This is a genomic window from Bacillus sp. V59.32b (assembly GCF_003429085.1).
GTDB lineage: Bacteria > Bacillota > Bacilli > Bacillales > DSM-1321 > Peribacillus.
In genome coordinates this window covers 1-55,871 of sequence record NZ_QVTC01000001.1, presented here as the reverse complement: position 1 = coordinate 55,871, position 55,871 = coordinate 1, and the positions used below count along the sequence as shown (strand labels likewise).

Here is a 55,871-nt window from a genome sequence, read left to right as displayed (position 1 = left end):
CTTCCCAATTGGCACGGAAGCAGAAGAAAGTTTTGTATATTTCAGGCGAGGAATCGGTTAAGCAGACAAAGCTGAGAGCGGACCGGCTTGGAGCGGCTTCCGACAATCTTTATGTGTACTCGGAGACCGATATGGAATATATCAATCAAGCGATTCAAGATGTCAATCCGGATCTGGTGATCATCGATTCGATTCAGACTGTTTATCACGCAGAAGTAACCTCGGCCCCGGGGAGTGTATCGCAGGTTCGGGAATGTACAGCGTCCTTAATGAGAATTGCTAAGACGAGTGGAATCGCTATTTTCATCGTCGGCCATGTTACGAAGGAAGGCTCGATCGCCGGACCAAGGCTTTTGGAGCATATGGTTGATACCGTGCTCTATTTTGAGGGAGAGAGACACCACACATACCGGATTGTCAGGGCAGTAAAGAATCGTTTTGGATCGACAAATGAGATGGGTATTTTTGAAATGAAGGAAAATGGGTTGGAAGAGGTAGAGAACCCTTCCGAAATCTTTCTTGAAGAACGATCACAGGGTGCCTCGGGATCCACGGTCGTCGCTTCGATGGAAGGTACCCGGCCCGTATTGGTTGAAATACAGGCATTAATTTCACCAACCAGCTTTGGGAACGCAAGGAGAATGGCAACCGGAATAGACCATAGTCGTGTATCACTGTTGATGGCCGTATTGGAAAAAAGAGTAGGATTGCTTCTGCAAAATCAAGATGCCTATTTAAAGGTTGCCGGAGGAGTAAAGCTTGACGAACCGGCAATAGACCTTGCGATTACTGTCAGCATTGCCTCTAGTTTTCGCGATAAACCTACCAAACAATCAGACTGTATTATCGGTGAGGTAGGCTTGACCGGGGAAGTCAGACGGGTATCGAGAATCGAGCAGCGCGTCCAGGAAGCGGCAAAGCTTGGGTTCGAACGGGTTATCCTTCCAGCTAACAATATCGGGGGATGGACTGCCCCTAAAGGAATTGAAATTGTAGGCGTATCCACAGTTGCGGAGGCTCTTCAATATGCTTTAGGAGGGTGAGCATGACGGAAAAAAAGCGTATGAAAAGACAAGGCTTGATATCCTGAAAATGGTGGCACCCGGTTCGCCGCTCCGTGAAGGGATTGATAACGTCCTCCGGGCGAACACTGGCGGGCTTATCGTGGTAGGCTACAATGAAAAAGTGAAGGCAATCGTCGATGGGGGGTTTCAGATTAATTGTTCATGTACCCCCAGTACGCTTTATGAACTGGCCAAGATGGACGGAGCCATTATTTTAAACGAGAAGTCCGAAAAAATTATTTTGGCGAATGCACAGCTGGCCCCTGACTCAGCGGTCTCCTCAACAGAGACAGGGATGCGGCACCGAACTGCGGAACGTGTCGCAAAGGAAACCAAAACGTTAGTTATCGCGATTTCTCAGCGGCGCAACGTCATTACGCTCTACCAGGGGAATTTTCGTTATGCACTAAGGGATATTGCCGTCATCCTTGCAAAAGCGAACCTTGCGATACAAACGCTTGAAAAATACAAAGTGGTTCTGCAGCAAAGCATTTCGGACTTAAGCTTTTTGGAATTCGAAGAGATTGTAACCTATGCAGACCTGCTTAGAGTTTTCCACCGTTTTGTGATGGTGCTCCGAATCAAAGGTGAGCTTTTGTCTTATTTGCATGAGCTCGGCACAGAGGGAAGGCTGATCAGGCTGCAAATGAATGAGCTTTTATCCGATCTGGAAGAAGAAGGGTCGCTCCTTATCAAGGATTATGCCTTCGAGAAGGATGGAAAGCCGGGCCATATCGTTCAGCGTCTGCAAGAACTTGCCCAATTGGAAATTCTCGAGGATAGCGTGCTTTTGAAGGTGCTTGGCTATAATGGGTATATTCCTGTGGATGAGGTCGTAAGTCCGCGAGGTTATCGGGTTTTAAATAAAATCCCTCGGTTACCGGGACTGATTGTTGAAAATCTCGTTAACCGATTTGGGGTTTTTACGAATGTAACCAAAGCCACTGTGGAAGAATTGGATGATGTGGAAGGAATTGGAGAAGTCAGGGCGAAAAAAATTAAAGAAGGTCTAAGAATTCTAAGAAACCAGTTGGTGCTGGAACGAAAAATGTAAAGAAATATACCTCTTGTTAAGTGCAATGCCACAAAAAACTGAACAAGATACTATTTTTTGACACCTCTATTTCTTGGTGCTAGGCTAATGTTACGGAGCCTCATTTAAGATCTTCACTAGCTATCTTACTTCTAAAGATTACGATAAGTTCTCCACTTTTGATATTTTTCAAAAACCTTCTTCAATGTGGTTTCAATTTGATGATTTTGTTAATAATGATTAGAAAAGGAGGTGAAGGGATGTTAAAACGCATTATTCAAGCATGCTTCTTAATAATAGGCGGGACTTTGGGGATTTTTCTTATTCCTCAATTATTAACGGTGGTACATGCGGATCATATTGCTTTTATAAACAAACCTTTCGTTAGTGCAATTTTAGGTGCTATTATATTCTATCTTTTTACTTTTTGGGCAGTAGATTATGTGGTGGATTTCATTAAATGGTTGGAGGAACTTCTTGTAAAGGCTCCAATTACCGATATCATCTTTGGAAGTGTCGGATTGATCGTCGGTCTTTTTGTCGCTTTTTTAATAGGATATGCCTTGAATGCTATCCAAGTCCCTATTCTTAATACTGTCGCACCGATATTGTTAACATTGCTGTTCGGATATCTAGGTTTTCAGGTTGGATTCAAAAAACGGGACGAACTGTTGAATCTATTTTCCAAAAACAGCAAAAGGAAAGGCGAAGCATCTGATTCAGAGGAAGGTGAGCCGGGCAGCAGCCCTATCAAAATTCTCGATACGAGCGTTATCATCGATGGACGGATTGCAGATATTTGCCAGACGGGATTCCTGGAGGGAACCATCGTCATCCCTCAATTTGTTTTAGCGGAACTTCAGCATATTGCCGATTCTTCTGATGCATTAAAAAGAAATCGCGGAAGACGGGGATTAGATATTCTGAACAGGATTCAAAAGGAATTAGCAGTCAAAGTCGAGATGTACGAAGGAGATTTTGAAGAGATCCAGGAAGTGGACAGCAAGCTCGTAAAGCTCGCGAAGATCACAGATGGAATCGTTGTGACGAATGACTTTAATCTAAATAAAGTCTGTGAATTTCAGAATGTTTCTGTGCTAAACATCAATGATTTAGCGAATGCTGTTAAGCCAGTTGTCTTGCCTGGAGAAGAAATGAATGTACAAGTCATTAAAGATGGCAAGGAGCAAAACCAGGGGATCGCTTATTTAGATGATGGAACGATGATTGTCGTTGAAGGCGGCCGCGATCATATCGGAAAGCGCCTTGACGTAATCGTCACAAGCGTTCTGCAAACGTCAGCCGGCCGAATGATTTTTGCCAAGCCTAAACTTTTAGAAAAAGCATTATAGTAGGGAGAAGCATTTATGTTTTACGAAGTAGTCATTCCTGCAGCGGGACAAGGCAAAAGAATGAATGCAGGAAAAAACAAGCTGTTTGTCGAGCTTGCCGGCAAACCCATTATCATTTATACGCTTCAGGTGTTTGAAAGTGATCCTGCGTGCAACGGAATTATTCTCTCTATTAATCCGGATGAGGAAGAATTGTTTCAATCGATCATCACTCAATATGGATTAAAAAAAATTAAAAAGCTGGTTCCGGGTGGGAATGAACGGCAACAAAGCGTATATAACGGGATTAAATATGCCGATGAACATGCAATTGTTCTAGTTCATGACGGAGCACGTCCCTTTATCGGGCATGCCCTTATCATGGAATTAGCCACTGCTGCTTCCCGGCATGGAGGGGCAATTGTCGCGGTCCCGGTAAAGGATACAATCAAAAAAGTAAAAGATAAAGCGGTGGTGGAAACCGTTGAACGATCTAGCTTGTGGTCAGTCCAGACACCACAAGCTTTTCGCGTGCCCACGCTGATCAAGGCCCATGAAATGGCCGAAAAAGAACAGTTTTTAGGAACGGACGATGCAAGCCTTCTTGAAAGAATGGGAGAGTCTGTCCTAATTATTGAGGGAAATTACGATAACATTAAAATCACGACACCGGAAGATTTATATTTTGCGGAAGCCATTTTACAAAAAATGCGTTCATAATACGGACGGGCAGAAAGGGAGAGAAAGCCATGTTTCGAATCGGACAGGGATTTGACGTCCACCAACTTACAAGCGGTCGCCCACTAATTATTGGCGGGGTCACCATTCCATACGAAAAGGGGCTGCTTGGACATTCAGATGCCGATGTATTGCTTCATACCGTGGCAGATGCATGCCTTGGGGCAATCGGAGCCGGTGATATCGGTAAGCATTTCCCAGATACGGATCCAGAATTTAAGGATGCTGATTCAGCAAAGCTTTTGCAGCATGTATGGAGGCTTGTGAAAAAGGAGGGATACGTATTAGGCAATGCGGATTGCACGATTATTGCGCAAAGTCCTAAGATGGCCCCTTATATCGAACAAATGAGAGCACGCATTGCTGAACTGCTTGACGCTTCATTAGAGCAAATCAATGTGAAAGCCACTACTACGGAAAAGCTTGGCTTTGCGGGTAGAAGTGAAGGGATTGCCTCACAGGCAGTAGTTTTGCTAATAAAAGCGAACTAACCCCTCTTTACAGCTAAGTGCTTTATTCTGCCACATTTAGATGGTAGAATAGAACGATATTAGAGATGTAGAGCTTAGGAGGCGTCAAACGATGAGTAGCGAAATTCGTGTTCGTTATGCACCAAGTCCAACCGGACATTTACATATAGGGAACGCAAGGACGGCATTATTCAATTACCTTTTTGCCCGCAATAAAGGCGGAAAGTTTATCATCCGAATTGAAGATACGGACTTGAAGCGTAATATTGAAGGCGGGGAAGAAAGCCAGCTTACCTATTTGAAGTGGCTTGGCATGGATTGGGATGAAAGTGTCGATAAAGGCGGAGAGTACGGGCCGTACCGCCAATCAGAACGCAATGATATGTATAATGATTTGTATAACCAGCTGCTTGAAAAAGGGCTTGCCTATAAATGTTATTGTACGGAAGAAGAGCTTGAAGCAGAGCGAGAGGCTCAAATGGCTAAGAATGAAACCCCGAAATACTCCGGTAAGTGCCGCCATTTAACAGCCGGTGAACGAGCTAAGCTCGAGGCAGAGGGAAGGAAGCCGAGTATCAGGTTTGTTGTTCCTGAAGGTAAGGTTTATCAATTCCATGATATGGTCAAGGACGATGTATCCTTCGATTCAGAGGGCATCGGTGATTGGGTGATCGTAAAAAAAGACGGGATTCCTACCTATAATTTCGCTGTTGCCGTGGATGATCACCTGATGGAGATCTCCCACGTTCTGCGCGGGGATGATCATATTTCAAACACACCCAAGCAATTGATGATTTATGAAGCGTTCGGCTGGGAACCGCCGGTATTTGGACATATGACTCTAATTGTGAACGAAAGCCGGAAGAAATTGAGCAAACGGGATGAATCGATTATTCAGTTTATTGAACAATACGAAGAGCTCGGCTATGTACCGGAAGCCCTTTTTAACTTCATTGCCTTGCTCGGATGGTCTCCGGGAGGGGAGGAAGAAATTTTCTCCAAAGATGAATTTATTAAGCGATTCGATGCGGATCGTTTATCCAAGTCACCGGCGCTTTTCGATAAGCAAAAGCTCACTTGGATGAATAACCAGTATGTGAAACAGCTTGAACTTGATCGCGTTCTGGAAATCTCGGTGCCTCATCTTATTAAAGCGGGCAAAATATCTGAAACAATGAGTTCGGCTGAAAACGAATGGGTCCGAAATCTTGTAGCGCTATATCAGGAGCAAATGAGTTACGGAGCGGAAATCGTTGAACTTTCCAGCTTATTTTTCAAGGATGAAATCGAGTATGAAGAAGAGGCGAAGGAAGTTCTTGCTGAGGAACAGGTGCCGGAAGTTATGGCTGCTTTCCTTGAAGAAGTGAACAAGCTGGAGAATTTTACGGCTGATGAAATCAAGGCAGCAATCAAAGCGGTACAAAAAAGTACTGGCCAAAAAGGCAAAAAGCTGTTTATGCCAATCCGGGCAGCAGCGACCGGACAAACACACGGACCAGATTTGCCCAAGGCAATCGCACTATTAGGCAAAGAAAAAATAAAACAGCGCTTGCAAGACATTTTACATTAACAGACAATAAAAAGTATAATATAGTAATAATTAATTAAAACCCAGAATGCGTAGACGGGGAGAAGTAAAGACATGATGCTTTTAGAGAGAACCATAACCTGGTGAAAGTGGTTCAAGCCTCTCATTCTTGAAATGCACCCCTGAGTCCTTTGTTGAACCGTACTAACAAGTAGGCGAAGGCGGCAATTCCACCGTTATCGGGAAAAGAGTTGGGAATGAAATGTATCAGCAGGACTTTGCTGCATGAGAAATTCATTCCAAACAGAGTGGAACCGCGCGCAGAATAAGCGTCTCTGTCATTAGGCAGAGGCGCTTTTTTATATGGGTTTTAACAGTGTAAACATTGATTAACAACTGATTAGGAGTAGGGGAGGGATAAGTGTGATTAAAATATTTAAAGAAGACATCGAAGTCATTTTCGATCAAGATCCTGCAGCGCGTAGTTATATTGAAGTGATTCTTACTTATTCCGGCCTCCATGCGATTTGGAATCATCGGCTGGCACACGCTTTATATAAAAGGAAGTTTTATTTTATTGCACGGTGTATTTCGCAGGCAAGCCGTTTTTTTACAGGCGTTGAAATCCACCCTGGCGCCCAAATAGGACGGCGTTTCTTCATTGATCATGGAATGGGGGTTGTCATCGGGGAGACGTGTGAGATCGGCGATAACGTTACCGTGTTTCAGGGAGTTACTCTCGGGGGTACGGGTAAAGAAAAAGGGAAAAGGCATCCTACCATAAAAGACAATGTCTTAATCGCAACCGGGGCAAAGGTTCTCGGATCGATCATAATTGGAGAGAATTCAAAGATCGGGGCGGGTTCTGTCGTCCTTAAGGAAGTTCCTCCTAGTTCGACCGTTGTAGGCATCCCAGGAAAGGTTGTCATCAGGGACGGCGTGAGAGTGAACAAAGACTTAAACCATACCGATTTACCGGATCCGACAGGGGACCGATTTAAAGAAATGGAAAAGGAAATCGCTGCTTTAAAAATGGAATTGAAAAACTTAAAAAGAGAAAGGGTCAACTAAAATGGCGATAAAAATCTACAATACATTAACAAGGCAAAAGGAAGAATTTAAGCCATTAGAAGCTGGAAAGGTCAAAATGTATGTATGCGGCCCGACGGTTTATAACTATATCCATATCGGAAATGGCCGGCCGCCAATCGTATTTGACACGGTACGCAGGTATTTCAGCTACCGTGGCTATGATGTGCAGTATGTTTCGAACTTCACGGATGTGGACGACAAGCTGATCCGCGCAGCTAAAGCGCTGGGGGAAGATGTCCCCACCGTTTCAGACCGCTTTATTAAAGCTTACCATGAAGATGTTTCCGCGCTCGGCTGCCAAAAAGCGGATGTCCATCCGCGTGTTATGGAAAATATGGATATCATTATCGAGTTTATTGAAACACTGATTGAAAAAGGCTTTGCTTATGAATCAGAAGGGGACGTGTATTACCGGACGCGTAAATTTGATACGTATGGGAAATTATCTCATCAATCGATCGATGAATTGCGGATCGGCGCCCGGATTGAAGTCGGTGAAAAGAAACAGGATGCTCTTGATTTTGCCGTATGGAAAGCGGCCAAAGAGGGCGAGATATCATGGGAAAGTCCATGGGGCAAGGGCCGCCCGGGCTGGCATATCGAATGCTCGGCAATGGTACGAAAATATCTTGGCGACACGATTGATATTCACGCAGGCGGACAGGATTTGGCTTTTCCGCATCACGAAAATGAAATCGCCCAATCGGAAGCTCTGACAGGCAAACCTTTTGCGAACTATTGGATGCATAATGGGTATATAAATATCGATAATGAAAAGATGTCCAAATCATTGGGTAACTTTGTACTGGTACATGACATCATTCAGAAGCATGACCCGCAGGTATTGCGCTTTTTTATGCTATCCGTCCATTACCGTCATCCGATTAACTATAGTGAAGAGCTCCTTGAAAATATGAAAGCCTCCTTGGACCGGCTAAAAACATCTTACCAAAACCTGAAGCACCGGATCGACTCAAGCGATGGCTTAACGGAAAACAACCAAGAATGGCTGGATAAAATCAACAGAATCCACAAAGAATTTATTCAAGAAATGGATGACGACTTCAATACAGCGAATGCCATCTCTGTTTTATTTGAACTATCAAAGCAGGCAAACTATTACTTAATGGAAAAGAATACAGACAAGAAAGTCATTCAAGCTTTCATGGATGAATTTAAAGATTTGTTTCAGGTACTAGGCTTATCATTGGAAGAGGAAGCGTTGCTTGATGAGGAAATCGAGGATTTGATCCAGCAGCGGATACAGGCCCGTAAAGATCGGGATTTCCTGCTTTCTGATGATATTCGCGACCGTCTTAAAGACATGAATATTATTCTTGAAGACACACCGCAAGGTACAAGATGGAAAAGAGGATAAGCTATGCTTCCTTATCAGGATAAAATTGACGAAAAAATTCTGGGGAGCCTCGCCCTTGCTTACATGGGCGATGCTGTCTATGAAACGTACATCAGGCATCATCTTATTCAAAAGGGGGCTGTTAAGCCGAACCTTCTGCATAAAGAAGCCACGAATTTTGTTTCCGCGAAAGCCCAAAGCAAAGTGATTCATTATTTGCTTGAGAATGAAAAGTTAACGGAAGAGGAACTGGCAGTCGTACGCAGAGGAAGAAACGCAAAATCGGGAACGGTTCCAAAAAACACGGATGTACAAACATATCGGTATGGTACCGCTTTTGAGGCGTTGATTGGATACCTTTATTTGGCGGAACAACAGGAACGGCTTGAAGAAATCATTATTCAATCGATCCAATTTATTGAAAAAGAAGGGGGATGAGCCCATGAGCGAAGAATACATCATTGGAAGAAACCCGGTGTTGGAGGCCTTGCGGTCGGAACGGGAAATCAATAAAATCTTGATTGCTGAAGGTTCCCAAAAAGGGCAGATGCAGCAAATCATCGGTCTCGCAAAGGAAAGACAGGTTTTGCTGCAATTCGTTCCGAAGAAAAAAATCGACCAAATGTCTGATGGGAACCATCAAGGTGTCATTGCGCAAGTAGCTGCTTATGCATACGCTGAATTGGATGACCTATTCGCGCGTGCTGAAGAAAGAAACGAAGCTCCCTTCTTTCTTTTGTTGGACGAGATAGAAGACCCGCATAATCTGGGTTCGATTATGAGAACGGCTGATGCAGCAGGGGTGCATGGAATCATTATTCCGAAGCGCCGAGCGGTTGGCTTGACGGCAACAGTGGCGAAACTGTCTACCGGCGCAATCGAGTACATACCTGTCGTGCGTGTAACGAATATGGCAAGAGCCATTGAAGAAATTAAGGAACGCGGTGTTTGGATCGTCGGAACGGATGCGAAAGGAAGCGATGATTACCGCAGCATGGATGGCGGAATGTCGATTGGCCTCGTGATCGGAAGTGAAGGAAAAGGTATGGGCAGGCTGATAAAAGATAAATGTGATTTTCTGATACGCTTGCCGATGGCTGGGAAGGTCACCTCCTTAAATGCATCCGTCGCAGCCGGGCTATTGATGTATGAGGTTTATCGCAAAAGACACCCGCTAGGGGAATAAGATGATGAACATTCTGTTGGTGGATGGTTACAACATCATTGGCGCATGGCCGGAACTGAGAGAATTAAAGGATCGGGATCTTTCGGCAGCCAGGGACCGCTTAATTGAACGGATGGCTGAATACCAGGCGTTTACTGGATTTCGGGTCATCATTGTGTTTGATGCTCATTTCGTCCAGGGAATTCAGCGCAAATACGAAAATTATAAGATCGAAATAATTTTTACGAAAGAAAATGAAACAGCGGATGAACGAATTGAAAAACTGGCAAGCGACTTAAATAATATCAAAACGCAAGTTCATGTGGCCACCTCCGATTACACGGAGCAATGGGTGATTTTTGGCCAGGGAGCGTTACGGAAATCTGCGCGCGAGCTTCTGAATGAAATGAACCACATCGATAGGGAGATCGAAAAAAACGTAAAAAAAACGACGAAAAAAAAGCCCGCCACCAAAATTGACCTGACTGATGAAATGGCTGAAATTTTTGAAAAATGGCGCCGAGGACAATTTTGAGCTGTTGACGTCTAAAAATTTTCTACTGTATAATATTTCTATCTATACGTGTACGGTCGGGGGGATATAACATGGGTTTCAACTTCGGAATGAAACTGAACGACAAGTACTTGCAGTTAGAAGATGATGGACTGGTGGACTTAGTGCACAAAGGTGACACCGAGGCATTGGACTATTTAATCCATAAATATCGCAATTTTGTGAGAGCGAAAGCGCGTACTTATTTCCTGATCGGCGCTGACAAGGAAGATATCGTTCAGGAAGGCATGATTGGCCTTTACAAAGCTATCCGTGATTTTAAAGGGGACAAGCTTTCTTCCTTCAAGGCCTTTGCCGAGCTTTGTATCACCAGGCAAATCATTACGGCTATCAAGACAGCCACAAGGCAAAAACATATCCCTCTTAATTCTTATGTCTCTCTGGACAAGCCCATATACGATGAAGAATCGGACAGGACGTTGATGGATGTGATTTCAGGCGCGAAAATACTCGATCCGGAAGCGCTGATCATCAACCAGGAAGAGTTCGATGATATTGAATTGAAGATGGCAGAGCTATTGAGTGATCTCGAGCGAAAAGTTCTCGCCTTATACCTTGACGGACAGTCGTATCAGGAAATTTCCGCTGAGTTGAACCGTCATGTAAAATCGATCGATAATGCCCTGCAGCGTGTAAAAAGAAAACTGGAGCGCTATCTGGAAGTTAGAGAGATTACCCAGTAACCGGGGAGCTTCCGCTTGTCTATTAGTTAAAGTTACCCTTTTTTTAATTTTGACAGATGTCTAGCTGCAGCGCCCAGTCTCGACGCACAGGACGTGCTAATGCCGACGTTTCCCACAGGACGTGGCGAACTTAGCCTTCGTTCTTTCTAGTGATTAGAGTTACTGTTTAAATTTTGATAGGTGTTCTAGCTGCAGCGCCCAGCCCCTCGGGGTCATAAGTCACCCCACTACGGAAATCAGGATTTCCTGCGTGGTGCGCCTTATGCCTGTCGGGGCTGACCAGGGCGCTTCCGCTTTTCTTATGATTGACAATAAAAGTAAGCCGTGATAAAGTTTGAAGGGCGTACGAAAGTGGCAGGTGTATAATATGAGGAAGAAGATTATTTTGGCTTGCACAGACTGCGGTTCAAGAAACTACAGTTCTGAAAGCAATAAGGATTCTCGTGCGGAACGCCTTGAGATCAAGAAATTTTGCAGTACGTGTAACGCCCATACTATGCATAAAGAAACCAAGTAATTCTATAATAGAAGATTTGCAGAAGCTATCCATAAAGCAGTTGGAGGTTACATTCATGATGGACTTTTTCCGTGGCGTAGTCCGCGAGATGAAAAAAGTAAGCTGGCCGAAAAGAAAAGAGCTTACAAGGTATACGATTATCGTTGTCACAACCGTTGCCTTTATGGCTGTCTTTTTTGCGGTCATAGATTTAGGCATTTCTGAATTAATTCGATTAGTTCTTGAATAAGAGATTCGAAAATAAGGTATAATGGTGATAGAATAATAAGTAACACAACCGAAGGCCCGGAAACGGGTTTTTTAATTTGTCTTTTTTGGGTGTGCCAATATCTAGGGAATGTGTCTGCAGCAAATAATGATTATCAAGCCGTTTGAAAATAACAGCTCGGGTAAAGCCTCACAAAAAGAAAAAGTGCGGGGAGGGAAGGACTTTTAGGGTCCTAACAGATGGAGAAAAATTGGTATGTCGTTCATACTTATTCAGGCTATGAAAATAAGGTGAAAACAAATCTGGAAAAACGTGTGGAAACAATGGGTATGCAAGATAAAATTTTTCGCGTTGTCGTCCCGGAAGAAGAAGAAACAGAAATGAAAGACGGCAAAAAGAAAGTAACGAAAAAGAAAGTATTTCCTGGATATGTGCTCGTAGAAATCATTATGACTGATGATTCCTGGTATGTTGTCCGTAATACACCAGGTGTAACCGGGTTTGTCGGTTCAGCTGGTTCTGGTTCCAAGCCGACAGCGCTTCTTCCTGATGAAGTGGAAATGGTGCTTAAACGCATGGGCATGGATGAGAAGAGGGTTGAAGTAGACTTTATTCTCGGAGATACGGTACAAGTCAAAGAGGGCCCATTCGCAAACTTTACGGGGTCTGTTGAAGAACTCGATATAGATAAGAGCAAGATTAAAGTCTTGGTTAATATGTTTGGACGGGATACGCCGGTTGAGCTGGACTTCAGCCAGGTGGAAAAAATATAATCCGAAATAACTTGATATTGAGTTCAATAAATGTTAATATTTCAAAGGTCAGTATGTCTCCAGACAGAGACCTGAACGATTATGCAAAATTCTTTATTTAATATATAAAGAATCAAGATGAGTGGGAGGGTTCCAAGCCCTATTACCACATCACGGACGATAAGGAGGTGTGTCTCGTGGCTAAAAAAGTAATTAAAATGGTTAAGCTGCAAATTCCTGCTGGTAAAGCTAATCCGGCGCCACCTGTTGGGCCTGCTTTAGGTCAAGCTGGTGTAAACATCATGGGATTCTGTAAGGAGTTTAACGCTCGTACAGCGGATCAAGCTGGTCTGATTATTCCTGTTGAAATCACGGTATTTGAAGACCGTTCATTTACATTCATTACAAAAACTCCGCCTGCTGCAGTATTGCTTAAGAAAGCAGCTGGTATCGAGTCTGGTTCCGGTGAACCTAACCGTAAAAAAGTTGCTACAGTCAAGCGTGATAAAGTACGCGAGATTGCTGAAACGAAGATGCCTGACCTGAATGCTGCAAACGTTGAGTCTGCAATTCGCATGGTTGAAGGTACTGCACGCAGCATGGGAATCGTTATCGAAGACTAATGTTTGCGAAAGCTTCACGTTCTTACGGGGTTGCGTTTATCGCAACCTTTATTCGTGGGAGGTTATTCCGCTAAAACCACAATATAGGAGGATTTAAACATGGCTAAAAAAGGTAAAAAGTATCTTGAAGCTGTTAAGCTTGTAGATAGTTCAAAAGCATATAATGTAACAGAAGCTATCGATCTTGCTAAAAAAACAAACTTTGCAAAATTTGATGCGACTGTTGAAGTTGCTTTCCGTTTGGGTATCGACCCTAAGAAAGCTGACCAGCAAATCCGCGGGGCTGTTGTACTTCCAAACGGAACTGGTAAAACTCAACGCGTATTAGTATTTGCTAAAGGTGAAAAAGCAAAAGAAGCGGAAGCTGCCGGCGCTGATTATGTTGGCGATTCTGAATACATCAACAAAATCCAGCAAGGCTGGTTTGATTTCGATGTAATTGTTGCTACTCCAGATATGATGGGTGAAGTTGGTAAGCTTGGACGTGTGTTAGGTCCTAAAGGTTTAATGCCAAACCCTAAAACCGGTACTGTTTCATTTGATGTTACGAAAGCTGTTAATGAAATCAAAGCGGGTAAAGTTGAATACCGCGCTGATAAAGCTGGTATCATCCATGTTCCTATCGGTAAAGTATCTTTCGAAGACAACAAGTTAGTTGAAAACTTGGCAACTATTTATGAAACTCTCATGAAAGCTAAACCGGCGGCTGCAAAAGGTACTTACATGAAAACTGTTTCTGTAACTACTACAATGGGCCCTGGCGTGAAAGTGGATGCCTCTTCTTTCTAAAACAAGTTGACATTACAAAAAGATTATTGTTATAATCAGTTTTGTTGTAATAAAAATGAATAATATTTGTGCCGTAGACAGTAGGTGCTCTCATATAGAGCTTAATTTCCTGCCGAGGTAATTCGATAAAAATAGCACCTGCTATTATTTATGTAATTACTGCCTTCATGTCTCCGGGATATGAAGGCTTTTTGTTTGACGGTATAAATGTTTTTCAAGAAATCTATAGGAGGTGTAAGGATGAGCAGCGTTATCGAACAAAAGAAACAAATCGTTGATGAGATTTCTGATAAGTTTAAATCAGCGCAAACAGCTGTAGTTGTTGATTACCGTGGTTTAACAGTTGCTGAAGTAACTGAACTTCGTAAACAGCTTCGTGACGCAGGCATTGAGTTCAAAGTATACAAGAACACTTTGACCCGCCGTGCTGTTGAAGCTGCTGAACTTTCTGGATTAAACGAATCTCTGACTGGTCCAAACGCAATCGCATTCTCTAACGAAGATGTTGTTGCTCCGGCGAAAATCCTTAATGATTTCGCGAAAAAGAATGAAGCATTAGAAATCAAAGCTGGAGTTATTGAAGGAAATGTCGCATCAGCTGATGAAATCAAAGCTCTTGCAGAACTACCTTCACGCGAAGGTTTGCTATCTATGCTACTTTCTGTGCTACAAGCACCGATCCGCAACCTTGCTCTTGCTACAAAAGCAGTTGCCGACCAAAAAGAAGAGCAAGGCGCGTAAGTTAATCATTAACTTGCAACTACAAATTTAAAAAAACCATAACCTTTAAGGAGGAAATATAAAATGACTAAAGAACAAATCATTGAAGCAGTTAAATCTATGACTGTTTTAGAACTGAATGACCTTGTAAAAGCAATCGAAGAAGAATTTGGCGTAACTGCTGCTGCGCCTGTAGCAATGGCTGGTGGAGCTGCTGCTGGCGGAGCTGCTGAAGAACAAACTGAATTTGATGTTATTCTTGCATCTGCAGGCGACCAAAAAATCAAAGTTATCAAAGTTGTACGTGAAATCTCTGGTCTTGGACTTAAAGAAGCAAAAGAACTTGTTGACAACGCTCCAAAAGCACTAAAAGAGGGCATTGCTAAAGAAGAAGCTGAAGAAATCAAAGCTAAGCTTGAAGAAGTTGGAGCTGGCGTTGAAGTTAAGTAATGCTGCATAAGGAAGAAGCTCGCTGTAACTAGCGGGCTTTTTTTCGCCTATAAAATTCAGGAAGTTGTTCCTGCTTCTTCAAATATCTTCTCTCTTTAACTCTTCAATTTACCCTTTTCTGATAGGAGGAGAGGACTCTGACAGAACATTATTACTCACAGAAGCCTGATGTAGCCAGCAACCCTAAATTTTGGGACTTTACATTAAGGGGACGCGCCTTTCGCTTTAAAAGTGATAGTGGTGTTTTCTCGAAAAATGAAGTTGATTTCGGCTCCCGTCTTTTAATAGAAGCATTTCATTTGAACAAAGAAACAGAAGGGAGCATACTGGATGTAGGCTGCGGGTATGGCCCGATCGGACTTTCGATTGCTGCATCTTATCCTGAAGTTACAGTTGAGATGACCGATATTAACAGCAGGGCGGTTGAACTTGCGAAGGAGAACGCAAACACGAATGGGATTTCCAATGTCGTCATTTATGAAAGCGACCGATTCGATCGGATTAACTCCGAACAATTTGCCGCCATTCTCACTAACCCTCCGATCCGCGCTGGTAAAAAAGTAGTACAAGAGATTTTTGAGCATAGTTATGAGAGACTAAACTCCGGGGGAGAGCTCTGGGTTGTTATCCAGAAAAAACAGGGAGCCCCTTCAGCGATGGAGAAATTAGATGAGCTGTTTGGTAATGTAGAAACTGTGCAAAAGAAAAAAGGCTACTATATTCTAAAATCTAAAAAAGATTGACTCTGATTTTTTGCTATGTTAGTATTATATAATGCATATATATAATTTTCTGTAATTCTGCATTTTTATACAATTATTGTATGGAAAGTGGATAATATGGAAAAAATATATAAAATAATAGTTCGATTTATGTGAAATAGTGGTTTTTAAAATAAAAACCATTTTATTTTTGTCTTTAGAAAACGAATCTGTTTTCTATGGGCAATAGATCTTTATAACGCTTGATTTGAGGGGTGAATCAGTTGACAGGTCAACTTGTTCAGTATGGACGACACCGCCAACGCCGAAGTTATGCACGAATTAGCGAGGTTTTAGAGTTACCGAATCTCATCGAAATCCAAACTGCTTCCTATCAATGGTTTCTTGATGAAGGGTTAAGAGAAATGTTCCAGGACATCTCTCCGATTGAGGATTTCACTGGTAATTTGTCGCTTGAATTTATTGACTACAGCCTTGGAGAACCAAAATACTCCGTGGAGGAATCAAAAGAGCGCGACGTTACTTATTCTGCTCCGCTTCGTGTAAAGGTACGTCTTGTTAACAAAGAAACAGGGGAAGTAAAAGACCAGGATGTATTCATGGGCGATTTCCCTCTTATGTCTGAAACAGGTACATTTATCATCAATGGTGCAGAACGTGTTATTGTATCTCAGTTAGTGCGCTCGCCAAGTGTTTACTACAGTGGAAAAATGGATAAGAACGGAAAACGTGGTTATACGGCAACCGTTATTCCGAATCGCGGAGCATGGCTTGAATATGAAACGGATGCCAAGGATGTTGTGTATGTAAGAATTGATCGTACACGAAAACTTCCGGTGACGGTACTGCTTCGTGCACTTGGATTTGGATCCGAACAAGAGATTATCGACTTGATTGGCGATAATGAATATATTCGAAACACCCTTGAAAAAGACAATACCGAAAGTGTCGAAAAAGCATTGCTGGAGATTTATGAGCGCCTTCGCCCGGGGGAACCCCCTACTGTCGAAAACGCCAAGAGTCTCTTGGTTTCCCGCTTTTTCGATCCGAAACGCTATGATTTAGCTAACGTTGGACGTTACAAAATCAATAAAAAGCTTCATATTAAGAACCGTTTGTTCGGACAGCGTATCGCTGAAACGTTGGTTGACCCCGAAACAGGTGAGATCATCGTTGAAAAAGGCACGCTTCTGGACCGCCGCACATTAGATAAAATCATTCCTAATCTCGAAGCGGGCATTGGATTTAAATCCTATCAGCCGGTTGGCGGTGTAGTAGCAGAAGAAGCTTTGTTGCAAACAATTAAAATATATGCACCAAACGATCCAGATGGAGAAAAAGTGATCAACGTAATCGGAAATGCTTATGTTTCCGATCAGGTGAAGAATATTACACCTGCTGATATCATTTCTTCGATTAGTTATTTCTTTAACCTGTTGCATACCGTCGGAGACACAGACGATATCGATCACTTAGGTAACCGTCGTCTTCGTTCAGTTGGCGAATTGCTGCAAAATCAATTTAGAATTGGTTTATCCCGTATGGAACGCGTTGTCCGTGAAAGAATGTCCATTCAGGACACAAACACGATCACGCCTCAGCAATTAATCAATATACGTCCGGTAATCGCTTCGATTAAAGAATTCTTTGGAAGCTCTCAGCTGTCACAATTCATGGACCAAACGAACCCGCTTGCGGAATTAACGCATAAACGCCGTCTATCCGCATTAGGACCTGGTGGTTTGACTCGTGAGCGTGCAGGCTTTGAAGTGCGTGACGTTCACTACTCCCACTACGGGCGTATGTGTCCAATTGAAACACCTGAGGGACCAAACATCGGTTTAATTAACTCTTTATCGAGCTTTGCGAAAGTAAACCGCTTCGGTTTTATCGAAACTCCATATCGCCGGGTTGATCCGGATACTGGTAAGATCACAAACCGCATCGATTATTTAACTGCCGATGAAGAAGATAACTATGTAGTTGCCCAGGCAAACGTTCGTCTTTCAGATGACGGATCATTCCTTGATGACGATATTGTAGCCCGTTTCCGTGGTGAAAATACGGTTGTTCCAAGAGACCGCGTCGATTATATGGACGTTTCTCCTAAACAGGTTGTATCAGCAGCGACTGCCTGTATCCCGTTCTTGGAAAACGATGACTCTAACCGTGCGTTGATGGGTGCGAACATGCAACGTCAAGCTGTTCCGTTAATGCAGCCTGAGGCACCTCGTGTAGGCACAGGTATGGAGTACGTTTCGGCAAAAGATTCCGGAGCTGCGGTAATCTGTAAGCATGAAGGAATTGTCGAACACGTAGAAGCACGCGAAGTATGGGTGCGACGCGTTTCTGAAGTCGACGGAAAAGAAGTTCAAGGTAACCTGGATAAATACCGGATGCAGAAATTTATTCGTTCCAACCAGGGAACTTGCTATAACCAGCGCCCGATTGTGGAAGTTGGGAACAGGGTTGTCAAAGGAGAAATTCTTGCTGACGGTCCATCCATGGAAAAAGGCGAATTGGCGCTTGGTCGTAATGTGCTAGTCGCATTCATGACATGGGATGGCTATAACTATGAAGATGCCATTATCATGAGTGAACGTCTTGTGAAAGATGATGTGTATACTTCAATCCATATTGAAGAATATGAATCAGAATCACGTGATACAAAGCTTGGACCTGAAGAGATCACCCGTGATATTCCAAACGTTGGAGAAGATGCATTACGCAATCTTGATGAACGTGGAATTATCCGCATCGGTGCTGAAGTGAAAGACGGGGATCTGTTAGTAGGGAAGGTCACTCCTAAAGGGGTAACAGAACTTACGGCTGAAGAACGTCTTTTACATGCAATCTTCGGAGAAAAAGCCCGTGAAGTGCGGGATACATCCCTTCGCGTCCCTCATGGAGGCGGCGGAATTGTTCACGATGTGAAAGTTTTCAACCGCGAGGATGGCGATGAGCTTCCACCGGGAGTTAATCAGCTTGTACGCGTTTATATCGTTCAAAAACGCAAAATCCATGAAGGCGATAAGATGGCAGGCCGACACGGGAACAAAGGTGTTATCTCGCGGATCCTTCCAGAAGAAGATATGCCATACTTACCTGACGGAACGCCAGTAGATATCATGTTGAATCCACTTGGTGTACCATCCCGTATGAACATCGGGCAAGTATTGGAGCTCCATCTTGGGATGGCAGCGCGTGCGCTTAACATCCACGTGGCATCACCAGTATTTGACGGTGCCCGTGAAGAAGATGTTTGGTCTACGATTGAAGAAGCAGGAATGGCGCGCGATGCCAAGACTGTCCTTTATGACGGCCGTACAGGAGAACCATTTGATAATAGAGTATCCGTTGGTGTCATGTATATGATCAAGCTAGCTCACATGGTTGACGATAAGCTCCATGCCCGTTCAACCGGACCTTACTCTCTTGTTACGCAGCAGCCTCTTGGCGGTAAAGCGCAATTCGGCGGCCAGCGTTTCGGTGAGATGGAAGTTTGGGCACTTGAAGCGTATGGTGCCGCTTATACTCTACAAGAGATTCTTACTGTTAAGTCCGATGACGTTGTTGGGCGTGTTAAAACATACGAAGCTATTGTTAAGGGTGAAAATGTCCCTGAACCGGGAGTACCTGAATCATTCAAAGTATTGATTAAAGAACTTCAAAGCTTAGGTATGGACGTCAAAATCCTTTCCGCTGATGATCGCGAGATTGAAATGCGCGACTTGGAGGACGAAGAAGAAGACAACCAGCCGGATACATTGACGCTTGAATCTGAAGGGAAAGACATGGTTACCTCTGAAGCAGGGGTAAACACAAACGCATTTACGACTGAGTAACTCTAAAATACAGCTTCTTTACGCTCTAACAGGCAGTGAAATCCTCGCGGGTCAGCTGCCTGTTAGAGTTCTATACATTATGAATGTACATCAAAGTATGCAATAAGGGTAAAACCGGAGATCGGAAAGGGAGGTAGGCCCCTTGATAGACGTTAATAATTTTGAGTATATGAAAATTGGTCTTGCTTCGCCGGACAAGATTCGTTCTTGGTCACACGGAGAAGTGAAAAAGCCGGAAACAATCAATTATCGTACTTTAAAGCCTGAAAAAGATGGCTTGTTCTGTGAGCGGATTTTCGGACCTCAGAAGGACTGGGAATGTCACTGCGGAAAGTATAAGCGTGTTCGTTATAAAGGTGTAGTATGTGACCGATGCGGAGTTGAAGTAACCCGTGCTAAAGTTCGCCGCGAACGCATGGGGCATATTGAATTAGCCGCACCTGTATCACACATCTGGTACTTCAAGGGCATACCGAGCCGTATGGGACTTTTGCTAGACATGTCTCCACGTGCTTTAGAAGAAATTATTTACTTTGCATCTTATGTTGTAACTGAAACCGGTGATACTTCTTTAGAAAAGAAGCAGCTGCTTTCTGAAAAAGAATATCGTGCATACCGCGATAAATATGGGAAAAAGTTTCAAGCTGCCATGGGCGCTGAAGCTATCAAAAAGCTTCTCTCGGATATAGATACTGAAAAAGAAGTGGATGCGTTGAAGGAAGAGCTTAAAACTGCTCAAGGTCAACGGAGAACACGTGCTATCAAGCGCTTGGAAGTTTTAGAAGCTTTTCGTAACTCAGGAAATGAGCCGTCTTGGATGATCCTTGACGTGCTGCCGGTTATTCCGCCGGAGCTTCGCCCGATGGTACAGCTTGACGGTGGGCGTTTCGCTACATCCGACTTGAATGACCTGTACCGTCGTGTCATAAACCGGAACAATCGTTTGAAAAGATTGTTAGATCTAGGGGCGCCAAGCATCATCGTCCAAAACGAAAAGCGTATGCTCCAGGAAGCGGTAGATGCCTTGATTGACAATGGCCGCCGTGGCCGTCCTGTTACAGGACCGGGTAACCGTCCATTAAAATCTTTATCGCATATGCTTAAAGGTAAGCAAGGCCGTTTCCGTCAAAACCTTCTTGGTAAGCGTGTTGACTATTCTGGCCGTTCCGTTATCGTTGTAGGACCTAACCTTAAAATGTACCAGTGTGGATTACCTAAGGAGATGGCTATCGAGCTGTTCAAGCCTTTCGTAATGAAAGAGTTGGTTCAAAAAGGATTAGCGCACAACATCAAATCAGCTAAACGCAAAATTGAACGATTACAACCTGAAGTTTGGGATGTGCTTGAATCTGTGATTAAAGAGCATCCGGTACTGCTTAACCGTGCACCAACTCTTCACAGACTCGGTATCCAAGCGTTCGAACCTACATTGGTAGAAGGACGTGCTATCCGTTTGCACCCGTTAGTATGTACTGCGTATAACGCAGATTTCGACGGTGACCAAATGGCCGTTCACGTTCCACTATCTTCTGAAGCTCAGGCTGAAGCCCGTTTGCTTATGCTTGCTGCTCAAAACATCTTGAACCCTAAAGATGGTAAACCGGTAGTAACTCCATCTCAGGATATGGTATTGGGTAACTATTACCTGACCCTTGAAAGAGAAGAAGCAATAGGCGAAGGAATGATCTTCAAGGATACAAACGAAGCATTGATTGCCTATCAAAATGGATATGTTCACTTGCACACACGTGTAGCAGTGCATGCATCTTCATTGAATAATGAAACATTTACCGAAGAACAAAACAATCAGTTACTGCTTACAACTGTAGGTAAATTGATTTTCAATGAAATCTTGCCAAAATCGTTCCCCTACATTAATGAACCTACAAAAACAAATCTTGAAGAGGAAACTCCTAAGAAGTACTTTGTAGAAAAAGGTGCGAACGTTAAAGAGATTATCCCGGCTCAGCCAATCGTTGATCCATTTAAAAAGCAAATTCTTGGTAACATCATTGCAGAAGTATTCAAGAGGTTCAAAATTACTGAAACTTCTAAGATGCTTGACCGCATGAAGGATCTTGGCTTTAGACATTCAACTAAAGCCGGTATTACTGTCGGTGTAGCCGACATTGTCGTTTTAGGCGAAAAACAGCAAATCATTGCAGAAGCACAAACGAAGGTAGATAACGTGTTAAAGCAATTCAGACGCGGTCTGATTACCGAGGATGAGCGCTATGACCGTGTAATCTCCATTTGGAGTGCTGCTAAGGATACCATCCAGTCTAAGTTAATGAAATCACTGGACCGACGCAATCCAATCTTTATGATGAGTGATTCCGGTGCACGTGGTAACGCATCTAACTTTACACAGCTTGCTGGTATGCGTGGTTTGATGGCCAACCCGGCTGGCCGGATTATTGAACTTCCAATCAGATCAAGTTTCCGTGAAGGTTTAACCGTATTAGAGTACTTTATCTCTACTCACGGTGCCCGTAAAGGTCTTGCTGATACAGCTCTTAAAACAGCCGATTCCGGTTATCTTACCCGCCGTCTCGTAGACGTTGCCCAGGATGTTATCGTACGTGATGATGATTGCGGCACGGATCGCGGATTGCTAATTGCGGCGTTAAAAGACGGAACGGAAGTCATTGAACAGCTGGAAGAACGTTTAATCGGCCGTTATGCGAGAAAACCGATCAAACATCCAAAAACAAACGAAGTCATTGTCCCTGAAAATGGATTAATTACGGAGGACCTTGCAGCATATATCGAGGAAAGCGGAGTGGAACAGGTTTGGATCCGTTCAGCGTTTACGTGTAACACCAGCCATGGTGTTTGTAAAAAATGCTACGGCCGTAACCTCGCCACAGGCCAGGAAGTTGAAGTGGGCGAAGCGGTTGGTATCATCGCCGCGCAATCCATCGGTGAACCGGGTACACAGTTAACCATGCGTACATTCCATACCGGCGGTGTTGCAGGAGACGATATCACGCAAGGTCTGCCTCGTATCCAGGAAATCTTTGAAGCAAGAAATCCTAAAGGGCAAGCGATTATTTCTGAAATCGAAGGTACTGTTGTTGGGATTAACGAGATTCGTGATAAGCAGCAGGAAATTGTGGTTCAAGGTGAAGTAGAATCACGTACCTACACTGCTCCTTACACAGCCCGTCTAAAGGTAACTGTAGATTCACGTGTATTGCGCGGTCAGGAATTAACAGAGGGTTCTATCGATCCGAAGGAATTGCTGAAAGTGAAAGATGTATTATCTGTACAAGAATATCTACTGCGTGAGGTGCAAAAGGTATACCGTATGCAAGGGGTAGAAATTGGCGATAAACATATCGAGGTTATGGTAAGACAAATGCTTCGTAAAGTGCGTGTAATTGATGCGGGTGAAACCGATGTACTTCCAGGCACATTGCTTGATATCCATCAGTTTACTCTAGCTAACACTTCTGCTTTATTAGAAGGCAAAATACCAGCAACCGGTCGTCCGATATTACTAGGTATCACCAAGGCGTCTCTTGAAACTGATTCATTCTTGTCTGCGGCATCGTTCCAGGAAACAACAAGGGTCCTTACAGATGCGGCAATCAAAGGCAAGCGCGATGAATTGCTTGGTCTGAAAGAGAATGTTATCATCGGTAAGCTTGTTCCAGCAGGAACTGGTATGCTGCGCTATAGAAAAGCACAGCCTGTTCTCGCGGAAGATCTCAATGAAAAGACAGTAACAGTAGATTAATCTAAAGGCGAGGCTGACTCCTAGGGAGCGGCCTCGCCTTTATATGTTTCATCAGACTTAGTTGATTTTTTTTGAAAGAAAGTTGACATCATGATTTAAAAGATGGTATTATAGCAAAGGTGCTCCTATAATACCCTGTAATAGCTTTGGAGGATATGAACATGTCTTATGAGAAAGTATTGCAGGCAAAGTCAGTGGTTATAGGAACGAAACAAACAGTGAGAGCTCTTAAAAACGGTTTGATCCAAGAGGTAATCATAGCACAGGATGCTGATATTTATCTGACATCCAAAGTTATTGATACCGCTAAAGAGTTTGAGGTTCCAATCACATACGTGGACTCGATGCGAATGCTGGGAAAGGCATGCAGCATTGATGTCGGAGCAGCAACTGTTGCCATTAAAAAGTAAAACTGTTTTTGCGGATCATCCTGCAAAAACTTTGTTTTTGCTCATTTATGAACCACCTGGATGTGTGGGACTAGACTGAAAAAGTGAAGGGAGGAAAAATAATGCCTACTATTAATCAATTAGTGCGTAAAGGACGAGAGTCTAAAGAGGTTAATTCAAAATCTCCAGCGCTAAACAAAGGTTATAACAGCTTTAAGAAAACACAAACGAACGTATCATCTCCACAAAAGCGTGGTGTTTGCACTCGTGTTGGTACAATGACACCGAAGAAGCCGAACTCAGCATTGCGTAAGTATGCGCGTGTGCGTTTGACAAACGGTATCGAGGTAACTGCTTATATTCCGGGTATCGGACACAACCTACAAGAACACAGTGTTGTACTTATCCGCGGCGGACGTGTAAAAGACTTGCCAGGGGTACGTTATCACATCGTTCGTGGTGCACTTGACACTGCTGGAGTAAATGATCGTATGCAAGGCCGTTCTAAATACGGTACAAAACGCCCGAAAGCGGCTAAAAAATAATCTGATAGAAAATAAAAACTCATATTGAAAGGAGGAAAAATAATGCCTCGTAAAGGACCTGTTTCAAAAAGAGACGTATTACCAGATCCGATTTACAATTCTAAGCTTGTGACTCGTCTAATCAACAAATTGATGGTTGACGGACAAAGAGGTAAGTCACAAAAAATTCTTTACTCAGCATTTGATGTAATTTCAGAGCGTACTGGCAAAGATGCGATTGAAACATTTGATCAAGCTCTTAAAAACATCATGCCGGTATTAGAAGTAAAAGCACGTCGTGTAGGTGGTTCAAACTACCAAGTACCAGTTGAGGTGCGCCCAGAACGCCGTACTACTTTAGGTCTTCGCTGGTTAGTAAACTATTCTCGCCTTCGTGGTGAAAAAACGATGGAAGAGCGTTTAGCCAACGAAATCATGGATGCAGCCAATAATACTGGTGCTTCTGTTAAGAAACGTGAAGACACTCATAAAATGGCTGAAGCAAACAAAGCATTTGCTCATTATCGCTGGTAAGATTGATTCTTTCTATAAAATTATACCCATAGATGGAAGGAGAAAGACCAAATGGCAAGAGAGTTCTCCTTAGATAAAACGCGTAATATCGGGATCATGGCTCACATCGATGCCGGTAAAACAACTACAACTGAACGTGTTCTCTACTATACAGGCCGCATCCACAAGATCGGTGAAACTCACGAAGGTGCATCCCAGATGGACTGGATGGAGCAAGAACAAGAACGCGGAATTACAATTACATCTGCTGCAACAACAGCTCAATGGGAAGGCCACCGCGTTAATATCATCGATACGCCTGGACACGTAGACTTCACAGTAGAAGTTGAACGTTCCCTTCGTGTACTTGATGGTGCGGTTGCTGTACTTGATGCACAATCAGGTGTTGAGCCTCAAACTGAAACAGTATGGCGCCAGGCTACTACTTACGGGGTTCCCCGTGTAGTGTTTGTTAACAAAATGGACAAAATCGGTGCTGATTTCTTGTATTCAGTTAAAACAATTCATGAGCGCCTTCAGGCGAATGCTCACCCGATCCAAATACCAATTGGTGCGGAAGATGATTTCCAAGCGATCATCGACCTTGTCGAAATGAAAGCTGTATTCTACGGAAACGATTTAGGTACTGATATTGAAGTGCGTGAAATTCCGGAAGAACACAGAGAATTAGCAGAAGAATACCGTGAGAAGTTAATTGAAGCGGTAGCTGAGTTAGATGAAGAATTAATGGAGAAATACTTGGGTGGAGAAGAGCTTACAAATGAAGAAATCAAAGCTGGAATCCGTAAAGGTACTGTTAACGTTGAATTCTATCCAGTAATCTGTGGTTCTGCTTTCAAAAACAAAGGTGTTCAATTAATGCTTGATGCTGTTATTGACTATCTTCCATCTCCATTAGATGTACCAGCAATCAAAGGTACTCTTCCGGATTCAGAAGAAGAAGTAACTCGTCCGTCTAGCGACGAGGAGCCATTCTCAGCACTTGCGTTTAAAGTTATGACAGACCCTTATGTTGGTAAATTGACATTCTTCCGTGTATATTCTGGTACATTGAGCTCCGGTTCTTATGTACAAAACTCTACTAAGGGAAAACGTGAACGTGTTGGTCGTATCCTTCAAATGCACGCAAATTCCCGTGAAGAGATTTCTCAGGTATACGCTGGAGATATCGCAGCTGCTGTTGGTTTGAAAGATACAACAACTGGTGATACTCTATGTGACGAGAAAAATCTTGTTATTCTAGAATCTATGGTATTCCCAGAGCCAGTTATTTCACTTTCTATCGAACCTAAATCAAAAGCTGACCAAGATAAAATGACTACAGCTCTTCAAAAGCTACAAGAAGAAGATCCAACATTCCGTGCGCATACTGATCAGGAAACTGGCCAGGTTATCATCGCTGGAATGGGTGAACTTCACTTAGATATTCTTGTAGACCGTATGCGTCGCGAGTTTAAAGTAGAAGCAAATGTAGGTGCTCCTCAGGTTGCTTACCGTGAAACTTTCCGTGGCTCTGCAAAGGTTGAAGGTAAATTTGTACGTCAGTCAGGTGGACGCGGTCAATTCGGACATGTTTGGATTGAGTTCTCACCTAATGAAGAAGGAAAAGGCTTTGAATTCGAAAATGGTATCGTTGGTGGTGTAGTACCACGTGAATACATTCCTGCTGTACAAGCTGGTCTTGAAGACTCACTTGACAACGGTGTAGTTGCTGGTTTCCCATTGGTTGACATTAAAGCGAGACTATTTGACGGATCTTACCATGATGTTGACTCCAACGAAATGGCATTCAAAATTGCAGCATCCATGGCTCTTAAAAATGCAGCATCTAAATGCCAGCCTGTAATATTAGAGCCAATCATGAAAGTAGAAGTTGTTATTCCTGAAGAATACATGGGCGATATCATGGGGGATATCACATCTCGCCGTGGCCGTGTAGAAGGTATGGAAGCGCGCGGTAACACACAGATGGTTAAAGCGATGGTTCCGTTATCTGAAATGTTCGGGTATGCAACATCCCTACGTTCAAACACACAAGGACGCGGAACATTCTCAATGCACTTCGATCACTATGAAGAAGTACCTAAGAGCATTTCCGAAGAAATTGTGAAAAAAAATAAAGGTGAATAATTGATTTTCATCTGTTATTGAAGTATAACTACTTATGTAAGCTATGAGAGCGGAGAATATCCGGCTTTCATAGCACCATATACTTAATCTTATTTATATAATTTAAGGAGGAATATCCTAATGGGAAAAGCTAAATTCGATCGCTCTAAGCCTCACGTTAATATTGGAACAATCGGTCACGTTGACCATGGTAAAACTACTTTAACAGCTGCAATTACATCTGTTCTTGCTAAAGTTGGTGGAGCTGAAGCTCGTGCCTACGATCAAATCGACGGAGCTCCAGAAGAAAGAGAACGCGGTATCACAATCTCTACTGCACACGTTGAGTATGAAACTGAAACTCGCCACTATGCACACGTTGACTGCCCGGGACACGCTGACTATGTTAAAAACATGATCACTGGTGCTGCTCAAATGGACGGTGGTATCTTAGTAGTATCTGCTGCTGATGGTCCAATGCCACAAACTCGTGAGCACATCCTTCTTTCTCGTCAAGTTGGTGTACCATACCTTGTTGTATTCATGAATAAATGTGACATGGTTGACGACGAAGAATTACTAGAATTAGTTGAAATGGAAATTCGTGATCTTCTAACTGAATACGAATTCCCTGGCGACGACATTCCAGTAATCAAAGGTTCTGCTCTTAAGGCTCTTGAAGGAGATGCTCAATGGGAAGAAAAAATCAATGAGCTTATGACTGCAGTTGATGAGTATATCCCAACTCCAGCACGTGACACTGAAAAGCCGTTCATGATGCCTGTTGAGGATGTATTCTCAATCACTGGACGCGGAACCGTTGCTACTGGACGTGTAGAACGCGGACAAGTTAAAGTCGGTGACGTTATTGATATCATCGGTCTTGCTGAAGAACCTAAATCTACAACAGTAACTGGTGTAGAAATGTTCCGTAAGCTTCTTGACTATGCTGAAGCTGGAGACAACATCGGCGCACTTCTTCGTGGTGTAGCACGTGAAGACATCCAACGTGGTCAAGTACTTGCTAAGCCTGGTACAATCAACCCACACACAAAGTTCAAAGCTGAAGTATATGTTCTTTCTAAAGAAGAAGGTGGACGTCATACTCCATTCTTCACAAACTACCGCCCTCAGTTCTACTTCCGTACAACTGATGTAACTGGTATCTGCAACCTTCCTGAAGGTGTAGAAATGGTTATGCCTGGCGATAACATCGAAATGACTGTTGAATTAATCGCTTCAGTAGCTATCGAAGAAGGTACAAAGTTCTCTATCCGTGAAGGCGGACGTACTGTAGGCGCTGGCGTAGTTGCTTCAATCCAAGCATAATATATAGTTTTGAAGATGATAAAAAAGCAGACGGGACGCCGTCTGCTTTTTTTGTTTCACAACTGTTGTTGCTACACTGCTTTCATATAGCTACTAACCTGTACTAATCTCGGCTATAAACTCAGGCTTTTCTAGCCAATCTGTTTCTTTTTAATAGAAGAAAATAATAACAGCCAAACACTTTTAAAGATTAGCTTGAAAACGACTTCGCTGCTATGTATAATAGTAAAAGTGTGCAACTCACAGAAAACTATAAGATCTTCTTGTATATTCTGTGCGTTTTATGTATAATAGACAATGTTGGTCTTTGACTGCGATGATTTGGAAGGTTGCTGACACACCCGGCCGCTTTGCCATGGCGAGTGTGTGGGAAATTTCCATTGAGAAGGTCTATTCTAAAATAGGCGAAAAGGAGGGAAAATAATGGCAAAACAAAAGATTCGTATCCGTTTAAAAGCATATGATCACAGGATTCTTGATCAGTCTGCTGAAAAAATTGTTGAAACTGCAAAACGTTCTGGTGCGGCTGTATCCGGCCCAATTCCATTACCGACAGAAAGATCTGTTTATACAATCTTACGTGCGGTTCATAAATACAAAGATTCACGTGAACAATTCGAGATGCGTACTCACAAGCGTTTAATCGACATCGTGAACCCAACACCACAGACTGTTGATTCACTAATGCGTTTAGACCTGCCATCTGGTGTTGACATTGAAATCAAACTTTAATTAATCGATATAAAAGAATGATAAAAATTTAGGAGGTGTGACTAATGACCAAAGGAATCTTAGGAAGAAAGATCGGTATGACACAAGTATTTGCTGAAAATGGTGAGCTTATCCCTGTAACTGTAGTAGAAGTAGCTGGGAACGTAGTGCTTCAAAAGAAAACAGTTGAGGTGGATGGCTACGAAGCAGTTCAAATCGGTTTTGAAGATAAGCGTGAAAAGCTTTCTAACAAGCCGGCTAAAGGACATGCTGAAAAAGCAAACACTGCTCCTAAGCGCTTCATTCGCGAGTTCCGCGGTGCAAATCTCGGTGAGTTAGAGATGGGTCAGGAAGTCAAAGTTGATATTTTCGCTGAAGGCGAAGTAGTAGATGTAACAGGAATTTCAAAAGGTAAAGGGTTCCAGGGTTCTATCAAGCGCCATGGACAATCACGCGGGCCAATGGCTCACGGTTCCCGTTACCACCGTCGACCTGGTTCAATGGGTCCTGTAGCTCCAAACCGTGTATTCAAAGGTAAATTATTGCCTGGACGTATGGGTGGAGACCAGATCACTGTTCAAAACTTAACCATTGTAAAAGTTGATGTAGAACGCAACCTGCTTTTAATCAAAGGTAATGTACCTGGTGCGAGAAAAGCATTATTAAAAGTAAAAAGTGCGGTTAAATCTAAGTAATTTTCTAAGAAAGGAGGAGCATTAGAATGCCAAAAGTTACATTGTTCAACCAAGGTGGATCGCAAGTTGGCGACATCGAGCTTAATGATTCTATCTTTGGTATTGAGCCTAATAATGCTGTATTGTTTGAAGCTATCGTTATGCAAAGGGCTTCTTTGCGTCAAGGAAACCATAAAGTAAAAAATCGTTCTGAAGTAGCGGGCGGTGGGCGTAAGCCGTGGCGTCAAAAAGGTACTGGACGTGCTCGTCAGGGATCAATCCGTTCCCCACAATGGCGCGGCGGTGGTACTGTATTTGGACCAACTCCAAGATCTTATAGCTATAAACTGCCTAAAAAGGTACGTCGCTTGGCTATCAAATCAGCTCTATCTGCTAAAGTGCAAGAAGAAAGCATTTTAGTTCTTGAGAGCCTTTCATTCGAAACTCCAAAAACAAAAGAATTTGCAGCTGTACTAAAAGGACTTTCTGTAGATGCTAAAACGTTAATTGTAACGGACGGTTTAGATGAGAAAGTTGCTCTATCTGCGCGTAACATCCCTGGTGTTACTGTAGTAGAAGCTAACGGTCTAAATGTTCTTGATGTTGTATCTCACAACAAATTGATCATGACTAAGTCAGCTGTTGAAAAAGTAGAGGAGGTGCTTGCATAATGGATGCACGCGATATCATTAAGCGCCCCGTAATCACTGAACGCTCTTCAGACATGATGGCTGAAAAGAAGTATACGTTTGAAGTGGATGTAAGAGCAAACAAAACTCAAGTTAAAGATGCAGTTAAAGAAATTTTCGGCGTAGAAGTTGATAAAGTCAATATCATGAACTACAAAGGGAAATTCAGACGCTTAAACGGACGGACTGGTTTTACCAATAGACGCCGTAAAGCGATTGTGAAGCTAACTGCCGATAGTAAAGAAATCGAATTATTTGAAGAATAATATCCATTAGAGAAGGAGGGAAATACACATGGCGATTAAAAAGTATAAACCTACCTCTAACGGTCGACGCGGCATGACGGTTTCTGATTTCGCTGAAATCACAACTGACAAACCAGAAAAATCATTGCTTGCTCCTTTAAAAAGAAAAGGCGGCCGTAATAACCAAGGTAAGTTAACAGTTCGTCATCAAGGTGGCGGCCACAAACGTCAATATCGCATCATTGATTTCAAACGTGAAAAAGATGGTATACCAGGACGCGTTGCCACTGTCGAATACGATCCAAATCGTTCTGCAAACATTGCATTAATTAATTATGTGGATGGAGAAAAGCGTTATATCCTAGCTCCAAAAAACCTACAGGTAGGTATGGAGGTAATGTCAGGAACTGAAGCCGACATTAAAGTGGGTAACGCACTCCCATTATCAAACATTCCGGTAGGTACTGTTGTTCATAACATCGAACTTAAACCTGGTAAAGGTGGACAGTTAGTTCGTTCAGCCGGTACTTCAGCGCAAGTTCTTGGTAAAGAAGGACGTTATGTTCTTGTTCGCTTGAATTCTGGTGAAGTTCGTATGATCCTTGCAACTTGCCGTGCTTCTATAGGTCAAGTAGGGAACGAACAGCATGAACTAATCAATATCGGTAAAGCTGGAAGATCACGCTGGTTAGGTAAGCGCCCGACTGTTCGTGGATCCGTAATGAACCCGAACGATCACCCGCATGGTGGTGGGGAAGGCCGTGCTCCTATCGGACGTAAATCTCCAATGTCTCCTTGGGGTAAACCAACTCTTGGTGCTAAAACTCGTAAGAAGAAAAACAAATCCGATAAATTTATCGTGCGTCGCCGTAAAAAATAACGGGATTGTAATGCGGTTCATAAACCGAACCGTAGAACAATCACGAAGGGAGGAACTTACATGGGTCGCAGTTTGAAAAAAGGACCTTTTGTTGATGAGCATTTGATGGTTAAGGTAGAAAAGTTAAATGAATCTGACAAGAAACAAGTTGTAAAAACTTGGTCTCGTCGTTCAACCATCTTCCCACAATTCATCGGTCACACAATCGCAGTCTATGATGGTCGTAAACACGTACCGGTATATGTAACTGAAGACATGGTAGGCCACAAGTTGGGCGAATTCGCTCCAACACGTGCTTACAAGGGTCACGCAAGTGATGACAAGAAAACAAGACGTTAATGAGAGGAGGGCATCTCATGCAAGCAAAAGCTGTTGCTAGAACAGTTCGTATTGCTCCTCGAAAAATCCGTTTAGTAGCTGATTTAATTCGAGGTAAGCAAGTAGGTGAAGCGGTGGCGATTCTTCGCTTAACTCCAAAGGCTGCTTCTCCAGTCGTAGAAAAAGTATTAAAATCTGCAGTTGCTAATGCAGAGCACAACTACGAAATGGATATCAATAACCTGGTTGTATCAGAAGCTTATGTGAATGAAGGACCAACATTGAAACGTTTCCGTCCACGTGCTATGGGCCGTGCGAGTGCAATCAATAAACGTACGAGTCATATTACTATCGTTGTATCAGAAAAGAAGGAGGGATAATCTGTGGGTCAAAAGGTAAATCCAATCGGCTTGCGTATCGGGATCATTCGTGATTGGGAGTCAAAATGGTACGCTGGAAAAGACTATGCTGATCTTTTGCATGAAGACCTTAGGGTTCGTGAATACATCGCGAAGCGCCTAAGTGATGCTTCTGTATCAAAGGTTGAAATCGAACGTGCTGCCAACCGCATTAACATTTCTGTTCACACTGCGAAACCGGGTATGGTTATCGGTAAAGGCGGTACAGAAGTTGAAGCGCTTCGTAAAGCATTAAATCAATTAACAGGCAAACGTGTCCATATCAACATCATCGAAATTAAAAGAGCTGATCTTGATGCGAAATTGGTTGCTGAAAACATCGCACGTCAATTAGAAAACCGTGTTTCTTTCCGTCGCGCACAAAAGCAAGCGATCCAACGTACGATGCGTGCTGGTGCTCAAGGAATTAGAACACAAGTTTCCGGTCGTCTTGGCGGCGCTGATATTGCTCGTGCTGAACACTATAGCGAAGGAACAGTTCCACTTCACACACTTCGCGCTGACATAGACTATGCTCATGCTGAAGCGGACACTACTTATGGAAAGCTTGGCGTAAAAGTATGGATCTATCGTGGAGAGGTTCTTCCTACTAAGAAGAAATCTGAGGAAGGAGGAAAATAATTATGTTAATGCCTAAACGCGTTAAATACCGTCGTGAACATCGCGGTAAGATGAGAGGGAATGCAAAAGGCGGTACTGAAGTACATTTCGGTGAGTACGGTCTTCAAGCTTTAGAAGCATCCTGGATCACGAACCGTCAAATTGAAGCTGCCCGTATTGCTATGACTCGTCATATGAAACGTGGCGGTAAAGTGTGGATCAAGATTTTCCCAAGCAAACCTTTCACTGCTAAGCCTCTGGAAGTTCGTATGGGTTCCGGTAAAGGTGCTCCTGAAGGTTGGGTTGCAGTCGTTAAACCCGGCAAGATTATGTTTGAAATCTCTGGTGTGCCTGAAGAGGTGGCCCGAGAAGCATTGCGTCTTGCAGCACACAAACTTCCGATCAAATGTAAGTTTGTGAAACGAGAAGAAATTGGTGGTGAATCGAATGAAAGTTAATGAAATTAAAGACCTAACCACTGCCGAAATTGAACAAAAAGTAAAATCTCTAAAAGAAGAATTATTTAATCTTCGTTTCCAGTTAGCTACTGGTCAACTTGAAAATACAGCGCGTATTCGTGAAGTGCGCAAGTCGATCGCTCGTATGAAAACAGTTGTTCGTGAAAGAGAGATCGGTGTCAACAATCGATAATTGAGGGGAGGTTTGCATAATGAGCGAACGCAACCAACGCAAGGTCTACACCGGACGCGTAGTATCCGACAAAATGGATAAGACAGTAACTGTTGTTGTAGAAACTTATAAAAAACATTCTCTTTACGGGAAGCGTGTTAAATACTCTAAGAAATTAAAGACTCATGATGAGTTAAACGAAGCAAAAGTAGGCGATACTGTGAGAATCATGGAAACTCGTCCACTTTCCGCTACTAAACGCTTCCGTCTATTGGAAGTAGTAGAAAAAGCTGTAACTATTTAATCTATGTTCGGATTATGCTAATTCCGAAGGGAGGTTTCGTACATGATTCAACAAGAATCTCGTTTAAAAGTCGCTGATAACTCTGGCGCTCGTGAAGTTCTTACTATTAAAGTTCTTGGTGGCTCTGGCCGCAAGACAGCAAACATCGGTGATGTCATCGTATGTACAGTAAAACAAGCAACACCAGGTGGCGTTGTTAAAAAAGGTGAAGTTGTAAGGGCAGTTATTGTCCGTACTAAACGCGGTGTACGTCGTCCTGACGGTACTTACATTCGTTTCGATGAAAATGCATGTGTAATTATCCGTGATGACAAGAGCCCACGCGGTACTCGTATTTTCGGGCCTGTTGCCCGTGAACTTCGTGACAGCAATTTCATGAAGATCGTTTCTCTTGCTCCAGAAGTTCTATAATGAATAAATCTCGTAAAAGCCTTTCAAGGAGGTGCGAAGCTAATGCATGTTAAAAAAGGTGACAAAGTCGTAGTCATCTCTGGTAAGGACAAAGGCAAACAAGGAACGATTCTTGAAGCATTTCCTAAAACTGACCGTGTGCTGGTTGAAGGAATCAATATCGTGAAAAAGCACGCTAAACCTTCTCAAGATAATCCGCAAGGAGGAATTTTGAGCTTAGAAGCCGCTATTCACGTATCGAACGTTATGCCATTAGATCCGAAATCAGGTGAACCAACCCGTGTTGGTTATAAAGTTGAAAACGGCAAAAAAGTACGCGTAGCTGTAAAATCAGGTGAATTGTTAGATAAATAAGTCAATGAAGAAGGGAGGTACACGTAATGAACCGCCTAAAGGAAAAATTCCAAAAAGAAATTTCTCCTGCTCTAGTGAGCAAGTTTAATTATAAATCTGTAATGGAAGTACCAAGAATCGAAAAAATCGTAGTGAACATGGGTGTAGGTGACGCTGTGGCTAACTCAAAAGCATTGGACAATGCAGTTGAAGAGCTAACGTTAATCACTGGTCAAAAGCCTGTGGTAACAAGAGCGAAAAAATCTATCGCCGGTTTCCGTCTTCGTGAAGGAATGCCTATCGGTGCAAAGATTACATTACGCGGTGAGCGTATGTATGAATTCTTCGATAAGCTAGTTTCTGTTTCTTTACCACGTGTACGTGACTTCCGCGGTATTTCTAAGAAGTCTTTTGATGGTCGCGGGAACTACACTTTAGGGATTAAAGAACAACTTATCTTCCCTGAGATTGACTACGATAAAGTGAGCAAGGTTCGCGGTATGGACATCGTAATTGTTACGACTGCCAAAACTGACGAAGAAGCTCGTGAGCTACTTACTGGGTTCGGAATGCCGTTCCAAAAGTAATCTTAAATAAAGGGAGGCGAAAACGTGGCTAAAAAATCCATGATTGTGAAGCAAAAACGCGGATCGAAGTTTAAAGTACAAGAATATACACGCTGCGAACGCTGCGGTCGACCACATTCTGTATTACGTAAATTTAAGCTCTGCCGTATTTGTTTCCGTGAACTTGCATATAAAGGACAAATCCCTGGCGTGAAAAAAGCTAGCTGGTAAAACCCGAACTTGGGAAGGAGGTAAATAAAAATGGTCATGACAGATCCTATTGCAGATATGCTTACTCGCATCCGTAATGCGAATATGGTTCGTCACGAGAAATTGGAAGTTCCGGCTTCTAAGATCAAGAAGGAAGTTGCAGAGATCTTAAAGCGCGAAGGCTTCGTACGTGACGTTGAATTCATTGAAGACAACAAACAAGGTATCATCCGTATCTTCCTTAAGTACGGTTCAAACAATGAACGTGTAATCACTGGTCTAAAACGTATCAGCAAGCCTGGTTTGCGTGTTTATGCAAAGACTGGAGAAGTTCCACGTGTTCTTAACGGCTTAGGTATCGCTATTGTTTCTACTTCTACTGGAGTTTTAACTGATAAGGAAGCTCGCGCTAAACAAGTTGGCGGAGAAGTACTAGCATACGTTTGGTAATATATTTCTAACACGAATGGAGGTGCACTAGATGTCACGCGTAGGTAAAAAACCGATTGAAATCCCGAATGGTGTAACTGTTACGATTGACAAAAACAACGTTACAGTTAAAGGACCTCAAGGAGAATTAGCTAGATCTTTTAATCCTGATATGACAATCAGCGTCGAGGAGAATGTTCTTACAGTAACCCGTCCATCTGACGAAAAAGAACACCGTGCATTACACGGTACCACTCGCGCGGTTATTTCAAATATGGTTGAAGGCGTATCAAAAGGTTTCGAGAAGTCTCTTGAACTTATTGGTGTTGGATACCGTGCACAAAAACAAGGTACAAAACTTATCCTTAACGTTGGGTACTCTCACCCAGTTGAGATCGAACCGGAACAAGGTGTTGTAGTTGAAGTTCCTTCTAATACAAAAATCATCGTAAAAGGCGCGAACAAAGAACGCGTAGGCGCTCTTGCAGCAAACATACGTGATGTTCGTCCACCAGAGCCATACAAGGGCAAAGGTATTCGTTACGAAGGCGAATATGTGCGTCGTAAAGAAGGTAAAACAGGTAAGTAATGCAACACGTAAGTAAAACGAAAGGAGTGACGTAAATGATTACGAAGGCTGATAAAAATTCTGTTCGCAAGAAAAGACATGCGCGTGTTCGTGCAAAGCTTTCTGGAACTGAAGCTCGTCCTCGTTTAAATGTGTTCCGTTCAAGCAAACACATTTACGCACAATTGATTGACGATTTAAGCGGTGTAACTCTTGCAAGTGCTTCTACACTTGATAAAGAGGTCGGCGTCGAATCTACAGGTAATACTGATGCAGCTGTAAAAGTCGGTGAACTAATTGCGAAACGCGCAATCGAGAAAGGTTACAAAACTGTGGTATTTGACCGCGGTGGATACCTCTTCCATGGTCGTGTTAAAGCATTAGCTGACTCTGCTCGTGAGAACGGCTTAGAATTTTAATGGAAAAAGGAGGGACAAAACAGATGCGTCGTAGTATCGATCCTAATAAATTAGAACTTGAAGAGCGCGTTGTTACTATCAACCGTGTAGCTAAGGTTGTTAAAGGCGGCCGTCGTTTCCGTTTCACTGCACTTGTTGTTGTAGGTGACAAAAACGGTCACGTAGGTTTCGGAACTGGTAAAGCTCAAGAAGTACCGGATGCAATCCGTAAAGCAATCGAAGATGCTAAGAAAAACTTAATCACTGTACCTATGGTTGGTACAACAATTCCACATCTAGTAAACGGTCATTTTGGCGCGGGTCATATTCTTTTAAAACCTGCTTCTGAAGGTACTGGAGTCATCGCAGGTGGTCCTGTTCGTGCGGTACTTGAACTAGGCGGAGTAAGTGATATCCTTTCAAAATCACTAGGTTCAAACACACCAATTAACATGGTTCGTGCAACAATCGATGGATTAAAGCAATTAAAACGTGCTGAGGACGTAGCTAAGTTACGTGGAAAATCAGTAGAAGAACTGTTAGGATAAGGGAGGGAATTCAAATGGCTAATAAATTAGAAATCACCCTTACTCGCAGCTTGATTGGTCGTCCTGAAGACCAACGCGTTACAGTTAACACACTGGGTCTACGCAAAATGCATCAAACAGTTGTTCATGATGATAACCCTGCTATTCGCGGTATGATTAACAAAGTTGCTCATCTTGTTACTGTAAAAGAACAATAAAATAATTTCTCTCATAACAAGGAGGTGCCAACATGAAACTTCATGAATTAAAACCTGCAGAAGGTTCTCGTAAAGAACGTAAACGCAAAGGTCGCGGGATCGGTTCCGGAAACGGTAAAACAGCCGGTAAAGGTCATAAAGGTCAAAACGCTCGTTCCGGCGGCGGTGTTCGCCCTGGATTTGAAGGGGGTCAAACTCCTTTATTCAGACGTTTGCCTAAACGCGGTTTCACAAATATCAACCGCAAAGACTACGCGATTGTTAACCTTGACGTCCTGAATCGCTTTGAAGAAGGTACTGAGGTTACACCAGCTTTATTGATTGAAACTGGTATCGTAAGCAAAGAAAAAGCAGGAATTAAGGTTCTTGCCAAAGGTAATGTTGAGAAAAAGCTTACTGTTAAAGCTCACAAATTCTCCACTACTGCAAAAGAAGCTATTGAAGCTGCCGGTGGTAAAACTGAGGTGATTTAATGTTTCGTACGATCTCCAACCTTATGCGCGTGGGTGATATAAGAAACAAAATCATATTTACCCTATTAATGTTAGTTGTCTATCGCATCGGTACATTTATCCCTGTACCGAATGTGAATGCTGACCTGTTAGCAACACAAGACCAGCTAAGCGTCTTTGGTGTTTTAAACACCTTTGGCGGCGGCGCGCTGCAAAACTTTTCAATCTTGGCGATGGGAATTATGCCGTATATCACGGCATCGATCATCATTCAGCTCTTGCAAATGGACGTTGTTCCTAAGTTCACTGAATGGTCCAAGCAAGGAGAGGTTGGCCGTCGTAAATTAGCTCAGTTTACCCGCTATGCAACGATTATTCTTGGTTTTATCCAGGCGTTAGGTATGTCATACGGCTTTAATGGTTTGGCTGGTGGTCAACTTATACAAAACCCTGGAATTGGAACGTATTTGCTTATCGCGACTGTATTAACAGCAGGAACAGCTTTTCTCTTGTGGTTGGGAGAGCTAATTACTGCAAAAGGTGTAGGTAATGGGATCTCTATCATTATCTTCGCTGGAATTGTAGCGAGTTTACCCACTACAGTTAATCAGATATACGCTCAACAGTTTGAAAATGCGGGAGACCAGCTTTTCTTGCGAATTGCGACCATGGCTCTTATCTTAGTGGCCGTTCTCGCGATTGTGGTTGCCGTCATTTTCATTCAACAAGCTTTACGTAAAATTCCGATTCAATATGCCAAGCGTGCTGCGGCTGGACGCGAGCAAGCTGGTGGACAATCGACACATTTGCCTTTGAAAGTAAATGCTGCTGGGGTTATTCCGGTAATCTTCGCCATGGCATTCATTATAACTCCAAGAACAATCGCGTCATTTTTTGGGAGTAATGACGTGACACGCTGGATCGAAAATACGTTTGACTATACACATCCTATTGGGATGGTTGTCTATGTGGCTCTGATCATTGCTTTTTCCTATTTCTATGCCTTCATTCAGGTTAATCCTGAACAAATGGCAGATAATTTGAAAAAGCAGGGCGGTTACGTTCCGGGTATCAGACCTGGTAAAAACACTCAAGACTACTTAACGCGTGTTCTATACCGATTAACATTCGTGGGATCGATCTTCCTCGCGGTTATCGCTGTTTTACCGGTGGTTTTCATACAGCTTGCCAACTTGCCTCAATCTGCGCAGATCGGCGGAACGAGTTTGCTAATCGTAGTGGGTGTAGCTCTTGATACGATGAAGCAGTTGGAAGCACAATTAGTGAAACGCCATTATAAAGGTTTTATAAAGTGATGAGTTTTGGGGACCATATGAGTTCCCAAAAACACATTATAGAGTTTGAGGGGGAAATAATGTGAATCTTGTGCTAATGGGGCTACCGGGTGCCGGGAAAGGTACTCAAGCCGAAAGAATCGTAGAAAAATATGACATCCCTCATATCTCTACTGGAGATATGTTCCGGGCAGCTATCAAAGATGGTACGGAACTTGGTTTACAGGCTAAATCATTCATGGATAAAGGTGAGCTTGTTCCTGATGAAGTGACAATCGGCATCGTCCGTGAAAGATTAAGCAAAGAAGATTGCAAGAAAGGCTTCCTCCTTGACGGCTTTCCGCGCACGGTGGCTCAGGCTGAAGCGCTTGAAAACATTCTTGCTGATTTGGATCGGCAAATTCATTATGTCATCAATATTGATGTTAATAAAAACATCCTTATGGAGCGTTTGACTGGCAGACGTATTTGCAAAAACTGTGGAGCCACTTATCACTTAGTGTTCAATCCTCCGGCAGTAGAAGGAAAATGCGACCGCTGCGGCGGAGAGCTTTATCAACGCGCAGATGATAATGAAGAAACTGTACAAAACCGTTTAGACGTGAACTTGAAACAAACAAAGCCTCTACTTGATTTCTATGAAGAAAAGGGCTACGTTCGCAATATCAACGGGCAACAGGATATCAATCAAGTATTTACTGATGTTAATGAACTGCTTGGAGGATTGCGTTAATGATCATATGTAAGACTCCGCGTGAAATCGAAATCATGCGTGAAGCCGGACGTATTGTCGCTTTGACTCACCAAGAGCTAAAGAAACATATCGTTCCCGGCATTACAACGGAAAAGCTGGATCAATTAGCGGACAGCTTTATACGCAAACATGATGCAATCCCTTCATTTAAAGGGTATAATGGATTTCGCGGCAGTATTTGCACATCTGTCAATAGTGAACTTGTTCACGGTATTCCGGGACATCGGGCACTACATGAAGGAGATATCATCAGTATTGATATCGGAGCCAAGTTTAACGGCTATCATGGTGACTCTGCCTGGACATATGCGGTGGGCAACATTGATATAGAAACACAGCGGCTCTTAGATGTAACCGAAGAGTCATTATATAGAGGGTTGAAAGAGGCTAGGCCAGGCGAGCGCCTTTCAAACATCTCCCATGCTATTCAAACCTATGTCGAGGCTAATCACTTCTCTATCGTCAGAGAGTATGTCGGTCACGGAATCGGTCAAGACTTACATGAGGACCCTGACATTCCTCATTACGGTCCACCGAATAAAGGTCCTCGGTTAAAGCCTGGTATGGTGCTCGCTGTTGAACCAATGGTGAATGCCGGAAGCAGATATGTGAAGACTTTAGAGGATAACTGGACCGTAGTAACAGTCGACGGAAAAAAGTGTACTCATTTCGAACATACTATCGCAATCACTGAAACAGGGTATGATATTTTAACCAGTCTTTAGGCAAATGATTTGCGTGGATGAGAATCGGGTGCACACATAGGGCAATGGTTCAGAGTGAATCTAGACTTGAGCACATTGCTGAACAGAAGGGAGAATTATTTAATGGCGAAAGATGATGTAATTGAAGTTGAAGGGAAAGTCACTGAGACTTTGCCAAACGCTATGTTTAAGGTAGAATTAGAAAATGGTCATACTGTTTTAGCTCATGTATCCGGTAAAATTCGTATGCACTTCATTCGCATTTTGCCTGGAGATAAGGTTACGGTTGAGCTTTCCCCGTATGATCTAACTCGCGGCAGAATCACATACCGATTCAAATAATCTGGTACGCTCCGATCTGTATAAGGAGGTTAGATAGCAATGAAAGTCAGACCATCAGTAAAACCAATCTGCGAGAAATGTAAAGTTATCCGCAGAAAAGGTAAAGTTATGGTTATTTGCGAAAACCCTAAACATAAACAAAAACAAGGCTAATTTAGAAGGAGGTGCACTCATCAATGGCACGTATTGCTGGTGTAGATATTCCACGTGATAAACGTATTATCATTTCATTAACATATATTTTTGGTATTGGTAAACAAACAGCGGCTAAAGTTCTTTCAGAAGCTGGTGTTTCTGAGAACACTCGCGTTCGCGATTTAACTGAAGACGAGCTAAACAAGATTCGTGATATCGTCGATAAGTTAAAGGTAGAAGGTGATCTTCGTCGTGAAGTATCCCTAAACATCAAACGATTAATGGAAATTGGCAGCTATCGCGGATTACGTCACCGTCGCGGTCTTCCGGTTCGTGGACAAAATACAAAGAACAATGCTCGTACGCGTAAAGGACCTCGTCGTACAGTAGCTAACAAGAAAAAATAATCAGTAAAGGAGGTTACTTTTCATGGCACGTAAAACTAATACACGTAAACGTCGTGTGAAAAAGAATATCGAATCAGGTATTGCACATATCCGTTCTACATTCAATAACACTATCGTTACAATTACTGACTCTCATGGCAATGCGATTTCATGGTCAAGCGCCGGCGCTTTAGGATTCCGCGGATCTCGTAAATCCACTCCGTTCGCTGCGCAGATGGCTGCTGAAACAGCTGCTAAGACATCAATGGAACACGGCATGAAAACTCTTGAAGTTACGGTTAAAGGACCAGGTGCTGGACGTGAAGCTGCGATCCGTGCTCTTCAAGCTGCCGGTTTGGAAGTAACTGCAATTAAAGATGTAACTCCAGTTCCACATAACGGATGCCGTCCACCAAAACGTCGCCGTGTATAATTTTTCTGTATAGATTATGCATCTCTGGTCAATAATGGGATATAATAACAAGTTTGCGTTCTTACAGAATGATTAATTCAGTTGTTGCGCACAATCGGGAACGTATGCATGGGGAATTTCGGTTACGTTTGAATGTAGATGAACGAACCGGGGTTTCGACGTTTTGAAGGAGGGTTTATTAATGATAGAAATAGAAAAACCAAAAATCGAAACGGTTGAAATCAACGATGACACCAAATACGGTAAGTTCGTCGTCGAGCCACTAGAGCGTGGGTATGGTACAACATTAGGTAACTCCTTACGTCGTATTCTATTATCCTCACTCCCAGGTGCCGCTGTCACATCTATTCAAATAGATGGAGTTATGCACGAGTTCTCAACAATTGAAGGCGTTGTAGAAGATGTTACTTCTATTATTCTTAATGTGAAAAAACTAGCTCTGAAGATTTACTCCGATGAAGAAAAGACGCTTGAAATTGATGTACAGGATGAAGGAGTAGTTACGGCAGCAGACATTACACATGACAGTGACGTGGAAATCTTAAATCCAGATTTACACATTGCGACATTAGGCAAGAACGGTCATATGCGTATGAGATTAACTGCACGGCGTGGCCGCGGTTATACTCCTGCTGAACAAAACAAGAGAGAGGATCAGCCAATCGGCGTTATCCCTATCGACTCTATTTTCACTCCTGTTGCGCGTGTTTCCTATCAAGTAGAGAACACACGTGTTGGACAAATGACAAACTATGACAAGCTGACGTTTGATGTTTGGACTGATGGAAGTAACGGTCCACAGGAAGCGGTAGCACTTGGAGCTAAGATTTTAACAGAGCATTTGAATATTTTTGTCGGGCTAACTGACGAAGCTCAAAATGCTGAAATCATGGTTGAAAAAGAAGAAGATCAAAAAGAAAAAGTTCTGGAAATGACAATTGAGGAACTAGATCTTTCTGTTCGTTCTTATAACTGCCTAAAGCGTGCCGGTATCAACACTGTTCAAGAGCTTGCTCATAAAACAGAAGAAGATATGATGAAGGTACGTAACTTAGGACGTAAATCACTTGAAGAAGTGAAAGCAAAATTAGATGAGTTAGGTTTAGGTCTGCGTAAAGACGACTGATGACTAGTTAGCCGTAGTTAACTAGCCATTTTGCCTGCGAACCTGATTAACAGATTATATAACTTCAACAAAGGAGGGAATCTCTAAAATGGGTTACAGAAAGTTAGGACGCACTAGCGCACAACGTAAAGCATTACTTCGTGATTTAGCTACAGACCTTATTATCCATGAGCGCATTGAAACGACAGAAGCACGCGCAAAGGAATTACGGTCAGTTGTAGAAAAAATGATCACTCTTGGCAAGCGTGGAGACTTACATGCCCGCCGTCAAGCAGCTGCATACATTCGTAATGAAGTAGCCAACGCTGAAAATGGCCAGGACGCAGTTCAAAAACTATTCAGCGACATCGCTGCGCGTTATGAAGAACGCCAAGGCGGCTACACTCGTATCATGAAAATGGGTCCACGCCGCGGTGATGGTGCACCAGTCGTGGTTATCGAGTTAGTTTAAACAGCGATTAAATCGGGGCGGGACAGTTGAACATCTAACTTGTTCTTCGCCCTTTTTCTTTTAACATCTCTAGATTTACTTACAAGAATACGCGAATTGAGTGTTACGATGGCTGGCGAACTTCAAGTTCCCCTTCACGTCTAGCTCAAGCACCCCTTCCCGCTTTTTATAAGCGTTAAATAAGAAGATACCCAAGGACGCCTTGGGTTCAGGAAAAGCTGCTCTTAATTTACCGAACCACATTCGGTGGAAGGGGTGCAGCGTTTTTTTATATTCAAAAATAGTTCGAGAAGCTACAATATTAATAGGGATTATGGACCTTTGTGTATTCAAATTTAAGAGCGATTATCGAAATATAAAGACAAACAGATATTTTTGGCGATATCTCATTAACGAGTATTGTTATCAATAACTGCTTGTTGATTTGGGATGAATAGGAGGGTAGACATGACGGACAAGCTTGTTACATTAAAGGACGTTACTTTTAAATATGAAGGCCAGGACCTGGACGCCATAGACGGGGTAAGCTTTGATGTCTATAAGGGTGAATGGCTCGCGATCGTAGGACATAATGGTTCAGGAAAATCGACGCTGGCAAAGCTTTTAAATGGCCTGCATTTTGCTAAATCTGGATCCATCACTATCAATGATGTAGAGCTCTCAGAGGCTACGGTGTGGGACGTGCGGAAGAAGATCGGTATGGTTTTTCAAAATCCTGATAATCAATTTGTAGGGTCTACTGTTCAGGATGATGTGGCTTTTGGTTTAGAAAACCTGGGAGTTCAACAAGGTTTAATGGTTGAACGTGTCCAGGAAGCTCTAAGTAAAGTAAAAATGGATCAATTTCTTAATCAAGAGCCGCACCATCTTTCCGGCGGTCAAAAGCAGCGGGTTGCGATAGCTGGAGTGCTCGCACTAAAGCCGGACATTATCATTTTGGATGAAGCCACATCCATGCTCGATCCGCGCGGACGCGAGGAAGTGCTTCATACGGTTCGTGAATTAAAGGATGAGAATATATTGACTGTCATTTCGATCACTCATGACCTGGAAGAGGCGGCTAAAGCAGACAGGATTATTGTAATGAATCAGGGACATCTTTATCGTCAGGGGACTCCAGATGAAATATTCCTTATGGAAGATGAATTAGTCGCTTTAGGTTTGGATATTCCCTTTACCGTCAAATTAGGCAAGGCTTTGCGAGAACAGGACCTTAATTTGGCTGATAGACATTTAACAGAAGAAGAGTTGGTGAAGGATTTATGCGAATTAAACTCCAGGATGTAGAATACCGCTACCAAATCGATACGCCCTTTGAACATCTGGCGATTCATGATGTTAATATGGAAATCAACCCTGGTTCATTTGTCGCGATCATCGGACATACTGGTTCAGGTAAGTCAACACTGCTGCAGCATTTGAATGCTCTTATCAAACCGACAAAGGGCAGAGTGATCATTGGAGATCGTACGATTGAGTCCGGTCGAAAGGAAAAACAGCTGCGGCCGATCCGGCAAAAGGTCGGGATTGTTTTTCAATTTCCGGAGCATCAATTGTTTGAAGAAACGGTGGAAAAGGATATCTGTTTTGGCCCGATTAATTTTGGTGTGCCTGAAGAGAAAGCAAAGGTACAGGCAAGGAATGCCTTAAAGCTCGTTGGCCTTTCGGAAGATATGCTCGAAAAATCGCCTTTTGATTTATCTGGCGGACAAATGCGGCGGGTAGCCATAGCCGGGGTTCTTGCCATGGAACCGGAAGTACTCGTGCTTGACGAGCCGACAGCGGGCCTGGATCCGCGCGGACGCAAGGAAATAATGGACATGTTTTACCGGCTTCATAAAGAACAAGGCATCACCACAGTTCTGGTTACCCACAGCATGGAGGATGCAGCCAGGTACGCGGATGAAATCGTGATTATGCACAAAGGTACGGTCTATCAGAAAGGAACGCCCCTGGAGATATTTTCCCAGCCGGAACAACTGATAGAATTAGGGCTGGATGTGCCTAATACCGTGCGTTTTCAATTACAGCTGCAAAAAGAAATGGGAATCCGTTTTGATCGTCCTTGTTTAAGCATTGAAGATTTGGCCGGGGAAATTAAACGGGTTATGGAACGGGGGAGCCGCTAATGCTGGATAAAATGATTTTCGGGCGTTATGTTCCGTTGGAGTCACCGATTCACCGAATGGATCCCCGTTCTAAATTATTGCTCGTTTTCATATTTGTATGCATCGTATTTCTTGCTGACAATCTGATAACCTATTCGATACTTGCTGTGTTTACATTTGCCCTTATAGCTATTTCAAGAATTCCCGTCCGCTTCCTGTTCAACGGACTGAAACCGATTTTGTTCTTAATCTTATTTACGTTATTGCTCCATATTTTTTTCACAAAGGAAGGCTCACTTATGTTTGAGCTTGGATTTGTAAAAATATACGAAGGCGGTCTACGCCAGGGGATCTATATTTCTTTACGTTTTACCTTTTTGATTTTAGTGACGTCACTGTTAACGCTGACCACTTCGCCAATCTCGATTACCGATGGCCTGGAGCAGCTGCTCGGTCCTCTTAAGAAGTGGAAAATGCCCGTGCATGAACTTGCGTTGATGATGTCGATTTCGTTGCGGTTCATTCCAACCCTAATGGAAGAGACCGAAAAAATCATGAAAGCACAGACAGCACGCGGAGTCGATTTTACGTCCGGTCCGATTAAAGAACGGGTAAAAGCGATTGTCCCCCTTCTTGTTCCTTTGTTTGTCAGTTCATTTAAGAGGGCGGAAGAGTTGGCCATTGCCATGGAAGCACGCGGATACAAGGGCGGCGAAGGGCGGACGAAATACCGCCAATTAAGCTGGCATACGATTGACACGCTTTTAATGGTCACACTTGTTATTTTAGCGGTCTTACTGTTTGTATTTCGTTCAAATTGAGGGAGAAGTATGCACAGATATAAATGTATTATTTCTTATGATGGCACTTTGTTTGCGGGATATCAGGTCCAGCCTAATAAGCGGACCGTTCAATCGGAAATGGAAAAGGCACTCGGCAGCATGCATAAAGGCGAGGAGATAAAAATAAGTGCCTCTGGACGGACTGATGCACGGGTTCATGCAAAGGGGCAGGTCATCCATTTTGATTCTCCTTACTTATTCCCGGCCGAAAACTGGGAAAAAGCACTAAATGCCATTCTTCCTGAAGAAATTGTAGTCATTTCTATTAAAGAAGTGGCTGCAGATTTTCATGCCCGATTCGATGCCACGGGCAAGGAATATCGATATAAAATCTCTCTTTCGAAAAAAAGGGATCCATTCCAACGAAATTATGCCTATCATTTTCCATTCGAATTGGATTATCAAGCCATGGAAAAAGCGATCCCCATGCTTTTGGGTACTCATGATTTCACAAGCTTTTGCTCGGCCAAAACGGAAGTAGCCGATAAAGTCCGGACGCTGAGGGAAATAGAACTGTTTGAGGAAGACGGCATGCTTCTGTTGCGTTTTGTAGGAAGCGGGTTTTTATACAATATGGTCCGCATCCTTGTCGGAACGTTGCTTGAAATTGGCACAGGGAAGAAAAAGCCCGAAGACATAACGGAGATCCTGCAAAAAAAGGATCGCAGTTTCGCGGGAAAAACCGTACCAGGACAAGGCTTGTATTTGTGGGAAGTTTTTTATAAGTAACTGGAACCTTCTTAACTTTGATGGATGTCTAGCTGCGACGTACAGGACGTGACTTGCGCCGACGAAGACATAAGGACGTGGCGGTCTTAGTCGGCCAGCGCCCAGCCGTTCGGGGGCCCACAGGATGTGGGTCAGAACGACGTTGCAACAGGATGTTGCGTTCTTAGTCGTTCTTCCTTTATTAACGGGTTAGCCGAGATTCCTCTAAGCCAAACCACTGGGAACTGCCTCCTCGCGGTTCATCTTATGCCTGTCACGACTTGCCCAGGATGGGCTGACATCGACGTTTGCCACACGATGTGGCAGATTTTAGTCGATGTTCCATACTTGCTGGGCGCTTCCGCATTTCTTGTAACAACTAATCCTGGTGTAACATTTTCTTGACAATGCTATGCGGAGAGTTTAATATAATATGGTATGTATTTTAATCCCACGATAAGCCCCGGAAAAAACTTATTGTGATTGAAAATAAATATAACTATTGATCTTTTTAGGAGGGTAATCATGCGTACAACTTTTATGGCGAAAGCTAATGAAATTGAACGTAAATGGTACGTTGTAGACGCTGAAGGTAAAACTTTGGGACGTCTTGCAAGTGAAGTAGCGTCCATTTTACGCGGCAAAAACAAACCAACTTTTACACCGAACGTTGACACTGGTGATCATGTAATTCTAATCAATGCTTCTAAAATCGAATTGACTGGTAAGAAATTGACTGACAAGATCTACTACCGTCACACTATGCATCCAGGCGGTTTAAAAACAAGAACTGCTCTTGAAATGCGTACGAACTACCCGGAGAGAATGCTTGAACTTGCTATCAAAGGTATGCTTCCAAAGAATTCTCTAGGTCGTCAAATCTACAAAAAATTGCACGTATATGCAGGAAACGAGCACCAGCATCAAGCTCAACAGCCTGAAGTATACGAATTACGCGGATAATTAATAAGGAGGTTACTATCTTGGCACAAGTTCAATATTATGGTACTGGCCGTCGCAAAAGCTCAGTTGCCCGTGTACGTTTAGTACCAGGCGAAGGCCGCATTATTGTTAACGAACGTGAAGTTGAAGAATATATCCCATTTGCAGCACTGCGTGAAATAGTAAAGCAGCCACTAGTTGCTACTGAAACAACTGGTAACTATGATGTACTAGTAAATGTTAGCGGCGGTGGATACACTGGCCAGGCTGGCGCAATCCGTCACGGCATCGCTCGTGCATTGCTTCAAGTTGATCCAGAATACCGCGGCTCATTGAAAGCTGCAGGACTACTGACTCGTGACGCTCGTATGAAAGAACGTAAAAAATACGGTCTTAAAGGCGCTCGTCGTGCACCTCAGTTCTCAAAACGTTAATATTACGCTTCAAAGGCTCTCAACCATTTTGGTTGGGGGTCTTTTTTATTCTTCAAAATAGTACTTGGAATAATATAAAACTTTTAGGAATGAGTATTTTCTTTTTTATCTTTCCATCTTGTAGGAAATGGTTAAAAATTTCTTTTATTTTAGAATTATGAGATAATTTTAAAGTAATCTTACATATTGAAAATTGAAAGAAGTGTTTTTTTTAGTTTCAAACCATGTGTGTGCTGACGCACGGTTAAAAGCGTCTGCACCGGTAATTCAGAAGGAGGATAAGAATGAATCAATCCAGTGAACGTGAAAACACAAGACGCATCACAGGCAACATCTTCAAAGGTTCGGTGGGAAATCTGATCGAATGGTATGACTGGTATGTCTATTCAGCTTTCGCCGTATATTTCTCGGCAACGTTCTTTCCCGAAGGAGACTCCACGAGCCAATTGCTCAACACGGCGGCAATCTTCGCCGTCGGCTTCTTGATGCGCCCATTAGGCAGCCTGTTGATGGGTCGCTATGCCGATCGCCATGGCCGCCGCGCTGCGCTGACGCTTTCCATCACAGTCATGGCAGGTGGTTCTCTGATCATTGCTTGCACTCCAGGTTATGGCACGATTGGTATAATGGCACCGATTATCCTCGTTCTGGCACGTCTGCTTCAAGGGTTATCGTTAGGAGGAGAGTATGGAACGTCGGCAACCTATCTGTCCGAGATGGCCTCAAGCGGCCGCCGAGGCTTCTACTCGAGCTTCCAGTACGTGACGCTTGTTGCAGGACAAATGGTGGCCTTGGGTGTCCAGATCATCCTTCAGCAAATTCTCAGCGAAGCCGATATGATGTCCTGGGGCTGGCGGATTCCATTCGTCATCGGAGCGATGGGAGCCTTGGCTGTATTATGGCTGCGCCGTACAATGGACGAATCGGAGCAGTTCACAAAAATGGGTTCTGAAACCCGGGCGAATGCCGGGACCGTTCGGGTTCTAATGAAACATCCGAAAGCGGTGCTGACAGTGGTCGGACTAACGCTTGGCGGAACCGTCGCCTTCTATACCTACACGACGTATATCCAGAAGTTCATGGTGAATACGGTTGGCCTCGACAAGGAGGTCGTCAGCTGGATTAACTTTATTGCCCTGTTGATATTTGTCGTGCTTCAACCGCTAGCCGGCGCGTTGTCTGACCGGATTGGACGTCGTCCGCTCTTGATGAGCTTCGGTATCCTCGGAACAGTGTTGACGGTGCCAATATTCATGTTCATGGAGCAGGCAAATAATCCTTTCATTGCTTTCTTGCTTATGATGCTGGGTCTCATCATTGTCACCGGTTACACTTCTATTAATGCAATTGTGAAAGCTGAACTCTTCCCGACCGAAATCCGTGCCCTTGGCGTCGGACTCCCTTATGCACTCACCGTAGCAATCTTTGGCGGGACGGCGGAATTCATTGCACTATGGCTGAAGAATATTGGAGTCGAGTCGCTCTTTTACTTCTATGTAGCTGGTTGTATTGCCATTAGTTTTATTGTCTACTGGCGTATGGCTGAATCTTCGAAGGTCTCCCAAATCGAAGCCGAGCTGGATACTAAGAAACGTTAGTTTCCGCAACAGCCAATAGATGGCACTACGAATTATTGCAAAAGGAACTTGTCCAGCAGATGACAATGGATAAGACAACATGAATGAAGGAAACCGGCCATAAAAGGTCGGTTTTTTACTTTTTACGACTCATGTAACAGATCAGTCAGACAGGCGTCATACACCATTATTCCATGGGGTTCATTTTGTCTCCATTTTTCCATGCCCTAATTTAGATTCTCCTTATTAGCCATAAAGCTTCCTCATAAATAATTGCCATCAACAAACTGCAAAAAGAGTAGCATCACAAAGCCAGCAAGGCGAAAACTAATGGCATATCCCCGGCAATAGACCGGGGAATTGGAGAGGAACTATGGGATTCATGGGGTGTATAAAATGAATGTGATTACAACGCTAAGAGAGAAGCAGAAGGCAAAACAAATTAAATACGACAGAAAGATCTTAAGGGAGCTTTCGATTGACATATTAAAAAGCCGGGTCCAGGAATTTTTCGGTTCAGATAGGATGAGCGGAGATTATTTTAATGATGTGCTTGAAGAAGCCTCTTGTGATGTCGCGATTGAGGCTTTCCTGCTCGGTGCGAATTACAGTAAATTCGGTTATTACGGAGAGACGATGGAAGAAGCCAGGAACCGCAGCAGTAAAGAAGAAAAACATCTTAGCGATACCTTGTTTAACTTTATTCTTTATTGGGGGAAAGTCGGCGATAACGACATGCATAACGAGAGTCTCTATTACCGCTGTGAAGCCTATATAGAAGCTTGGTGGAAAGATGGCTTTGAAAAAGGCGAAAAACGGAGGAAAATGAGGCTTCATTAACAACTTCAACGTGTGCGATGTTCTATTTTCTCTCCCTGTCCCATATTTTTAGTTATAGGACGAGCGGGAGGAGACGGAATATGGGGAAGAAGTTAAAATATACCGGCTTTGCAATAGGATTCATCCTTTTGTTTTTAATCGTGACAGTAAAATTTGTAGAAGATGATTCATGGAATTCATGGAATCTGCCTTTATCCGGAAAAATCATTATTCTTGATGCCGGCCATGGGGGTCCTGATGGCGGGGCGAATGTACAGTCGGCACTCGAAAAAGAAATAGCGTTAAAAGTCACGTTTAAAATCAGGGATTTTTTGCAAGAGCAAGGAGCTCTTGTCATCATGACAAGGGAAGATGATAGCGATTTGGCTGATGAAAATACAAAAGGAATCCGCAACCGGAAACGCCAAGATCTACAAAATAGGGTTAAAATGATCAACGATTCCGAGGCGGACTTGTTCCTGAGTGTCCATCTTAATGCGTTCCCGTCAAGCCAGTGGAAGGGTGCCCAAACATTCTATACAAGACGATATGAAGAGAACGAACAAGTCGCTAAATTTATCCAGGCTGAAATCAAACGGAATTTAGAAAATACAAACCGGGAAGCGAAGCTAATTGATAATGTCTATCTAATGAGAAATGCCAAGAAGCCGGGTGCCTTGGTAGAGGTAGGCTTTCTTTCGAATTCGGAAGACAGGGCAAACCTGTTAAAGGAACCCTATCAGGAGAAAATTTCAGCATCTGTATTCAAAGGGGTTCTGCGTTATTTTACCGAAGAGAAGCTAACGGATAACGAATATAAGCCTTAAGCCGGAAGAAATGATGTCCGGCTTTTTTCTATTTGTATAAGTAAACTGCTATCCTTCTTAAACTCGCCAATCAGGGTTTTCTTTATATGGGGAAAATAAATAAAGGGTTTTCAAACTTGCTGTATAAGCAATCCGGATTTTATATGTTATACTTATTTGGGAAAAAAAGAATAAAAAGAGGTAGGTGCCGGGTGTGTTAACAGAAGAGAAAGTACTGAATTTACTAAAGGACCTTCAAGACCCTTTTCTTCATAAAAGTTTAGCGGAAACAGGCGGAATCCTTGAAGTAAAAATAAAACCAGAAAAGAATCATGTAAGCGTTAAACTTGCCATTGCGAAAACCGGTACAGGTGAACAGCTTCAAATGCAGACCAAGGTTGTTGAAATATTGAAAGGCGGCGGAGCAGATTCAGTCGGGATTCGTTTCACCGATCTTCCTGAAGAAGAATTGGCCAAGCACAGCACCGATATGCCACAGGACAGTGTTGATGCCGGCTTGCTTGGACCAAACAGCAAGACGAAGTTTATCGCGATTGCCAGCGGTAAAGGAGGCGTAGGGAAGTCTACGGTTTCCGTTAATTTCGCGACTGCTCTTGCCCGTCTCGGCAAAAAGGTGGGTCTGGTCGATGCTGATATCTATGGCTTCAGTGTGCCTGACATGATGGGGATTTCGAAGCGGCCGCAAGTTCGCGGTGAAAGAATTATCCCGGTTGAACGTCTTGGCGTAAAAGTGATGAGTATGGGCTTCTTTGTTGAAGATAATGCGCCTATTATCTGGAGAGGACCGATGCTGGGCAAAATGCTGAACAGCTTTTTTAACGAGGTCGAATGGGGAGATATCGACTATTTAGTGCTCGACCTGCCGCCAGGAACCGGCGATGTTGCCCTGGATGTTCACTCGATGCTTCCATCTTGTAAAGAAATCATTGTCACAACTCCGCATCCGACAGCAGCATTTGTTGCCGCAAGAGCAGGGGCAATGGCAATCAAAACGGAACATGAAGTGATCGGTGTCATTGAAAACATGGCTTACTTTGAAAGCAAGACTACCGGCGAGAAAGAATATGTTTTCGGACAAGGCGGCGGTGACAAGCTAGCAGAGGAACTTCGTACAGAAGTACTAGGACAGCTTCCGCTTGAGCAGCCCGATTGGAACGATGAAGATTTTGCCCCATCGATTTATGCGGAAAACCACCGTTTGGGAAGAATTTATACCGACATTGCACAAAAGACGATTGGTATGCTAGAGAAATAAAATATGAAACGGCTGACTTTATATGAGTCAGCCGTTTCATGTTTTATTATTGTCCGCCTCCGCCTTGCTGCCCTTGACCGCCACCGCTTGGTTTGGGCGGTGTCTCTTCCGCTGCTTTTAACAGGATGTCAGCTAATTTAGCTTTTACAAGCGGGCTATCCATTGTTTCGATAAGGGTATCTTTTGACATCTCCCGCATTTCCTTGCTTTTAACCAATGACTTGAATTCATCCTGTAAGGAAGGGTCCCTAAGTATATCAATTATCATGGCGCGATATTGAGGATCCTTCGTTAAATCCCTGATCAGTCTTTCGTGTTCATCCTTCATGCTATTGGCATAAGCTGCCGCAAACTTTGGATCTTCAAAGGCTTTTTCCCAAAATTTCTTCCCATTATCAGATGTTACAGCTTTTTCTAACGTGTCTGAAACCACCTGTTGATCCATAATAAGCTGGTCTTTCATCCCATCATCAGCCATAACATCTTTTATTGCATTTTTTCCATCATCCGTTTTTAATATATCGACAACCATCTTTTTTGTTTCTTCATAATCAGTATTTTCTCCGCCCGTCCCGTTCTGAGCGCAGCCGGTCATAACGAGACACATCATGGAGAACAGAATTAAAAAAACTCTGGATCTCATTATAAGAGCCCCTTTCATGACTTCTTATTGTTAATATGATTCCGCCGGGCGAATTTTATTCGATGTTAGATTATGTAGATTTTTGGAAGGTGGATTGGTACAATCAAGATATATAAAGAATGTTCATGGGGGATAATGATGAATAGCCGTAATATCGTACGATTATTTATGACCACCTTGCTTGTCGGAGGGGTTACCGCGGGGATTGTTGGATTTATTGCTCGTTGGGATCAATTTGCACCGCTGTTTACATCCTTTGACTTAGGAGAGATTCTCTCCACGTTTATCTGGATGTTTGGGGTAGGCTTAATCTTTAGTGTAATCAGCCAGGCCGGATATTTTGCCTATTTGACTATTCACCGGTTCGGGCTCGGAATATTTAAGAGCGTTAAATTATGGAATGCAGTACAGATTATGTTGATCTTGTTTGTTTTGTTTGATCTCGTTTATCTGCGTTTTGTGACGTTTGCCGATGGAGAGGGTATAGGATCATATCTTGCGCTTGCTTTATTTTTATTGGTCGTGGGCTTGGTCACCGCATATGTAAAGATGAAACAAACCAACAAACAGGCATTTATTCCCGCTTTGTTTTTTATGACGGTTGTAACCACGCTTGAATGGGTACCGGTTTTACGCGTAAACAATGAAGAGTGGCTGTATTTTATGCTGTTTCCACTGCTTGCTTGCAATGCTTACCAACTATTGATCTTGAATAAGCTGATTGAAAGATCGAAACTGGAGCTGGAAAGCAAGCGATCAGAAAAACAGCAGGCTGCGAAACTTGGGACTAAGAAAAAAGTTAAGGTGAAATAACGAAAAGGGGGTTAAGCTTGTTGCAGCTTATCCCCCTTTTTTCACTTTATTTCTTCATTCCTTGCACTTGAGTTAGAAATCATTTCTGATACGGTCACCAAGCTAAGGTTTTTAGACCGGATTTCCTCAAGCAGTTGTGGCAGTGCCTTATTTGTCTGCTTAGCAGAATCGGAGGCGTGTAATAGAATAATATCTCCTTTGCGAGCCTGATCGACATTCTGAACAATGTCATCGACCCCGGGATTCGTCCAATCCTTCGAATCAATGCTCCAGTGGACGACCGTATATCCAAAACGCTCGCCGATCTTAAGCAGGCGCTTATCAAAATGACCAGTAGGCGACCGCAGCAGTTCAATGTCTTTGACGTTTAGTTTTTTGAATACCTGCTGTGCTTTCGATATATCCTTGGTGATCTCTTCGTCCTTTATATCCGAATAATCTTTATAAGAGTATCCCAGCAGCCCAATCTCATAGCCTTCCTCTACAATCTTAGCGACGACATCGGGATGCCTCTCTGCCCACGATCCCGAAAGAAAAAATGTAGCGGATTTCACGTTTTCTTCTTTCAGTGTTTTCAGGATTGGCACAGCCCGTTCATCTCCCCAGCCGATGTTGAAGGTTAATGCGATATTCTTCTCTCCTTTATAAATAGCCTTTGGTCCATCTGACGTTGAAAAAACAGGAGTATGTAACATATTCTGCAAAAAAAGAAACCAAGCCGCGAATAAAGCTGTCAGAATCACAAGCCCGTATTGTTTCATTCTACGTGCACTAATCACCATAAAAAAATTCATTTTACTCACCTCGTCCACCACTCTTGTCTTCATCCTATGGGTGAATTCCAAGCTTTATGCATAATTTCGGATTATAAAAGAAGCGGTTCGGGAAAATATAAAAGAAAAATATAGCTTGAGGTGAAATGATGCTGGGTTTAATGATTAATGAGATCGAGAAAAAAGAAATGGAATACATCGTAAAAAGGGAACTCGATGAAATCTTGTTCGACTTGCAGGATGAGCGGATTGACCATATCGTAAAGCGAGCGATGGAGGAGAGATACAAGATTTTGTTCAACTTATTTAAAAGAGTCGCCCCGTCGATGGAATGCATGAAGTATATGAGGACAAAGCAGACATTCAAGGAACAGAAACAATAGAAAAGCTTTAAAGCAAATTTTTCTAGTATAAAAAGTATTGACGGATTATTTCCCTGCTGATATATTATAAAAGCTGCTATTGAATAAGCGTATTTTTTTAGATACTTTCTCCTATTAAATATCAAAAAAATGATTGACTTAATGGCTAGCATTTGTTATTATAAGAAAGTCGCTTTCACAAGAAGTGACAGTGAAATTGCTCTTTGAAAACTGAACAAAACAAAGCGCCAACGTTAATTTTAATAGTGAGC

70 protein-coding genes, 1 pseudogene and 2 other annotated features (1 of these 73 running past the window's edge) are annotated in these 55,871 nt (G+C 43.0%); of the genes and pseudogenes, 69 read left to right on the top strand and 2 right to left on the bottom strand.

Annotated elements, in window-relative coordinates; genetic code table 11:
* The 67 genes and pseudogenes from radA to D0463_RS00025 form a co-directional block, all read left to right on the top strand.
* Positions 1-1,043 carry the 3' portion of a DNA repair protein RadA gene (gene radA / locus D0463_RS00355; RefSeq protein WP_117303897.1) on the top strand. Its footprint begins 346 nt before the window's first position, so the window shows 1,043 of its 1,389 coding nt (coding positions 347-1,389); its start codon lies beyond the left edge, outside the window; it ends in the stop codon at positions 1,041-1,043.
* Positions 1,044-1,068: 25 nt separating this feature from the next.
* Positions 1,069-2,118: pseudogene (gene disA / locus D0463_RS00350) on the top strand (DNA integrity scanning diadenylate cyclase DisA); the annotation flags it as partial.
* 239 nt (positions 2,119-2,357) lie between these two features.
* Positions 2,358-3,449: a PIN/TRAM domain-containing protein gene (locus tag D0463_RS00345; protein ID WP_117303895.1), complete on the top strand. Its 1,092-nt coding sequence runs from the start codon at positions 2,358-2,360 to the stop codon at positions 3,447-3,449.
* A gap of 15 nt (positions 3,450-3,464) precedes the next feature.
* Positions 3,465-4,148 carry a 2-C-methyl-D-erythritol 4-phosphate cytidylyltransferase gene (gene ispD, locus D0463_RS00340; protein WP_117303894.1) on the top strand — a complete coding sequence of 228 codons (684 nt, stop codon included), beginning with the start codon at positions 3,465-3,467 and terminating at the stop codon, positions 4,146-4,148.
* A 29-nt stretch (positions 4,149-4,177) separates the two neighbouring features.
* Complete coding sequence (gene ispF / locus D0463_RS00335; protein ID WP_117303893.1) at positions 4,178-4,657, top strand: 2-C-methyl-D-erythritol 2,4-cyclodiphosphate synthase; 480 nt, start codon at positions 4,178-4,180, stop codon at positions 4,655-4,657.
* Between the two features lie 91 nt (positions 4,658-4,748).
* A complete protein-coding gene (gltX, locus tag D0463_RS00330; RefSeq protein ID WP_117303892.1) occupies positions 4,749-6,206 on the top strand; it encodes a glutamate--tRNA ligase in 1,458 nt (485 codons plus the stop codon).
* A gap of 42 nt (positions 6,207-6,248) precedes the next feature.
* Positions 6,249-6,504: a binding site (T-box leader), on the top strand.
* Between the two features lie 83 nt (positions 6,505-6,587).
* Complete coding sequence (gene cysE / locus D0463_RS00325; protein WP_117303891.1) at positions 6,588-7,235, top strand: serine O-acetyltransferase; 648 nt, start codon at positions 6,588-6,590, stop codon at positions 7,233-7,235.
* A gap of 1 nt (position 7,236) precedes the next feature.
* Complete coding sequence (cysS, locus tag D0463_RS00320; protein ID WP_117303890.1) at positions 7,237-8,634, top strand: cysteine--tRNA ligase; 1,398 nt, start codon at positions 7,237-7,239, stop codon at positions 8,632-8,634.
* A gap of 3 nt (positions 8,635-8,637) precedes the next feature.
* A complete protein-coding gene (locus D0463_RS00315) occupies positions 8,638-9,051 on the top strand; it encodes a Mini-ribonuclease 3 (protein ID WP_117303889.1) in 414 nt (137 codons plus the stop codon).
* A 4-nt stretch (positions 9,052-9,055) separates the two neighbouring features.
* Positions 9,056-9,799: a 23S rRNA (guanosine(2251)-2'-O)-methyltransferase RlmB gene (gene rlmB, locus D0463_RS00310; protein ID WP_117303888.1), complete on the top strand. Its 744-nt coding sequence runs from the start codon at positions 9,056-9,058 to the stop codon at positions 9,797-9,799.
* A 4-nt stretch (positions 9,800-9,803) separates the two neighbouring features.
* Positions 9,804-10,313 carry an NYN domain-containing protein gene (locus D0463_RS00305; protein ID WP_117303900.1) on the top strand — a complete coding sequence of 170 codons (510 nt, stop codon included), beginning with the start codon at positions 9,804-9,806 and terminating at the stop codon, positions 10,311-10,313.
* 89 nt (positions 10,314-10,402) lie between these two features.
* Positions 10,403-11,035, top strand: a complete 633-nt coding sequence (gene sigH, locus D0463_RS00300) for an RNA polymerase sporulation sigma factor SigH (RefSeq protein WP_483295704.1) — start codon at positions 10,403-10,405, stop codon at positions 11,033-11,035.
* A 367-nt stretch (positions 11,036-11,402) separates the two neighbouring features.
* Positions 11,403-11,552: a 50S ribosomal protein L33 gene (rpmG, locus tag D0463_RS00295; protein ID WP_117303886.1), complete on the top strand. Its 150-nt coding sequence runs from the start codon at positions 11,403-11,405 to the stop codon at positions 11,550-11,552.
* Between the two features lie 58 nt (positions 11,553-11,610).
* Complete coding sequence (gene secE / locus D0463_RS00290; RefSeq protein WP_117303899.1) at positions 11,611-11,781, top strand: preprotein translocase subunit SecE; 171 nt, start codon at positions 11,611-11,613, stop codon at positions 11,779-11,781.
* 218 nt (positions 11,782-11,999) lie between these two features.
* Entirely contained in the window at positions 12,000-12,533 is a 534-nt protein-coding gene (gene nusG, locus D0463_RS00285; protein ID WP_117303885.1) for a transcription termination/antitermination protein NusG, read from the top strand.
* 176 nt (positions 12,534-12,709) lie between these two features.
* Entirely contained in the window at positions 12,710-13,135 is a 426-nt protein-coding gene (gene rplK, locus D0463_RS00280) for a 50S ribosomal protein L11 (protein WP_143253473.1), read from the top strand.
* 99 nt (positions 13,136-13,234) lie between these two features.
* Positions 13,235-13,924: a 50S ribosomal protein L1 gene (rplA, locus tag D0463_RS00275; protein WP_117303883.1), complete on the top strand. Its 690-nt coding sequence runs from the start codon at positions 13,235-13,237 to the stop codon at positions 13,922-13,924.
* A gap of 53 nt (positions 13,925-13,977) precedes the next feature.
* Positions 13,978-14,127: a sequence feature (ribosomal protein L10 leader region), on the top strand.
* A gap of 37 nt (positions 14,128-14,164) precedes the next feature.
* The gene (rplJ, locus tag D0463_RS00270) at positions 14,165-14,665 is read left to right on the top strand and encodes a 50S ribosomal protein L10 (RefSeq protein WP_117303882.1); all 501 of its coding nucleotides are present in this window, start codon (positions 14,165-14,167) and stop codon (positions 14,663-14,665) included.
* A gap of 63 nt (positions 14,666-14,728) precedes the next feature.
* Positions 14,729-15,094, top strand: a complete 366-nt coding sequence (rplL, locus tag D0463_RS00265) for a 50S ribosomal protein L7/L12 (RefSeq protein WP_117303881.1) — start codon at positions 14,729-14,731, stop codon at positions 15,092-15,094.
* Between the two features lie 137 nt (positions 15,095-15,231).
* A complete protein-coding gene (locus D0463_RS00260) occupies positions 15,232-15,837 on the top strand; it encodes a class I SAM-dependent methyltransferase (RefSeq protein ID WP_117303880.1) in 606 nt (201 codons plus the stop codon).
* Positions 15,838-16,079: 242 nt separating this feature from the next.
* Positions 16,080-19,661, top strand: a complete 3,582-nt coding sequence (rpoB, locus tag D0463_RS00255; protein WP_117303879.1) for a DNA-directed RNA polymerase subunit beta — start codon at positions 16,080-16,082, stop codon at positions 19,659-19,661.
* Positions 19,662-19,803: 142 nt separating this feature from the next.
* On the top strand, positions 19,804-23,403 hold the full coding sequence (gene rpoC, locus D0463_RS00250; protein ID WP_117303878.1) for a DNA-directed RNA polymerase subunit beta': 3,600 nt from the start codon (positions 19,804-19,806) through the stop codon (positions 23,401-23,403).
* Between the two features lie 161 nt (positions 23,404-23,564).
* Positions 23,565-23,813: a 50S ribosomal protein L7ae-like protein gene (locus D0463_RS00245; RefSeq protein WP_117303877.1), complete on the top strand. Its 249-nt coding sequence runs from the start codon at positions 23,565-23,567 to the stop codon at positions 23,811-23,813.
* A 101-nt stretch (positions 23,814-23,914) separates the two neighbouring features.
* Complete coding sequence (gene rpsL / locus D0463_RS00240) at positions 23,915-24,337, top strand: 30S ribosomal protein S12 (protein WP_117303876.1); 423 nt, start codon at positions 23,915-23,917, stop codon at positions 24,335-24,337.
* A 42-nt stretch (positions 24,338-24,379) separates the two neighbouring features.
* Positions 24,380-24,850 carry a 30S ribosomal protein S7 gene (gene rpsG / locus D0463_RS00235; protein ID WP_117303875.1) on the top strand — a complete coding sequence of 157 codons (471 nt, stop codon included), beginning with the start codon at positions 24,380-24,382 and terminating at the stop codon, positions 24,848-24,850.
* A 51-nt stretch (positions 24,851-24,901) separates the two neighbouring features.
* Entirely contained in the window at positions 24,902-26,980 is a 2,079-nt protein-coding gene (gene fusA, locus D0463_RS00230) for an elongation factor G (RefSeq protein WP_117303874.1), read from the top strand.
* 120 nt (positions 26,981-27,100) lie between these two features.
* Positions 27,101-28,288, top strand: coding sequence for an elongation factor Tu (tuf, locus tag D0463_RS00225; RefSeq protein ID WP_117303873.1), 1,188 nt, complete (start codon positions 27,101-27,103; stop codon positions 28,286-28,288).
* 423 nt (positions 28,289-28,711) lie between these two features.
* Positions 28,712-29,020: a 30S ribosomal protein S10 gene (rpsJ, locus tag D0463_RS00220; protein ID WP_019244375.1), complete on the top strand. Its 309-nt coding sequence runs from the start codon at positions 28,712-28,714 to the stop codon at positions 29,018-29,020.
* Between the two features lie 44 nt (positions 29,021-29,064).
* A complete protein-coding gene (rplC, locus tag D0463_RS00215; protein WP_117303872.1) occupies positions 29,065-29,694 on the top strand; it encodes a 50S ribosomal protein L3 in 630 nt (209 codons plus the stop codon).
* Positions 29,695-29,720: 26 nt separating this feature from the next.
* Positions 29,721-30,344, top strand: coding sequence for a 50S ribosomal protein L4 (gene rplD, locus D0463_RS00210; protein WP_117303871.1), 624 nt, complete (start codon positions 29,721-29,723; stop codon positions 30,342-30,344).
* A complete protein-coding gene (rplW, locus tag D0463_RS00205) occupies positions 30,341-30,628 on the top strand; it encodes a 50S ribosomal protein L23 (protein ID WP_174234268.1) in 288 nt (95 codons plus the stop codon). The genes rplD and rplW overlap by 4 nt, the downstream gene beginning before the upstream one ends.
* Before the next feature lie 28 nt (positions 30,629-30,656).
* Positions 30,657-31,487, top strand: coding sequence for a 50S ribosomal protein L2 (gene rplB, locus D0463_RS00200; protein ID WP_117303869.1), 831 nt, complete (start codon positions 30,657-30,659; stop codon positions 31,485-31,487).
* Positions 31,488-31,547: 60 nt separating this feature from the next.
* The gene (gene rpsS, locus D0463_RS00195; RefSeq protein ID WP_117303868.1) at positions 31,548-31,826 is read left to right on the top strand and encodes a 30S ribosomal protein S19; all 279 of its coding nucleotides are present in this window, start codon (positions 31,548-31,550) and stop codon (positions 31,824-31,826) included.
* A 17-nt stretch (positions 31,827-31,843) separates the two neighbouring features.
* A complete protein-coding gene (gene rplV / locus D0463_RS00190) occupies positions 31,844-32,185 on the top strand; it encodes a 50S ribosomal protein L22 (protein WP_117303867.1) in 342 nt (113 codons plus the stop codon).
* Positions 32,186-32,188: 3 nt separating this feature from the next.
* A complete protein-coding gene (rpsC, locus tag D0463_RS00185; RefSeq protein ID WP_117303866.1) occupies positions 32,189-32,845 on the top strand; it encodes a 30S ribosomal protein S3 in 657 nt (218 codons plus the stop codon).
* Positions 32,846-32,847: 2 nt separating this feature from the next.
* On the top strand, positions 32,848-33,282 hold the full coding sequence (gene rplP / locus D0463_RS00180; protein WP_117303865.1) for a 50S ribosomal protein L16: 435 nt from the start codon (positions 32,848-32,850) through the stop codon (positions 33,280-33,282).
* On the top strand, positions 33,272-33,475 hold the full coding sequence (rpmC, locus tag D0463_RS00175; protein WP_117303864.1) for a 50S ribosomal protein L29: 204 nt from the start codon (positions 33,272-33,274) through the stop codon (positions 33,473-33,475). The genes rplP and rpmC overlap by 11 nt, the downstream gene beginning before the upstream one ends.
* A 19-nt stretch (positions 33,476-33,494) precedes the next feature.
* Entirely contained in the window at positions 33,495-33,758 is a 264-nt protein-coding gene (rpsQ, locus tag D0463_RS00170; protein WP_117303863.1) for a 30S ribosomal protein S17, read from the top strand.
* A 42-nt stretch (positions 33,759-33,800) separates the two neighbouring features.
* Entirely contained in the window at positions 33,801-34,169 is a 369-nt protein-coding gene (gene rplN / locus D0463_RS00165; RefSeq protein ID WP_117303862.1) for a 50S ribosomal protein L14, read from the top strand.
* 42 nt (positions 34,170-34,211) lie between these two features.
* The gene (gene rplX / locus D0463_RS00160; protein ID WP_117303861.1) at positions 34,212-34,523 is read left to right on the top strand and encodes a 50S ribosomal protein L24; all 312 of its coding nucleotides are present in this window, start codon (positions 34,212-34,214) and stop codon (positions 34,521-34,523) included.
* A gap of 26 nt (positions 34,524-34,549) precedes the next feature.
* On the top strand, positions 34,550-35,089 hold the full coding sequence (gene rplE, locus D0463_RS00155) for a 50S ribosomal protein L5 (RefSeq protein WP_117303860.1): 540 nt from the start codon (positions 34,550-34,552) through the stop codon (positions 35,087-35,089).
* A 24-nt stretch (positions 35,090-35,113) separates the two neighbouring features.
* The gene (locus D0463_RS00150; RefSeq protein ID WP_117303859.1) at positions 35,114-35,299 is read left to right on the top strand and encodes a type Z 30S ribosomal protein S14; all 186 of its coding nucleotides are present in this window, start codon (positions 35,114-35,116) and stop codon (positions 35,297-35,299) included.
* A 30-nt stretch (positions 35,300-35,329) separates the two neighbouring features.
* Positions 35,330-35,728: a 30S ribosomal protein S8 gene (gene rpsH, locus D0463_RS00145; protein WP_117303858.1), complete on the top strand. Its 399-nt coding sequence runs from the start codon at positions 35,330-35,332 to the stop codon at positions 35,726-35,728.
* 31 nt (positions 35,729-35,759) lie between these two features.
* Positions 35,760-36,296, top strand: a complete 537-nt coding sequence (gene rplF / locus D0463_RS00140) for a 50S ribosomal protein L6 (protein ID WP_117303857.1) — start codon at positions 35,760-35,762, stop codon at positions 36,294-36,296.
* A gap of 35 nt (positions 36,297-36,331) precedes the next feature.
* Positions 36,332-36,694, top strand: coding sequence for a 50S ribosomal protein L18 (rplR, locus tag D0463_RS00135; RefSeq protein ID WP_117303856.1), 363 nt, complete (start codon positions 36,332-36,334; stop codon positions 36,692-36,694).
* 23 nt (positions 36,695-36,717) lie between these two features.
* Positions 36,718-37,221 (top strand): 30S ribosomal protein S5, encoded by a 504-nt coding sequence (gene rpsE, locus D0463_RS00130; RefSeq protein ID WP_117303855.1) that lies wholly within the window; start codon positions 36,718-36,720, stop codon positions 37,219-37,221.
* Positions 37,222-37,235: 14 nt separating this feature from the next.
* Positions 37,236-37,418, top strand: coding sequence for a 50S ribosomal protein L30 (gene rpmD / locus D0463_RS00125; RefSeq protein ID WP_101596716.1), 183 nt, complete (start codon positions 37,236-37,238; stop codon positions 37,416-37,418).
* 32 nt (positions 37,419-37,450) lie between these two features.
* Positions 37,451-37,891, top strand: coding sequence for a 50S ribosomal protein L15 (rplO, locus tag D0463_RS00120; RefSeq protein ID WP_117303854.1), 441 nt, complete (start codon positions 37,451-37,453; stop codon positions 37,889-37,891).
* Positions 37,891-39,186 carry a preprotein translocase subunit SecY gene (gene secY / locus D0463_RS00115; protein ID WP_117303853.1) on the top strand — a complete coding sequence of 432 codons (1,296 nt, stop codon included), beginning with the start codon at positions 37,891-37,893 and terminating at the stop codon, positions 39,184-39,186. Before rplO ends, secY begins: the two co-directional genes overlap by 1 nt.
* A gap of 61 nt (positions 39,187-39,247) precedes the next feature.
* On the top strand, positions 39,248-39,898 hold the full coding sequence (locus D0463_RS00110; protein ID WP_117303852.1) for an adenylate kinase: 651 nt from the start codon (positions 39,248-39,250) through the stop codon (positions 39,896-39,898).
* On the top strand, positions 39,898-40,644 hold the full coding sequence (gene map, locus D0463_RS00105; RefSeq protein ID WP_117303851.1) for a type I methionyl aminopeptidase: 747 nt from the start codon (positions 39,898-39,900) through the stop codon (positions 40,642-40,644). The genes D0463_RS00110 and map overlap by 1 nt, the downstream gene beginning before the upstream one ends.
* 102 nt (positions 40,645-40,746) lie before the next feature.
* On the top strand, positions 40,747-40,965 hold the full coding sequence (infA, locus tag D0463_RS00100) for a translation initiation factor IF-1 (protein WP_101631925.1): 219 nt from the start codon (positions 40,747-40,749) through the stop codon (positions 40,963-40,965).
* A 39-nt stretch (positions 40,966-41,004) separates the two neighbouring features.
* Complete coding sequence (rpmJ, locus tag D0463_RS00095) at positions 41,005-41,118, top strand: 50S ribosomal protein L36 (protein ID WP_003156543.1); 114 nt, start codon at positions 41,005-41,007, stop codon at positions 41,116-41,118.
* Positions 41,119-41,141: 23 nt separating this feature from the next.
* Positions 41,142-41,507, top strand: a complete 366-nt coding sequence (gene rpsM / locus D0463_RS00090; protein ID WP_117303850.1) for a 30S ribosomal protein S13 — start codon at positions 41,142-41,144, stop codon at positions 41,505-41,507.
* 22 nt (positions 41,508-41,529) lie between these two features.
* Complete coding sequence (gene rpsK, locus D0463_RS00085; protein WP_117303849.1) at positions 41,530-41,919, top strand: 30S ribosomal protein S11; 390 nt, start codon at positions 41,530-41,532, stop codon at positions 41,917-41,919.
* A gap of 181 nt (positions 41,920-42,100) precedes the next feature.
* The gene (locus tag D0463_RS00080) at positions 42,101-43,045 is read left to right on the top strand and encodes a DNA-directed RNA polymerase subunit alpha (protein WP_117303848.1); all 945 of its coding nucleotides are present in this window, start codon (positions 42,101-42,103) and stop codon (positions 43,043-43,045) included.
* Between the two features lie 88 nt (positions 43,046-43,133).
* Complete coding sequence (rplQ, locus tag D0463_RS00075; RefSeq protein ID WP_117303847.1) at positions 43,134-43,496, top strand: 50S ribosomal protein L17; 363 nt, start codon at positions 43,134-43,136, stop codon at positions 43,494-43,496.
* Between the two features lie 447 nt (positions 43,497-43,943).
* Positions 43,944-44,783: an energy-coupling factor ABC transporter ATP-binding protein gene (locus D0463_RS00070; RefSeq protein WP_117303846.1), complete on the top strand. Its 840-nt coding sequence runs from the start codon at positions 43,944-43,946 to the stop codon at positions 44,781-44,783.
* Positions 44,759-45,625 (top strand): energy-coupling factor ABC transporter ATP-binding protein, encoded by an 867-nt coding sequence (locus D0463_RS00065; RefSeq protein ID WP_117303845.1) that lies wholly within the window; start codon positions 44,759-44,761, stop codon positions 45,623-45,625. The genes D0463_RS00070 and D0463_RS00065 overlap by 25 nt, the downstream gene beginning before the upstream one ends.
* Entirely contained in the window at positions 45,625-46,425 is an 801-nt protein-coding gene (locus D0463_RS00060) for an energy-coupling factor transporter transmembrane component T family protein (RefSeq protein WP_117303844.1), read from the top strand. The genes D0463_RS00065 and D0463_RS00060 overlap by 1 nt, the downstream gene beginning before the upstream one ends.
* 9 nt (positions 46,426-46,434) lie before the next feature.
* Positions 46,435-47,175, top strand: coding sequence for a tRNA pseudouridine(38-40) synthase TruA (gene truA, locus D0463_RS00055; protein ID WP_117303843.1), 741 nt, complete (start codon positions 46,435-46,437; stop codon positions 47,173-47,175).
* 504 nt (positions 47,176-47,679) lie between these two features.
* Positions 47,680-48,117, top strand: coding sequence for a 50S ribosomal protein L13 (gene rplM / locus D0463_RS00050; protein ID WP_117303842.1), 438 nt, complete (start codon positions 47,680-47,682; stop codon positions 48,115-48,117).
* 20 nt (positions 48,118-48,137) lie between these two features.
* A complete protein-coding gene (gene rpsI, locus D0463_RS00045) occupies positions 48,138-48,530 on the top strand; it encodes a 30S ribosomal protein S9 (RefSeq protein WP_117303841.1) in 393 nt (130 codons plus the stop codon).
* Positions 48,531-48,814: 284 nt separating this feature from the next.
* Complete coding sequence (locus D0463_RS00040) at positions 48,815-50,128, top strand: MFS transporter (RefSeq protein WP_117303840.1); 1,314 nt, start codon at positions 48,815-48,817, stop codon at positions 50,126-50,128.
* Positions 50,129-50,503: 375 nt separating this feature from the next.
* The gene (locus D0463_RS00035; protein ID WP_117303839.1) at positions 50,504-50,947 is read left to right on the top strand and encodes a DUF2521 family protein; all 444 of its coding nucleotides are present in this window, start codon (positions 50,504-50,506) and stop codon (positions 50,945-50,947) included.
* An 80-nt stretch (positions 50,948-51,027) separates the two neighbouring features.
* Positions 51,028-51,753, top strand: a complete 726-nt coding sequence (cwlD, locus tag D0463_RS00030; protein ID WP_117303838.1) for an N-acetylmuramoyl-L-alanine amidase CwlD — start codon at positions 51,028-51,030, stop codon at positions 51,751-51,753.
* Between the two features lie 193 nt (positions 51,754-51,946).
* Positions 51,947-53,008 carry an Mrp/NBP35 family ATP-binding protein gene (locus D0463_RS00025; RefSeq protein WP_117303837.1) on the top strand — a complete coding sequence of 354 codons (1,062 nt, stop codon included), beginning with the start codon at positions 51,947-51,949 and terminating at the stop codon, positions 53,006-53,008.
* A 46-nt stretch (positions 53,009-53,054) separates the two neighbouring features.
* Here D0463_RS00025 and gerD read toward each other — a convergent pair whose 3' ends face one another.
* Complete coding sequence (gene gerD, locus D0463_RS00020) at positions 53,055-53,651, bottom strand: spore germination lipoprotein GerD (RefSeq protein WP_117303836.1); 597 nt, start codon at positions 53,649-53,651, stop codon at positions 53,055-53,057.
* 138 nt (positions 53,652-53,789) lie between these two features.
* On the opposite strand from gerD, the gene D0463_RS00015 reads away from it, so the two are divergent.
* A complete protein-coding gene (locus tag D0463_RS00015) occupies positions 53,790-54,464 on the top strand; it encodes a KinB-signaling pathway activation protein (RefSeq protein ID WP_117303835.1) in 675 nt (224 codons plus the stop codon).
* 41 nt (positions 54,465-54,505) lie between these two features.
* Here the strand turns inward: D0463_RS00015 and pdaB are convergent, their stop codons facing one another.
* A complete protein-coding gene (gene pdaB / locus D0463_RS00010) occupies positions 54,506-55,258 on the bottom strand; it encodes a polysaccharide deacetylase family sporulation protein PdaB (RefSeq protein ID WP_117303834.1) in 753 nt (250 codons plus the stop codon).
* A 128-nt stretch (positions 55,259-55,386) separates the two neighbouring features.
* Between pdaB and D0463_RS00005 the strand changes: the two genes are divergently transcribed.
* Positions 55,387-55,620, top strand: coding sequence for a hypothetical protein (locus D0463_RS00005; RefSeq protein WP_117303833.1), 234 nt, complete (start codon positions 55,387-55,389; stop codon positions 55,618-55,620).
* Positions 55,621-55,871: the final 251 nt, after the last annotated feature.

What these genes read in the sequence shown, in the direction of transcription:
- D0463_RS00345 (WP_117303895.1), top strand. Translation starts at nt 2,358, where the DNA reads ATGTTAAAACGCATTATTCAAGCATGCTTCTTAATAATAGGCGGGACT.
- ispD (WP_117303894.1), top strand. Translation starts at nt 3,465, where the DNA reads ATGTTTTACGAAGTAGTCATTCCTGCAGCGGGACAAGGCAAAAGAATG.
- ispF (WP_117303893.1), top strand. Translation starts at nt 4,178, where the DNA reads ATGTTTCGAATCGGACAGGGATTTGACGTCCACCAACTTACAAGCGGT.
- gltX (WP_117303892.1), top strand. Translation starts at nt 4,749, where the DNA reads ATGAGTAGCGAAATTCGTGTTCGTTATGCACCAAGTCCAACCGGACAT.
- cysS (WP_117303890.1), top strand. Translation starts at nt 7,237, where the DNA reads ATGGCGATAAAAATCTACAATACATTAACAAGGCAAAAGGAAGAATTT.
- D0463_RS00315 (WP_117303889.1), top strand. Translation starts at nt 8,638, where the DNA reads ATGCTTCCTTATCAGGATAAAATTGACGAAAAAATTCTGGGGAGCCTC.
- rlmB (WP_117303888.1), top strand. Translation starts at nt 9,056, where the DNA reads ATGAGCGAAGAATACATCATTGGAAGAAACCCGGTGTTGGAGGCCTTG.
- D0463_RS00305 (WP_117303900.1), top strand. Translation starts at nt 9,804, where the DNA reads ATGAACATTCTGTTGGTGGATGGTTACAACATCATTGGCGCATGGCCG.
- sigH (WP_483295704.1), top strand. Translation starts at nt 10,403, where the DNA reads ATGAAACTGAACGACAAGTACTTGCAGTTAGAAGATGATGGACTGGTG.
- rpmG (WP_117303886.1), top strand. Translation starts at nt 11,403, where the DNA reads ATGAGGAAGAAGATTATTTTGGCTTGCACAGACTGCGGTTCAAGAAAC.
- secE (WP_117303899.1), top strand. Translation starts at nt 11,611, where the DNA reads ATGGACTTTTTCCGTGGCGTAGTCCGCGAGATGAAAAAAGTAAGCTGG.
- nusG (WP_117303885.1), top strand. Translation starts at nt 12,000, where the DNA reads ATGGAGAAAAATTGGTATGTCGTTCATACTTATTCAGGCTATGAAAAT.
- rplA (WP_117303883.1), top strand. Translation starts at nt 13,235, where the DNA reads ATGGCTAAAAAAGGTAAAAAGTATCTTGAAGCTGTTAAGCTTGTAGAT.
- rplJ (WP_117303882.1), top strand. Translation starts at nt 14,165, where the DNA reads ATGAGCAGCGTTATCGAACAAAAGAAACAAATCGTTGATGAGATTTCT.
- rplL (WP_117303881.1), top strand. Translation starts at nt 14,729, where the DNA reads ATGACTAAAGAACAAATCATTGAAGCAGTTAAATCTATGACTGTTTTA.
- D0463_RS00245 (WP_117303877.1), top strand. Translation starts at nt 23,565, where the DNA reads ATGTCTTATGAGAAAGTATTGCAGGCAAAGTCAGTGGTTATAGGAACG.
- rpsL (WP_117303876.1), top strand. Translation starts at nt 23,915, where the DNA reads ATGCCTACTATTAATCAATTAGTGCGTAAAGGACGAGAGTCTAAAGAG.
- rpsG (WP_117303875.1), top strand. Translation starts at nt 24,380, where the DNA reads ATGCCTCGTAAAGGACCTGTTTCAAAAAGAGACGTATTACCAGATCCG.
- fusA (WP_117303874.1), top strand. Translation starts at nt 24,902, where the DNA reads ATGGCAAGAGAGTTCTCCTTAGATAAAACGCGTAATATCGGGATCATG.
- tuf (WP_117303873.1), top strand. Translation starts at nt 27,101, where the DNA reads ATGGGAAAAGCTAAATTCGATCGCTCTAAGCCTCACGTTAATATTGGA.
- rpsJ (WP_019244375.1), top strand. Translation starts at nt 28,712, where the DNA reads ATGGCAAAACAAAAGATTCGTATCCGTTTAAAAGCATATGATCACAGG.
- rplC (WP_117303872.1), top strand. Translation starts at nt 29,065, where the DNA reads ATGACCAAAGGAATCTTAGGAAGAAAGATCGGTATGACACAAGTATTT.
- rplD (WP_117303871.1), top strand. Translation starts at nt 29,721, where the DNA reads ATGCCAAAAGTTACATTGTTCAACCAAGGTGGATCGCAAGTTGGCGAC.
- rplB (WP_117303869.1), top strand. Translation starts at nt 30,657, where the DNA reads ATGGCGATTAAAAAGTATAAACCTACCTCTAACGGTCGACGCGGCATG.
- rpsS (WP_117303868.1), top strand. Translation starts at nt 31,548, where the DNA reads ATGGGTCGCAGTTTGAAAAAAGGACCTTTTGTTGATGAGCATTTGATG.
- rplV (WP_117303867.1), top strand. Translation starts at nt 31,844, where the DNA reads ATGCAAGCAAAAGCTGTTGCTAGAACAGTTCGTATTGCTCCTCGAAAA.
- rplP (WP_117303865.1), top strand. Translation starts at nt 32,848, where the DNA reads ATGTTAATGCCTAAACGCGTTAAATACCGTCGTGAACATCGCGGTAAG.
- rpmC (WP_117303864.1), top strand. Translation starts at nt 33,272, where the DNA reads ATGAAAGTTAATGAAATTAAAGACCTAACCACTGCCGAAATTGAACAA.
- rpsQ (WP_117303863.1), top strand. Translation starts at nt 33,495, where the DNA reads ATGAGCGAACGCAACCAACGCAAGGTCTACACCGGACGCGTAGTATCC.
- rplN (WP_117303862.1), top strand. Translation starts at nt 33,801, where the DNA reads ATGATTCAACAAGAATCTCGTTTAAAAGTCGCTGATAACTCTGGCGCT.
- rplX (WP_117303861.1), top strand. Translation starts at nt 34,212, where the DNA reads ATGCATGTTAAAAAAGGTGACAAAGTCGTAGTCATCTCTGGTAAGGAC.
- rplE (WP_117303860.1), top strand. Translation starts at nt 34,550, where the DNA reads ATGAACCGCCTAAAGGAAAAATTCCAAAAAGAAATTTCTCCTGCTCTA.
- rpsH (WP_117303858.1), top strand. Translation starts at nt 35,330, where the DNA reads ATGGTCATGACAGATCCTATTGCAGATATGCTTACTCGCATCCGTAAT.
- rplF (WP_117303857.1), top strand. Translation starts at nt 35,760, where the DNA reads ATGTCACGCGTAGGTAAAAAACCGATTGAAATCCCGAATGGTGTAACT.
- rplR (WP_117303856.1), top strand. Translation starts at nt 36,332, where the DNA reads ATGATTACGAAGGCTGATAAAAATTCTGTTCGCAAGAAAAGACATGCG.
- rpsE (WP_117303855.1), top strand. Translation starts at nt 36,718, where the DNA reads ATGCGTCGTAGTATCGATCCTAATAAATTAGAACTTGAAGAGCGCGTT.
- rpmD (WP_101596716.1), top strand. Translation starts at nt 37,236, where the DNA reads ATGGCTAATAAATTAGAAATCACCCTTACTCGCAGCTTGATTGGTCGT.
- rplO (WP_117303854.1), top strand. Translation starts at nt 37,451, where the DNA reads ATGAAACTTCATGAATTAAAACCTGCAGAAGGTTCTCGTAAAGAACGT.
- secY (WP_117303853.1), top strand. Translation starts at nt 37,891, where the DNA reads ATGTTTCGTACGATCTCCAACCTTATGCGCGTGGGTGATATAAGAAAC.
- map (WP_117303851.1), top strand. Translation starts at nt 39,898, where the DNA reads ATGATCATATGTAAGACTCCGCGTGAAATCGAAATCATGCGTGAAGCC.
- infA (WP_101631925.1), top strand. Translation starts at nt 40,747, where the DNA reads ATGGCGAAAGATGATGTAATTGAAGTTGAAGGGAAAGTCACTGAGACT.
- rpmJ (WP_003156543.1), top strand. Translation starts at nt 41,005, where the DNA reads ATGAAAGTCAGACCATCAGTAAAACCAATCTGCGAGAAATGTAAAGTT.
- rpsM (WP_117303850.1), top strand. Translation starts at nt 41,142, where the DNA reads ATGGCACGTATTGCTGGTGTAGATATTCCACGTGATAAACGTATTATC.
- rpsK (WP_117303849.1), top strand. Translation starts at nt 41,530, where the DNA reads ATGGCACGTAAAACTAATACACGTAAACGTCGTGTGAAAAAGAATATC.
- D0463_RS00080 (WP_117303848.1), top strand. Translation starts at nt 42,101, where the DNA reads ATGATAGAAATAGAAAAACCAAAAATCGAAACGGTTGAAATCAACGAT.
- rplQ (WP_117303847.1), top strand. Translation starts at nt 43,134, where the DNA reads ATGGGTTACAGAAAGTTAGGACGCACTAGCGCACAACGTAAAGCATTA.
- D0463_RS00070 (WP_117303846.1), top strand. Translation starts at nt 43,944, where the DNA reads ATGACGGACAAGCTTGTTACATTAAAGGACGTTACTTTTAAATATGAA.
- D0463_RS00065 (WP_117303845.1), top strand. Translation starts at nt 44,759, where the DNA reads ATGCGAATTAAACTCCAGGATGTAGAATACCGCTACCAAATCGATACG.
- D0463_RS00060 (WP_117303844.1), top strand. Translation starts at nt 45,625, where the DNA reads ATGCTGGATAAAATGATTTTCGGGCGTTATGTTCCGTTGGAGTCACCG.
- truA (WP_117303843.1), top strand. Translation starts at nt 46,435, where the DNA reads ATGCACAGATATAAATGTATTATTTCTTATGATGGCACTTTGTTTGCG.
- rplM (WP_117303842.1), top strand. Translation starts at nt 47,680, where the DNA reads ATGCGTACAACTTTTATGGCGAAAGCTAATGAAATTGAACGTAAATGG.
- D0463_RS00040 (WP_117303840.1), top strand. Translation starts at nt 48,815, where the DNA reads ATGAATCAATCCAGTGAACGTGAAAACACAAGACGCATCACAGGCAAC.
- D0463_RS00035 (WP_117303839.1), top strand. Translation starts at nt 50,504, where the DNA reads ATGAATGTGATTACAACGCTAAGAGAGAAGCAGAAGGCAAAACAAATT.
- cwlD (WP_117303838.1), top strand. Translation starts at nt 51,028, where the DNA reads ATGGGGAAGAAGTTAAAATATACCGGCTTTGCAATAGGATTCATCCTT.
- gerD (WP_117303836.1), bottom strand. Translation starts at nt 53,651, where the DNA reads ATGAGATCCAGAGTTTTTTTAATTCTGTTCTCCATGATGTGTCTCGTT.
- D0463_RS00015 (WP_117303835.1), top strand. Translation starts at nt 53,790, where the DNA reads ATGAATAGCCGTAATATCGTACGATTATTTATGACCACCTTGCTTGTC.
- pdaB (WP_117303834.1), bottom strand. Translation starts at nt 55,258, where the DNA reads ATGAATTTTTTTATGGTGATTAGTGCACGTAGAATGAAACAATACGGG.
- D0463_RS00005 (WP_117303833.1), top strand. Translation starts at nt 55,387, where the DNA reads ATGCTGGGTTTAATGATTAATGAGATCGAGAAAAAAGAAATGGAATAC.